Below are 54,825 nucleotides of genomic sequence, written 5' to 3' on the forward strand. Positions count from 1 at the left end.
GTTGAGCTTCTCGATCTTGTACGGGCCCGAGGAGACCGGATGGTTGGTGTACTTCTCGGCGGTGTCCTTCTTGCCGTCGGAGGGCACCGCCCCGATGTTCGGCATGCCGACCGCGTACGGCGTGTCCGCGTGCGGCTCCTTGAAGTGGAAGATGACCGTCTTGTCGTTGGGCGTGTCCAGCACGTCCTTGGGCAGGTGCTTGCCCTTGTACGGGCCGTCGGGCAGCGCCTTCCGGAAGGACTGGCCCTCACCCGAGAGCCACTGCGGGATGTACAGCGGCCCGTCGGTCGCCCACTTGGAGTAGAGCCGCTCGACGGACTGCCGGACATCGGCCGAGGTGATCGGGGATCCGTCCTCGAACTTGAGGTTGTCCTTGAGCGTGTACGTCCAGGTCTTGCCGCCGTCCGAGGACTTGCCGGTGTCGGTGGCGAGGTCGCCGACCAGCTTCACCCGGCCCTTGTCGTCGACCTTGTAGGTGGTCAGCGACCGGTTGTAGAGCATCTGGACGGTCAGCATGTCGGCGTAGTAGATCTGCGCCGGGTCGAGATACGTGAAGGCGTCGCGCTGGAGGACGTTGACCGTCCCGCCCTTCTTGGCGCCGGGCACCTCGGCGGCCGGGCCGGTGGAGTCGGCCGCGGTGCCGAGCGAGTAGTTCTCGGCCCTGTTCTTGTCCGGCTTGTTCTCGACGGGATCCTCTTCGCCGCCCCCGCCGCTGCTACAGGCGGAGAGCACGAGGGCCCCGATCGCCAGAGAGACGGCCGCCAGCCGCCCTCTGCCCCGTTGAGATGAGGTCATGTGTCGTTGCACCTGCCTAGCGCTTAGTCTTCGGATCGAATGCGTCCCGGACCGAGTCCCCGAGCAGGTTGAAGGCCACCACGAAGATCACCATGGCCACGCCCGGGAAGAACATGTACGTGATGTCGTTCTGGTAGTGCCTGGCGCCGGTGGCGAACATCCGGCCCCAGTCGGGGGTCGGCTCGACGAGCCCGACTCCGAGGAAGGAGAGCCCGGCCTCGGCGGTCACGAAGGTCGGCAGCATCAGCGTCGACTGCACGAGGATCGGCGTCCACAGATTGGGCAGCAGCTCCTTGCTGATGATCCGCCACGGGGAGGCTCCGGTGACCTTCGCGGCCTCCACGAACTCCCGCTCGCGCAGGCTGAGCACCTGACCCCGCAGCAGCCGCGCCAGGCCCATCCAGCCCAGCGCCCACTGGACCAGGATCAGAGTGATCACGCGCAGATAAGTGGGCGTCTCCTTCTCCGGGCTGACGAAGAGCGAGTAGACGACCGGGGTGAACGCCACGAAGGAGAGCTGCGCCGGGAAGGCGAGGAGCAGATCGATGAAGCGGCCCAGGAAGTAGTCGGTCCTGCCGCCCATATAGCCGGCCGTGACGCCGACGAGGATGCCGGTGAGGGTGCACAGGAGGGTGACGGCGACCGCGATCAGCAGCGAGGTCCGTATGCCGTACAGGAGTTGGGTGAACACATCCCGGCCGAGCTGCGGCTGGAGGCCGAACCAGAACTCGCCGTCGATGCCCCCGTTGGGCTTGATGGGGTAGTAGAACTCGTTGAGCAGCCCGGGCCTGTCGAGTCCGTAGGTGGTGTACGGGTTCTTGCCGTACAGCCAGGCGATCACGGGCGCGAGTAACGCGATCACAAAGAAGAAGATCACGATGTAGGCCGAAATCACGCCTGTCTTGTCGCGTTTGAAGCGCCGCCACATCAGCTGGCCGGGCGAGCGCCCCACCAACGGCGCGCCCCCCTTGCCGACTTCGGCCGCAGGGGCGGCATCCGGGCCGGGCGGGGGCGCGTTCGCCCCGGCCGCCGCGGCCTGGGAAGGACTCGTCATCGCGTAACGCCCCCCGGACTGTTCGCTGTGTCTTTTCGCGCTGGTCTACTCGCGTCATGTCGCAGCCCGGCCGCCGGTGGTCGTGCGCGTCTCGGGATGAGCGGACTTTCGCAACCGATTCGCAGCCCAGTCAAGGGGCCAGCGGAAGCGGAAGGCACCCACCGGGCAGTCTTGAGCGAACATTTTGCAGATCGAGGTCCCGGCGTGCTTGACAGAGATCGTCCGTCGGCGACAAAGAGTGAGCAACGCACATCAAACGCGTTAACACGCAAGCAACTTGACTGACGCGATACCGATATACGGACGCGCCAGGCTGAACTGCGTACGGCCGTGCGGGTGCCGTAGACCGGCCGGGGCGCGCCATGTCGCCCCGGCCGGTCACCCATGTCGGCACACCTTCGGCACACTGCCGGCACATTGGTGGCGCCTTGACGGTTGATCCGGTGCCGGGGCGGGGCAAACCTACAGCCATGGGGCAGGGACGCATACTCAACCGCGGCGCGCGCACCTTCGGCGCACTGGTCTGCGCAGCGCTCGGACTGATCTCACTGGCGTGGATCATCCGGGACTTGGACAAGGCCGAGAAGGCCAGTGACGTGTGGTGGGCCTGGACCTCCGGGATTCCGTACGGGCTCCTCGGCTCGTCCCTCGTCGACGTGGTCCTGCTGGCCGTCTATGCGGCCGTCGGCATCACGGCGCTGCGCTCGTCGGCCGCCGCCGGGGCGCTGGCCTCGGCCGCCGTCGCGACGGTCGTGCTGCGCCTGCCCAGCCTGTGGAATCTCCAGGCCGACTGGATGCAGGGCATCCCCGGCGGGCTGAAGACCCGCGCGCAGCTCAGCGTATGGGCGGCCGTCGTGCTGGGCGGCCTCCTGCTGGCCGTCGTGGCCGCCGCCCGGCGCCCGGCCGATCCGGCCGTCCCCGACCACGCCGTCTCGCCCGCCGACCAGCCGCCCGCCCGGCCGACGCCCGCGGTCGCCGTGACGGCCGCGCTGTTCCTGGGAGCCGTCGCGGTCGTCGGCGGCGCCTGGCAGATCTACTGGGCCCAGGAGCGGGGCTGGGACAACTACAAGTACCTACTCTCCGGCGAGCACACGATCTCCACGCTGCTCTCGCCCCCCAGTGCCTGGGCGTCGTGGACGGTGGTGGCGCTGGCCCTGGCCGCCGCCTTCGCGGCGCTCGGCCGGGCGCCGCTGGCCCGGCCGCTGGGGATGACGGCGGCGGCGCTGGTGCTGGGCAGCGGGATCGCCGAGGTCTCGGTGTACATCAAGGTCAAGGTCGTCGAGCACCTCGACGAGGTGCCGACCGTGGTCGTGCTCGGCGTGCTCACCGCGTTCTTCGAGGTACTGGTCGGCCTGGTCGCGCTGATCGCCCTGGCGCAGCGCGGCGTCTCCGTGGACGACGGACCGCTCACCGGATGGGGCCGGCCCGCGCCGCCGTACGGGGGCTACGGCGGCTACGGTGCCGCGCCCGGGGGGTACGGCGACGCGACCGGCGGTTACGGCGCCTACGGCAGCGCGTCCAGCGGCTACGGCAGCGCGCCCGGCGGCTACGGCTACCCGTCGTCCCCGCCGACGGCTCCGCCCCCGCCGCCCGCGACCCCGCCCGCGGTCCCGCCGCCGCCCTCCTCGCCCCCGCCTCCGCCCCCGCCGGGCTGGTAGGAAGGCTCAGTTCGCGCCCAGCGACCGCCTCAGGAAGTCCACCTGGAGCAGGAGCAGGTTCTCGGCGACCTGTTCCTGCGGCGTCATATGGGTCACGCCGGACAGCGGCAGCACCTCATGGGGGCGGCCGGCCGCGAGCAGCGCGGAGGACAGGCGCAGGGTGTGCGCGGCGACCACATTGTCGTCCGCCAGGCCATGGATGACCATCATCGGGCGGTGCGGGTCCGCCGCGCGGGACAGCCCCTCGTCCGTCACCAGCGAGTTCGTGGCGTAGACCGCCGGCTGCTCGTCCGGGTGGCCCAGGTACCGCTCGGTGTAGTGGGTGTCGTACAGCCGCAGATCGGTGACGGGGGCGCCCACGATGCCCGCGTGGAAGACGTCGGGGCGGCGCAGCACCGCCAGCGCGGCGAGATAGCCGCCGTACGACCAGCCGCGGATGGCCACACGGGAGAGATCCAGCGGATAGCGCTCGGCGAGCGCCCTCAACGCGTCGACCTGGTCCCGCAGCGTCACCTCCGCCAGGTCGTCGCGGACGGCCTTCTCCCAGGCGGGGGAGCGGCCGGGCGTGCCGCGGCCGTCGGCGACGATCACCGCGAACCCCTGGTCGGCGAACCACTGCGAGGTCAGGTGGGGGTTGTGGGCGGCCAGCACACGCTGGCCGTGCGGACCACCGTAAGGATCCATGAGGACGGGCAGCGGGCCGTCGTCCGCGGTGTGGCCGGCCGGCAGCAGCACGGCGCACGGGATGTCGCGCTCGCCCGCGAAGACCAGGTGCGGGCGGGCGGTGATGACGGGCCGCTCCGCGTACGAGGCGATCTCCGCGAGCGGCTCCGCCGAGCCGTCGGCGGCGGGACGGACCACCTCGACCGTGGCGCCGGGCCGCTCCGGCTCGGCGTACGACAGGACGATCACCTCGCCGCCGCGCACGGCGGAGTGCACGGCCGGGAAGGGCCGCTTGCCGACCGCCTCCCAGCCGCCCTGGTCCCCGCTGCCGCGGTACCAGGCGCGGAAGACGCCGATCTCGCCGGGCCGCTCGGGCAGGTCGGCGTCCGCGCCGGGGGAGGCGGAGAAGAGGACGTCCTCCTCGCCGATGTCGAGGACCGCCCGGACGTGCAGCGCGCCCGAGGTGAGCTTGCGGTCGCCGACCATCAGCACGCGGGCGCCGCCCTCGTCCGCGATGCGGACCAGCCGTCCGTCCGGGGTCCAGGCCGGTACACCAGGGAAAAGATCAAGCCAGACCGGGTCCTCGTCCACATGGACGGTGCGGGTGCGCCCGGAATCGGGATCCACGGCCAGATAGAGCTGGCTGCGCTGGTCGCGCGCCTGGACGAGCAGCAGCGGCGGGCCGTACGCGGACCAGTGCACCTGGGCGAGATACGGATAGCGCCCCCGGTCCCACTCGACCTCCGTACGGGACCCGTCCAGGCCCAGCAGCACCAGCCGCACCTCGGCGTTGTCGGTGCCCGCGGCCGGGTAGGCGACCTCGGCGGGCTCCCGGTCGGGGTGCGCGGGGTCGGCGATCCACCAGCGCCTCACGGGCGCGTCGTCGACCCGGGCGACCAGCAGGGCGTCGCTGTCCGGCGACCACCAGAAGCCGCGCGAGCGCTGTGTCTCCTCGGCGGCGATGAACTCCGCGAGCCCATAGGTGACGGTGTCGCCCTCCGGCAGGGCCAGCGCCCGGTCGCCGGCGCCCTCGGTGCCCCCGGCGCCGCCGTTGGCGTCCGTTACGCGCAGCGCGCCCTGCGCCACATAGGCGATGTGGCGTCCGTCGGGCGACGGGCGCGGGTCGATCACCGGTCCGGGCGTGGGGAGTCGACGGGTCACACCGGCGCGCAACTCGGTGGCGAACAGCCGTCCGGAGAGTGCGAAAGCGGCCAATTCGACGGCCAAGTCGGTGGCGTAATCGATGACGCCCGCCGAGCCCTCCCGGCTGCGCTCGCGGCGCGCCCGCTCCTCGGCGGACAACTCCTCGTCGGCGCCGCCGAGCAGGGCGGCGGGGTCCGCGGCCGGGTACTCCCGCCGCTCTTCGAGGTCGTACACCCACAGGAGGTTGGCCCGGTCGGTGCCCGAGCGGGAGCGCAGGAACGTCACGCGCGAGTCGTCGGGGGCCACGGCGAAGGCGCGCGGCGCACCGAGGGTGAAGCGCTGGGTGCGGGCGTGCTGCCGGGGGAAGGAGAGCTGTCCGGTCATGGGCCGAGCGTACGGCCCGGGCCGGGTTGCCGGGGGCATGTTCGTCCCGCGACGCCCGAGAAGATCAACTCACCGAATGTGGCGAGAATCAGGCCTGATGACGAGGGCGATCGTGCGAACAGGCATGCGCCCCTGTCATGCTCCCGTGCACCGAGTCGTGCGCACGGGCCCATAGTTATGATCGATTGCGCATAGTGGGTAGGCCCCCTGTGGCATGAATATGTTGTCCGTTCGAGCGCGTGTACCTGGAGGTGAGCCGCTGTGGCGCTCTCGATTTCGTTGGTCGTGCTGTTGCTGATCGTCGTCTTCATGCTCGTCCAGAAGGCTGGGCTGAAGTCGGCGCACGCGCTTGTCTGTGTGCTGCTCGGCTTCTACCTCGCCAGTTCGTCGATCGCCCCGACGATCGACGACCTCACGACGAACGTGGCGAACATGATCGGAGATGTCGACCTCTGATCCGCGGGTGACCCACGATCCTCCCCCAGGGGGCTCGTAGGCTGTGCCCATGACCCCGGTCCTTCCCGCCCGACGCCTGCTCCTGGTACACGCACATCCGGATGACGAGTCGATCAACAACGGCGCGTCCATGGCCAAGTACGCCGCCGAGGGTGCTCATGTCACGCTGGTGACCTGCACGCTCGGCGAGGAGGGCGAGATCATCCCGCCCGCCCTGGCGCATCTGGCCGCCGATCGCGACGATGCGCTCGGCCCGCACCGGATCGGCGAACTCGCCGTGGCCATGAAGGCGTTGGGGGTCAGCGATCACCGCTTTCTGGGCGGACCGGGCCGGTATCGCGACTCCGGGATGATGGGCGCCCCGCAGAACGACCGCCCCCAGTGCTTCTGGCGGGCGGAGGTGGACGAGGCGGCCGCGCACCTGGTCGAGGTGGTCCGCGAGATGCGCCCGCAGGTCCTGGTCACCTATGACCCGCACGGGGGCTACGGCCACCCCGACCACATCCAGGCGCACCGCGTCGCCATGCGCGCGGCGGAGCTCGCCGCCGAGCCGGTCTACCGCCGGGACCTCGGCAACCCGCACGAGATCGACAAGATCTACTGGAACTGCGTGCCGCGTTCGGAGCTCGAGGAGGGCTTCGCCCGGCTGCGCGCCGCGGGCGCGGAGGCCCCGTTCCCGCGGACCGCCTCGGCCGAGGACGTGCCGGGGGTGGTCGACGACGCGCGGGTGACCACGACCGTGGTCGGCGCCGCGTACGCCGGGGCGAAGGCGGAGGCCATGCGCGCCCACGCCACCCAGATCGTGGTGGACGAGCCCTTCTTCGCGCTCTCGAACGATCTGGGGCAGCCGCTGTTCGCCACGGAGCACTATCTGCTCGTCGGGGGGCGGGCGGCCGCGGCGGCGGACCCGGCGCGCGGCCGCGAGGACGACCTGTTCGCGGGGGTGCCGGCATGACGGCCGTGCGCCTGGCGGGGTATGTGGGGCTCGGGGTTCTCGGGGTGCTGGTCGCCGCCGCGGGCGCGCTGGTCCAAGCGGCCTGGTTTCCCGGCGGGTTGCTGCTCGCGCTGCTCGGGATCGGCGCGCTGTGCGTCGGCGGGGTCAAGGCGATGGACGCCCGGCTGGGCGGGGTGGTGCCGGCCGGGGCCTGGGTGATCGCCGTGTTGTTTCTCACCGCGGCCCGGCCCGAGGGGGACTTCCTCTTCGGGGCCGGACTGGGTTCCTATGTCTTCCTGCTGGGCGGAATGTTCGCGGGTGTGATGTGCGCCACGATCCCGAAGGTGTCGCAACCGGGCAGAGGCCCGGCCCGACTTGTTAAGTGACGTCACGTTTCGCCGGGGCCTTCGCCAGGGCGGCGGGCGGTGCCCGCCGGTGCGCGGGCCGCGCTGTCGCAGCGGTCGTCAAGTGCATGCCTGCGGGGCCCAGTAAGGTGGTGCCGCCGCCGAGCCGCCCGCGCGAGTCTGACGGGCGGCGGAGCTAACTGGGAGAACCTGCTTTGAGCCGTGAATCTGACAGTTCGTCCTCCGGGACCCGGAAGGGCAGCGGCGCCGCCGCGTACCCGCCGGGCACCCCGCCGTACGGATCCCGCCAGTACCCGTCGCAGGATGCCCAGCAGGGCGGTTCCGGAGACGGCGAGGCGCGTGCCGCGGCCAGGCCGGAGGAGCCGAAGACCGAGACCACACTGACGACCCGGATCAGGATCAACATCCCCGGGTCGCGGCCCATCCCTCCGGTGGTCATGCGCACACCGGTCGGCGAGGAGGGCGTGCCGAACCAGCGCTCCGCCGACGACGCCGAGGGCACCGACGACCAGCCCGGGCCCGACGCCGCCCCGGCGGACGGCCCGCGCCCGCCCCTGCCGGTGCGCGGAGAACACGGAGAGCACTCGGCGAACAGGGCCGAGAAGAAGAAGGAGGACCGGACCAGCGACTGGTTCGCGCCCCGCAAGGGCAAGGGCGGCGGGTCGACGACGGGCAGCTCGCCCAAGCCCCCGGTGCCGCCGGCCGCCACGCCCCCGGCCCCCGGGCCCTCCGCGGCCGAGCCGTTCGCGGCCGAGCCGTTCGGGGCGGCGGCCGCCGCTCCGGAGACCACCCAGCAGTTCCCGGCGCCCGACTTCTCGGCCCCCGACTTCCCGGCCGCCGATTTCTCGGCTCCCGAGACCACGCAGCAGTTCCCCGCCCCCTCGCTGGGCGGCGGGCCGGGCGCCGACCTGCCGTACTTCACCGACACCCCGCCGGGCGGCTTCTCCGGGGTGCCGGAGCCCAGTGGCCCGACGACCGGCCCGGTCACCGGCGACATGCGGCTGCCCCGGCCTTCGGGCGCCACCCGGCCGCCGCTGGGCGGCGCCGGGCTCGCCGGCCAGCCGCCCACCCCGCCGAACGGCTCGCCGCTGTCCGGCAGTCTCGGCGCCACCACTGGTACGAGCCCCGTGGCGCCCGCCGGGCCGCTCGGCGGCCCCGGCGGCAAGCCGGGCGCCCAGACGGACACGGCGCCGCCGCTGTTCCGCGACCCGGACCCGACCCCCAGCGGGGGCGTGCCGGTCGACCAGGCCTCCGGGGAGACGCTGGTCAGCGGCATCCCCGTGGTCCCGCCCGCTGCGAAGGGGCCGGGCTCGCCCTTCCCGTCCGCCCCGAGCGGCGCCGCCTCGCCCCCCACACCCGACGAGGGGACCGCCCCGCCGAGCGGCCCGAAGCCGCCCGCGACCCCGGCGGCCGCCCGCCCCAAGAAGAAGGGGCGCTCCAAGATGGTCCTGGCGGTGGGCGCGCTCGTCTTCATCGGCGGCGTCGCGTACGGCGCGGGCCTGGTGATGAACCACGCCGACGTCCCGAACGGCACCACCGTGCTGGGCGTCGACATCGGCGGCACCTCCAAGGCGACGGCCGTCCAGAAGCTCGACACCGCCCTGTCGGGCCGTACCACCGCCCCGCTGAAGGTGTCGGTCGACGGCCAGCAGAAGGAGATCAAGCCGTCCGTCGCCGGCCTGACGCTGGACACCGAGGCCACGGTCCGCGAGGTCGCGGGCCGCGACTACAACCCGGTCACCGTGGTCGGCTCGCTGTTCGGCGGCACCCATGAGGCCGAGCCGGTCGTCACGATCGACGAGGAGAAGCTCAAGGACGCGCTGGAGCGGCTCGCGGGCACCTCGGGCACGGCACGCGAGGGCACGATCAGGTTCCAGCCCGGCCGGGCCGTCGCGGTGTACGGCAAGGCGGGCAAGGCGCTGGACGTCGAGAAGGCGGTCGCGGCGGTGGACGAGGCGTTCCGGCAGCGGGCCGCCACGGGCCAGAACAAGGTCATCACCCTGCCCGTCGTCACCAAGCAGCCGCAGGTCAGCAACGCCGAGGTCGACCGGAAGATGAAGACCTTCGCCCAGCCCGCCATGTCGGACCTGGTCAAGGTCCAGACGGACCCGGCGCACTCCCTTCCGCTGAGCCCGCAGAACTCCCTGTGGAAGGTCCTGTCCATGAAGGTGGTGGACGGCAAGCTGGTGGAGCACTACGACCTGAAGGCCCTGAAGGAGCTGTACGGCGGCTTCTTCGACAGCGTCCTCATCGAGCGCGGCAACGGGAGCAAGCAGCCCGTCGCCCCGACCGATGTCGCGGTCGCGCTGGGCAAGGCGCTCCAGGGCAAGACCCCGGCCGAGCGGATCGGCATCATCGCGACCAAGTGAACATCGCGTACGGCCCCCGTCCGGCTCCGGGCGGGGGCCGCGGCGTGCCCGGCCCGGACCATGACATCTGTCATGCCGAGCCCACGACCGCAGACACTGCCGGGGAGCCATCGCTCCGGGCGAAGCTTGGGCCATGACCGCAACAACCGCTCAGTCCGCTTCCGGCCCGGCCACCGCGTCCGGCGGCGCCCCGGCGTCCGCGCCGGTGGTCGCCTTCGACAAGGTGAACAAGAGCTACGGCAGCGTGCGCGCCGTGGCCGACCTGGACCTCACGCTGCACGAGGGCGAGACCGTCGCGCTGCTCGGGCCCAACGGCGCGGGGAAGTCCTCCACCCTCGATCTGCTGCTGGGGCTGCGCACCCCCGACTCCGGCGCGGTGCGGCTGTTCGGCACCAGCCCGCGCCAGGCGATCGAGGGCGGCCGGGTGGGCGCGATGCTTCAGAGCGGCGGCCTGATGGAGGACGTCACGGTCCAGGAGCTGGTGCGGCTGGCCTGCGATCTGCACCCCCGGGCCCACCCGGTGCGGCAGGTGCTGGAGCAGGCGGGGATCACGGAGATCGCCGACCGTAAGGTGAACAAACTCTCCGGCGGCCAGGAGCAGCGGGTGCGCTTCGCGCTCGCCACCGCGGGCGCCTCCGATCTGATCGTGCTGGACGAGCCGACCACCGGCATGGACGTCTCGTCCCGGCAGACCTTCTGGGCCGCGATGCGGGCGCAGGCGCGGCAGGGGCGCACCATCCTCTTCGCCACCCACTACCTCGAAGAGGCCGACACGATCGCCGACCGCGTGATCGTGCTGCACCGCGGGCGGGTGCTCGCCGACGGCTCGTCCGCCGAGATCAAGGCGATGGCCGGGGCCCGGCGGATCGCCTTCGAGCTCGACGAGCCGGCCGACGAGGCGGCGCTGCGCGCACTGCCCTGTCTGACCGGGATCGAGATATCGGGGCGCACGGTCCGGATGCGGTCCAGCGACGCCGACGCGACGGTCCACGCGCTCTACGGCCTCGGGGTGTACCCGCGCGGCATCGAGGTCGCGGGCCTCGGCCTGGAGCAGGCGTTCCTCGCCATCACCGACGCCGCGACCGCTGAGGAGGCGGGACGATGACCACCCTGATCAAGCTGGAGATCGTGCGCGCCCTGCGCAACCGGAAGTTCATGTTCTTCACGATCATCTACCCCTCGGCGCTGTTTCTGATGATCGCGGGTACCAGCGACACCACCTCCCTGGTGTCCAACACCCATCTGACGATGCCGCTGTACTACATGGTCGCGATGGCCTCCTTCGGCTCGCTGACCGCCGTGCTGATGGGCAACAGCGAGCGCATAGCCAAGGAGCGCGAATCGGGCTGGGTGCGGCAGCTGCGGCTGACCTCGCTGCCCGGGCGCGGCTATGTGGTGGCCAAGATCGCCTCGGCGGCGGTCGCCACCCTCCCGGCGATCGTGGTCGTCTTCGTCGTGGCCGCGGCGGCCAAGGACGTGCGGTTCGACGCCGCGTGGCAGTGGTTCGCCCTGACCGGCGTGATCTGGGCGGGCTCCCTGGTGTTCGCCGCGCTGGGCGTGGCCATCGGCTATCTCGCGTCCGGCGACGCCGTACGCCCCCTGACGATGATCATCTACTTCGGGCTCTCGATCCTCGGCGGGCTGTGGAGCCCGACGACCTCCTACCCGCAGTGGCTCCAGCACATATCCGACTACCTGCCCACCCACGCCTATGCCGCGCTCGGCCAGGCGATCGAGCTGGGCGGCGCGCCGCACACCAAGGACGTCGCGCTCCTGGCCGCGTATCTGGTCCTCTTCGCGGGCGCGGCCGCCTGGCTGTACCGCAAGGACACCCGCAAGGCCTGAGCCGCAGGGAGGGACCATACGAGAAGCCGAGGGCCGAGGGGCCGAGAAGGGATGAGAGGCGTGGACGAGCGGTGCGAGCGGGAGAGCGGGGCGGCCGAGCGAGGCGGCGCCCGCCGGGCGGCCTGGCGCCGGTCGCTGACGCGCGAGGACGATGTGCTGACCGGCATCGGCCGCGAGGCCACCGACCGCAAGCAGGCGCTGATCAAGCTGATGTGGGTCGGCATCTGGATGGCGTATATGACCGCTCCGGTCAGAGATCTGCTGAACGGCGGCCACGGCCCCCTCGCCACCGCCCTGGGCTGCCTGGGCCTGCTGGCCTTCCTGTCCGCCTACTGCGTGCTCCTGTTCCGGCACGTCGGCCGGCCCCTGGACCACCGGAAGGTCGTCGGGGCGCTGGTCACGATGGCCGCGCTGGCCGCCGTCCTGGCGCTGACGCTCGGCGCCTCCTGGCTGGTGCTCTTCGTCTATGTGTCGGTGGCCTGCGGCGCGGTGCTCCCGCTCAGGGCCGCGCGGCTGGCGATCCCGCTGGTCACCGTCGTCCTGCTGCTGGTCGGCCTGACGGCCAGGGACGCCCGGCATCTGCTGCCCGCCCTGGTGATCCCCGCGCTGCTCGGCGGGTTCGCGATGAGCGGGGTGCGGCAGCTGGTCCGTACGACCAGGGCGCTGCGGGAGGCGCGGGCCACCGTCGCCCAGCTCGCCGCCAACGAGGAGCGGCTGCGGCTCGCCCGCGATCTGCACGACCTGCTCGGCCACTCACTGTCGCTGATCACGCTCAAGAGCGAGCTGGCCGGGCGGCTGCTCCCCGCCCGGCCCGAGGAGGCCGGGCGGCAGGTCGCCGACATCGAGCGGGTCGGCCGCCAGGCGCTCGTCGACGTACGGGAGGCGGTCGGCGGATTCCGCCGCCCGACCCTGGAGGCCGAGGTGGCCGGGGCCCGCACCGCGCTGGCCGCCGCGGGCATAGCCGCCGACCTCGGCCGGGCCGCCGACGGCCACCCGGATCTGCCGCCCGACGAGGAAGGGGCGCTGGCCTGGGCCCTGCGCGAGGCGATCACCAATGTGGTGCGGCACAGCGGGGCGCTGCGCTGCGCCGTGACCCTCACCGAGGCCGGCGACGAGCTGCGCCTGACCGTCAGCGACGACGGCCGGGGCCCCGAGGGTCCGCCGGGCAACGGCCTGTCCGGGCTGTCCGAGCGGCTCCAGCTCGCCGACGGCAGGCTGGAGACCGGGAGCGGCGAGCGGGGCGGGTTCGCGCTCCGGGCCTATGTGCCCCTCTCGCGCCGAGCCACCGCCCCCGAACTCTCGTCGTCCACACCCGGGTAAAGCGGGTTGTCCACAGCCGGGTAGAGCGCCGTCCACACCCGGGCCAAGGGTGTCGGGGTCGCCACTTACTCTGGGCCCATGAACGTGCAGACGGGGGAGCCGGGCGGGGCGCCGGGCGGTCGCATTCGGGTGCTTCTCGCCGAGGATCAGTCGATGGTGCGGGAGGCGCTGGCCGCGCTGCTCGGGCTGGAGTCCGATATCGAGGTCGTCGCCCAGGTCGCGCGCGGGGACGAGGTGGTGGACGCGGCCCGGGCCCACCGGCCGGACGTCGCGCTGCTGGACATCGAGATGCCCGGCATGACCGGGCTCGACGCCGCAGCCGTGCTCCGCACGGAGCTCCCCAGCGTGCGGATAGTGATCCTGACCACCTTCGGCCGCCCCGGCTATCTGCGCCGGGCGATGGAGTCCGGGGCCGAGGCCTTCCTGGTCAAGGACGCCCCCGCGGCCGAGCTCGCGGGCGCGGTGCGCCGGGTGCTGCGCGGCGAGCGGGTCATCGACCCGACGCTGGCCGCGGCCGCGCTCGTGGACGGGGCCTGCCCGCTGACCGCGCGGGAGCGGGAGGTGCTTCGGGCCTCGGCCGACGGCTCGACCAACGCGGAGCTGGCGCGCAGGCTGAACCTCTCACAGGGCACGGTCCGTAACTACCTCTCCACGGCCATCCAGAAGACCGCCGCCCGCAACCGCGCCGACGCGGTGCGCATCGCCCGTGACAAGGGGTGGCTCTGACCAGGATCAGTATCTGACCGGGCTCAGCAGCCGGTTCGGCGGCGAAGCTCAGTTCAGCCTCGCCCTGGCGGCCCGCGCCTGGCGCCGTATGGCCTCCGCCGCGTTCGGCTCCATCGCGGCCACCACCTCCGCGTACTCCTCCATCTCCTGCGCGCCGCCCACGAAGTCCCCGCGCTCCACGAGGAGTTTGGCGCGCTCGTAGCGCAGCCTGGCCGGGTGGCTGGGCAGCAGCAGTGACAGCTCCACCGCCCAGAGCTGGACGTCCGAGCTCCCCCAGCTACCGCTGGGAGGTGCCCCCGGCCTGGCGGCGGCCCAGGCGCGGATGTTGTTGAGGATCCGCAGGACGATCTCCAGCGGGGTGGCCGGGCCCGGCCTGATCGGGCCCGGCGGGGTCCCCAGCGCGCCCGCCACCATCAGCGCCGCGTCCTCGTCGGACAGCGACCGCCCGCCGTCGAAGGGGTCGGCCAGCACATGGCTCCCGTACGGATCGCCGAAGCCGACCACGAAGTGGCCCGGCAGCGCCACCCCGTACACCGGCGCGCCCGCCCGCCGGGCGACCTCCATCCAGACCACGGACAGCAGGATCGGCAGCCCGCGCCGCCGCCGCAGCACCTCGTGCAGCAGCGAGGATTCCAGCCGCCGGTAGTCGGCCGCGGAGCCGCGGAAGCCGAGGCGTTCGCCGAGCAGCCGGGCCAGCGCCGCGGCCCAGGCTCCGGGCCCGTCGGGGGAGTAGGGCACCAGACCGGCCAGCCGGTCGAGTTCGATCTGCGTGGCGTCGATCGCGTCCTCGTCCAGCTCCGGATCGGCCTCCTGGGCCAGCAGCAGGCACAGCAACGCCAGGTCGGGGCGTTCCTCGCGGGCCGCCTCGGCGAAGCGCCGGCGCCGGGCCGGGGTGTCGTCTCTGCGTGGCATAGGTGCCTCGTACCCGATCAGCGGTGGTTCTCGTGGGGTGCGCGCCAGTGGTGGTAGCGGTGGTGGAGGGTGAAGCCCATGCCCTCGTAGAGCGCTCGGGCACCGTCATTGTCCGTCTCGACCTGGAGATACGCGGCCGAGGCGCCCTCCTTCAGGGCCTTGCGGGCGAGCGCCGTCATCACGGCGGTGGCCAGCCCCTGACGGCGCAGTCGCGGATCGGTCTCCACGGCCGTGAACCCGGCCCAGCGGCCGTCCACCACACACCGCCCGATCGCGGCCGGGACGCTTTCGTTCTCCGTCTCCGAGGTCGCCTCGGCGGTCGCTATGGTCGCGAACCACACCGACGGGCCGCCGCCGAGCACCCGCAGCACCTCGGGGGCGGGTTCGCCGGAGGCGGAGCGCTGATAGCGGGCCAGCCAGGCCTCGTCGATGTCCTGGGAGAGGGCGACCCGTGAGACATCGGCGTCGAGATCCGCGAGGGGCGCGAGGGCGGCGATCCGTGTCTCCGCGGAGACCTCCTGGATCCAGCCGTGGGCCGCGAGCTCCGCGGCCAGCAGCTCCTGTGTCCCCTCGGCGCCGGTGCTGACCTGGATGTACGCGGGCAGCCCGCGCTCGGCGTACCAGGCGGTCACCCGCCGCAGTGCCTCCTCGACCGGGACGCCGGGGTCGCCGAGCGGCAGCACGGAGTTGGCGCGCCGGGTGAAGCCGCCCGCCGCGCGCAGCTCCCACGCGCCGAGCCGCTCGCTCTCCACCGGCGGCCAGGCGCGGGCCGCGGCCCGGTCCAGCTCGGCCGCGGTCGCCGCCGGGCCGCGGCGGCGGGCCGGAGCGGCGGGCACCACCTTCCCCGCCACGAGCGAGGCTTCCGCGATGCGGACTTCCTCTCCCGTGCGCCGGGTGACGCACAGCACACCGCTCGTCCACGATGTGAGCACTCCGACGACGTCCGTGAACCGCGCGCCGCTGTTCCCACCCTCGATCGTCAGCCTGACGGACACACGTTTACCCACGTCGGATGGGGTAATCCGGACCTCTAGCCGTCCGCCAGTGGTGAAATCCACAGCTCTGCTCGCCCCTCGTGTGCGTCTGGTGCCCAAGAACGGAGATACTAGGTGCGGGCATCGACGACGCCGCGCTCCCGCGCGATAGCAGCCCTAACGAGGAGGAACGACAGCGTGACCTACGTCATCGCGCAGCCTTGTGTCGACCTGAAAGACAAGGCGTGCATCGAGGAGTGCCCCGTCGACTGCATCTACGAGGGCCAGCGGTCCTTGTACATCCACCCGGACGAGTGCGTCGACTGTGGGGCCTGTGAGCCGGTCTGCCCGGTCGAGGCGATCTTCTACGAGGACGACACTCCCGAGGAGTGGAAGGACTACTACAAGGCGAACGTCGAGTTCTTCGACGAGCTGGGCTCGCCCGGTGGCGCGAGCAAGCTGGGCCTGATCGAGCGTGACCACCCCTTCATCGCCGCCCTGCCCCCGCAGGAGCACGACGAGTGACCTCGCGGCGCGCGGGCGCGTTCTGAAGACGCCCCGGCACCGCGCAGCCTTCGGTCCCGCAAGCCACCCGGGCCTGCGGGGCCGGGCTGTTTTCCCGAGAAAGCGAGCCAGTTGTGCCACCCGTCTCCGCCCGTCTCCCCGTCTTCCCGTGGGACCGGCTCGAACCGTACAAGGCGACCGCCGAGGCGCATCCGGACGGCATCGTCGACCTGTCGGTCGGCACCCCCGTGGACCCGGTCCCCGAGCTGATCCGCGCGGCGTTGAGCGGCGCGGCCGACAGCCCCGGCTATCCGACCGTGTGGGGCACCGCCGCGCTGCGGGACGCGCTGACCGGCTGGGTGGAGCGGCGGCTGGGCGCGACGGGTGTGTCGCACACCCAGGTGCTGCCGGTCGTCGGCTCCAAGGAGCTGGTGGCGTCGCTGCCGACCCAGCTGGGCCTCGGCCCCGGCGACCGGGTCGCCTTCCCGCGGCTGGCCTACCCGACGTACGAGGTGGGCGCGCGGCTCGCGGGCGCGGAGCCCGTGCCGTACGACGAGCCTACGGAACTCGACCCGGCCGGGCTGAAGCTGCTGTGGCTCAACTCCCCGTCCAACCCGACCGGCCGGGTGCTGGACAAGGACGAGCTGCGGGCGGCGGTGGCCTGGGCGCGCGAGCACGGCGTGCTGCTGGTCAGCGACGAGTGCTACCTGGAGCTCGGCTGGGACGCCGACCCGGTGTCGGTGCTGCACCCCGAGGTGTCGGGCGGCAGCTTCGACGGCCTGGTGGCGGTGCACTCGCTCTCCAAGCGCTCCAACCTGGCGGGCTACCGCTCGGCGTTCCTCGCCGGTGACGCGGCGGTCCTCGGCGAGCTGCTGCAACTGCGCAAGCACGGCGGGATGATGGTGCCCGCGCCCGTACAGGCCGCCACCATCGCGGCGCTCGGCGACGACGCGCACGTGGCCGAGCAGCGCGAGCGCTACGCCCGCCGCCGCTCCGCGCTGCGCGGCGCGCTCGAGGGGTGCGGCTTCCGGATCGAGCACAGCGAGGCGTCGCTGTACCTGTGGGCGACGCGGGACGAGCCGTGCTGGGAAACTGTCGGCGCGCTCGCCGAGCTGGGCATCCTGGTGGCGCCGGGTGACTTCTACGGCGTGGCGGGGGAGCGGAATGTGAGGGTCGCGTTCACCGCCACCGACGAGCGGGTCGCGTCGGCGGTCCAGCGGCTGGGCGGCGGTCTGCCCAGGAGCTGAGGGCGCGGCCGGGACACGGCGGCCGGGACACACCGGCCGGCACGGACATGACGGGCCCGGGGAGCCGATGCTCCCCGGGCCCGGGTGTGTCGCGGGGCGTCAGCCGCTGATGAACGGCAGGCCCTTGAGCGGCAGACTGTCGGTCAGGGCGGCGAGGGGCGACGGGTTCGGGGCGACCGGGGCGGAGGGCGCGGCCGAGGTCGGCTGCTCGGGCGCGGCCGCGCCCTCCTTGCCGACCCTCTCCATCTTGCCCGACTTGCCCGCCTTGCCGGTGACGGCCTTTCCGACCTTGCCCATCACGGCCTTGCCACGGCTCGGCGCGGCGTGCCGGCCCTTGCCCTTGCCCTTGGCGGCCGGGGCCGCGGCCTTGCCGTGCTCGCCCCCGGCGGCCTTGGCGGCCTTGGCCCCCTTGTTGGCCCTGACGGCCTTGTCCTCTCCCGCCTTGCCCGCGACCGCCTTCGTCCCGGACGCCGCCTTGGCCCCGGAGGGGGCCGCCTTGCCCGCCGCCGGAGCGGTCTTGTCCGCGGGCCGGGCGGCCGGGGCGGCCTGCTCCGGGCCCCGGAGGGCGCGCTTGACGGTCCCGCCCGCCGCGTTCCCGACCTGCCGCGAGGCGGAGTCCGCGAGGTTGCCGACCGAGGAGGTGTCGAGCGCGCTCAGCCCGCCCAGCTTGGGGGCCTGCGAGAGGTTCAGGTCCGCTGCACTCGCGGCGCCGGCGGCACCGGCCACGGGAGCTGCACCCGCTGCGACCAGCAGCGCGGTTCGCGCGATCCGACGCGTGAGGGGGAGGGACATGATGCTCCTTTGACGGAGGGACATTTGGCGTGAATGTCCGGCAGGCGGACGCAGTGAATACCGCGTGAGAAGCGGGAAGGTTGCGGTACGCCAAGGTAAAGAATTGATAATGCGTCGCATAATCCGTTTAAGATGTGAGTGGGTTTCCGGGAATGCCTCAGAACCCGCTCCAACCCGCTTTCACCTGCGGAGATGTACCGCGCTATCGGGCGGTGGAGATATGCACTTCCGAGCCGGATCCGTCTTCGGTGGTGCGCCAGCGGGCCTCTGAATTCCCGGCGGTCCACACGTGATTTCCGTAAGAAACGCGTTCGATGCGCAACTCGTCCGAGTGAGCCACCGCCCAGTACGCCAATTCCCAGCCGCGCTGCTTTGCACCGCCGCGGGCCGTGGTCGCCCCGGTCGGCACCCGCACCACATCCGCGGCCGCGGAGCGCCCGCCACCCTGCCCGGCCGACCGCACCGCCGCAGCCACCTCGGCGCCGAACTGCCGCTTCAGCTCCGCCCGGACCCGCGCCGGATCGCCCGGAATCCCGTCGTCCGCCGGGCCGGGGCAGGAGAACGCGGCCGCCGAACGCCCCGTCAGCGCGCCGGTCAGCACCACGGCCTCGGTCTCGTGCTTCGCGTACGCCTGCGGGAAACCGCTGTACTGCACCCGCTGGGCGGCCACCGTGAGCGGAAGCCGTGAGTAGCCCGGGACCTTGACCAGGCGGTCGTAGAACTTCCCCGCCGCGTAGACGGGATCGAGGATCTGCCGCGCGGTGCCCCAGCCCTGCGAGGGCCGCTGCTGGAAGAGCCCCACCGAATCCCGGTCGCCATGGCGGATGTTGCGCAGCCCCGATTCCTGGAGCGCCGTGGCCAGCGCGATGGTGACGGCCCGCTCGGGCAGTCCCCGGGAGGCGGCCACCGCCTCGATCGTGGCCGCGTTCACGGCCTGTTCGGGGTCGAGCGACACCCCCTCGCCCTCCGCCCGCACGAGACAGCGGGGCGGGCCCCAGCCACCGGTCAGGACGTGCAGCGCCACATATCCGACCAGGGCCAGCAGTACGGCACAGGCGATCGCGGCACGCGTCCGGCGGGCGCGGCTGGCGAGGACGGGCAGGGGCACGGCGGACACGTTACTTCAGGGCCGCCCGGACCCGGACCGGCTTGTGTCAACAGGAGCATCACGGGCCCGGGGGACCCCGCCACCACCGCCGTGAGAGCCGCCGCCACCACCGCCGCCCGGCGGACGCCGCGAACGGGCTAGGGTCGCGGGTATGGCACATCCCGCACTCGATCTGTCCCTGGACGCCGCCCGGCTCACCGCCCGCCTCGTCGACTTCCCCTCGGTCAGCGGCGACGAGAAGGCGCTCGCCGACGCCGTCGAAGAGGCCCTGCGCGCCCTGCCGCACCTGACCGTCGACCGCGACGGGGACGCCGTCGTGGCCCGGACGAACCTGGGGCGGGCCGAGCGGGTCGTGCTCGCGGGACACATCGACACCGTGCCGATCGCCGACAACCTGCCCTCCCGGCTCGACGAAGACGGCGTGCTGTGGGGCTGCGGCACCTCCGACATGAAGTCCGGCGTCGCCGTACAGCTGCGCATCGCCCAGACCGTCCCCGACCCGGGCCGCGATCTGACCTTCGTCTTCTACGACCACGAGGAGGTCGCCGCGGAGCTCAACGGGCTGCGGCGGCTGGCCGAGCGGCACCCCGAGTGGCTGGCCGCCGACTTCGCCGTCCTGCTGGAGCCCACCGAGGGCAATGTCGAGGGCGGCTGCCAGGGCACCCTGCGGGTGCAGGTCACCACCAGCGGCCGGCGCGCCCACTCCGCGCGCGACTGGCTCGGCGAGAACGCCATCCACAAGGCCGCGCCCGTCCTCGACCGGCTGGCCGCCTACCGGGCGCGCCGCGTGGACATCGACGGGCTCACCTACCGTGAGGGCCTCAACGCGGTGCGCATCGACGGCGGCCACGCCACCAACGTCATCCCCGACCACTGCACCGTGACGGTGAACTTCCGGTTCGCCCCCGACCGCTCCGAGGAGGAGGCGGCGGCGCATGTGCGCGAGGTCTTCGACGGCTTCGAGGTGGAGGTCACCGACAGCGCCCCCGGCGCGCTGCCCGGGCTGTCCCACCCGGCCGCGGCCGCCTTCGTCGAGGCGGTCGGCGCGGAGGTGGGTCCCAAGTTCGGCTGGACGGACGTCGCCCGCTTCTCGGCGCTCGGCGTGCCCGCGATCAACTACGGCCCCGGCGATCCCAAGCTCGCGCACACCCGGGAGGAGCATGTGGCCACCGCGGCGGTGCTGGAGGCCGAGGAGCGGCTGCGGGCCTGGCTGACCGCCTGACCGCCTGACCGCCCGGCCGCCGCCCCGACCTGGCTGACGTGCCGAATCGAGGGGCCTACGCTGAACGACAGATCTGCGGCTGATCGGAGGCAGATCTTGGCGAAGGGAGCACACATGGGCAACGCGGAGGACGAGCGAGCGCTGCGGGAGCAGCGTGAGGGTCCGGTCGTGCGCCGACGCCACCAGATGCGGCCGGGCACGACCGACCAGCGGCTGCTGGACACCCAGGGCGCGACGCACTGGGTACACGAGGATCCGTTCCGGGTGCTGCGCATCCAGTCGGAGTTCGTCGAGGGCTTCGGCGCGCTCGCCGAGCTCGGCCGGGCGGTCAGCGTCTTCGGGTCCGCCCGCACGCCGCGGGAGTCGCCGGAGTACGAGGCGGGGGTGCGGATCGGGCGGGCGCTCGCGGAGGCGGGGTTCGCGGTGATCACGGGCGGCGGCCCGGGCGCGATGGAGGCGGCGAACAAGGGCGCGTGCGAGGCGGGCGGGGTCTCCGTCGGGCTGGGCATCGAGCTGCCGTACGAGCAGGGGCTCAACCCCTACGTCGACATCGGTGTGAACTTCCGCTACTTCTTCGTAAGAAAAACAATGTTTGTGAAATACGCCCAAGGATTCGTGGTGCTGCCCGGTGGGGTCGGCACGCTGGACGAGTTCTTCGAGGCGCTCACCCTCGTCCAGACCAAGAAGGTGACCCGCTTCCCGATCGTGCTCTACGGCTGCGCCTACTGGCAGGGGCTGATGTCCTGGCTGAAGGACACGCTGGTCGCGGAGGGCAAGGCGAGCCCCGCGGACCTGGAGCTGTTCCGGCTCACCGACGACGTGGACGAGGCGGTCGACCTGATGACGAAGGAGTCCGGCGGCTGACCCCGCCTGCCGGACCGCCCGCCCGGCGCCTCTTTCCGGCCGGGTGCTGTCCGGCCGGGTGCTGTCAGGCCAGGCCGCGCCGGGCGACCGCCGGGGGCCGGTGCCCGGCGATGGACGAGACCATGTCCAGCACCTGGCGGGTCTCGGCCACCTCGTGCACCCGGTAGACCCGCGCCCCGAGCCAGGCCGAGACCGCGGTCGTCGCCAGGGTGCCCAGCAGCCGCTCCTTGACCGGCCGGTCGAGCGTCTCGCCCACGAAGTCCTTGTTGGACAGCGACACCAGCACGGGCCAGCCGGTCTCGGCCAGCTCGCCGAGGCGCCGGGTCGCCTCCAGGGAGTGCCGGGTGTTCTTGCCGAAGTCATGGCCCGGGTCGATCATGATCGACTCCGGCGGCACGCCCAGCTCGACGGCGCGCCGCGCGAGCCCGAGCGTGACCCGCAGGATGTCGGCCACCACGTCGTCGTACCCGACCCGGTGCGGCCGGGTGCGCGGCTGGGCGCCGCCCGCGTGGGTGCACACCAGGCCGGCGCCGTGCCGGGCCGCGACCTCGGCCAGCTTGGGGTCGACCCCGCCCCACGCGTCGTTGAGCAGGTCGGCGCCCGCCGCGCAGACCGCCTCCCCGACCTCGTGGCGCCAGGTGTCCACGCTGATCACCACGTCGGGGTGGCGCCGGCGTACCTCGGCCACGAAGCCGACCGTGCGGCGCACCTCCTCGGCGGCGCTCACCTCCTCGCCCGGACCGGCCTTGACCCCGCCGATGTCGATGATGGCGGCGCCCTCGGCCACGGCCTGCTCCACGCGGGCCAGGGCGGGCTCGTCGCGGAAGGTCGCCCCCTGGTCGTAGAAGGAGTCGGGCGTCCGGTTCACGATCGCCATGATCACTTGCTCGTTCTCGCCGAACTCACGCCGTCCGAGCCGCAACATCCGCACTTCCTCTCGCTTCCTCCCCGGAGGGGCTGCCAGCGACGATAACTGTCGGTGGGGCATGGCACGATCGAGGCAGACTGGTAGGACGTACGAGCGCACCCCGGGGAGACGATCGTCGTGTTTTGGTTCTTGCTGATCGCGCTGGTCGTGGTGGTCGGCGCGGTCACGCTCGCCGTCGTCGGGGGCGGTGACGGCAGTGTGCTGCCCGAGGCGCCCCCCGACCGGCTGGACGACGCGTTGCCCGCCGACCGGCCACTGGGCCGGGCCGATGTGGAGGCCCTGCGGCTGCCGATGACCGTGCGGGGCTACCGGATGGCCGATGTCGACGATGTGCTGGGCAGGCTCGGTGCCGAGCTCGCCGAGCGCGACGCGCGGATCGCCGAGCTGGAGACGGCCCTGGCCGGGGCGCACGCGTCGGCGCGGGGCGGGCCGGGGCCGCTGAAGGGGCCCGGCGGCTTTCCGCCGCCCGATGTCGCCCCTCCGGGCTTCGCCCACGACCTGCCGCCGCATGACCTGCCGCCGCCCGGGCTGCCCACGCACGACCTGCCCACCCATGACCTGACCCCGCACGACCCGCCCCCGAACCATCCGCCCGCGCCCGACTTCCCGCCGCGCGGCCAGGACGGGGAGGGCGCATGAGCGCCGCCGGCGTGGTTCTGGGGCCGGACGGGCTGGCGCGCTGCCCGTGGGGGCTGGAGGCCGAGGGCATGGCCGACTACCGCGCCTACCACGACACCGAGTGGGGCCGCCCGGTCCATGGCGACGACGCCCTGTTCGAGCGGATCTCCCTGGAGGCGTTCCAGTCGGGCCTGTCCTGGCTGACGATCCTGCGCCGCCGCGAGGGGTTCCGCGCCGCCTTCGCCGACTTCAAGATCGCGGCGGTCGCGGAGTTCACGGAGGCGGACGAGCAGCGGCTGCTCGGCGACTCCCGCATCATCCGCAACCGCGCCAAGATCTCGGCCGTCGTGGCGAACGCGCGGGTGGCCGGCGAGCTCGCGGCGGGCGAGCTGGACAAGCTGATCTGGTCGCACGCCCCGAACGCGGCCCGCCGCCCGGCGCCGCGGACCTTCGCCGACGTCCCCGCGACCACCCCGGAGTCGACGGCGCTGGCCCGCGATCTGAAGAAGCGCGGCTTCCGCTTCGTCGGCCCCACCACGGCCTACGCCCTGATGCAGGCGTGCGGCCTGGTCAACGACCACCTGGCCGACTGCCATGCGCGGGGCGCCGGCTGAAATATCAGCGCCCGGTGAAGCGGGGCTTCTGCTTCTTGACGAACGCGTCCACCGCCGCCAGGTGGTCCTCGGAGGCCCCCGCGCGCCGCTGGAGCTCGTCCTCCTTGGTCAGGGCCTCGGTCAGGCCGTGCCCGGCCGCGAAGGCGAGGGATTCCTTGATCGCCGCATAGGCGGCGGTGGGGCCCTCCGCCAGCCGCCGGGCCACCGCCGCCGCCTCGTCGGCCAGCTCCGCGGCGGGGACGACCTTGTTGGCGATGCCCAGGTCGTACGCCTCCTGGGCGCCGACGTTGCGTGGGAAGAGGAGGAGGTCGGCGGCGCGGCCATGGCCGATCAGCCGCTGGAGGGTCCAGGAGACGCCGGAGTCGGCGGTGAGGGCGACCCCGGCGAAGGAGGTGTTGAACGAGGCGGTGTCCGCGACGATGCGGTGGTCGGCGGCGAGGGCGAAGCCCGCGCCCGCGCCCGCCGCGACCCCGTTGACCGCGGCGACCACCGGCTTGGGCATCCCGGCGATCGCGGTCACGATCGGGTTGTAGTGCAGCGCGACGGTGCTCATGGTCGAGCCCTCGCCCTCCCCCGCCCGGTCGGCCGCCAGCAGCCCGATGTGCTCCTTGAGGTCCTGGCCCACGCAGAAGGCGCGGCCGGTGCCGGTCAGCAGCACGGCCCGTACGGCCGCGTCCCCGGCGGCCCGCAGCAGGGCGTCGCGCAGCGCGACCTTGGTGTCGATGTCGAGCGCGTTCATGGCGTCGGGACGATTCAGGGTGATCGTCGCGAGTCCGTCGGTCAGCTCGTAGAGCACGGTGTCGGCCATGGTGGGTCCTCCGGTGCGGCTGGGGCGGGGCCCGGTCCGGGCCGCCGGTGGCGCCGCACCGGCGGCCCGGTCGGGGCCCCGCCGCGGCGGTCAGCGCTCAGCATGCCGAAAGATCGGCTCGGCCGACATGTGACCTGCGTCAAAGAATTCGGCCCTCTCCGGGCCATCGCCGGCGGGTGCCCCGGACATCGGCGCCCGTACGGTATCGCGACCCCTCCCCGAATTGGGTGGTTTTGGGCGAGCGCGTTGCGCGGGGGTTGCCGACTGATGTTGGTCATCGGGTCGTGCCATGCGGGATAATGACAGGGAAGCAACGTGTTCGATGCCGGTGACACCTGGGTTGTCGGCTGCGATGAGCTGGTTTCAGGAAGGGGAACGAGCATGGCGGCCATGAAGCCGCGGACGGGCGACGGCCCGCTCGAGGTGACCAAGGAGGGGCGGGGCATCGTCATGCGCGTTCCGCTCGAAGGCGGCGGTCGGCTCGTCGTCGAGCTGACACCGGACGAGGCCGACGCGCTCGGCGACGCTCTGAAGAAGGTTGTCGGCTGAAGGCTCAGGCCCTACCACCACCCGTGTGCCGCCCCGGCGGCCGGTATGTACGTACCGGCCGCCGGGGCGGTGCTTTACCCATGCTTGACCAGGCACTCTTGACCATCCGCGCTTGACCACGCGCGGTTGACCGCCGGCGCCCCCGCGCGGCTACGCGCGCTTGACCGCGCAGAGCAGCCCGTCGCCCACCGGCAGCAGCGAGGACTGGAGCACGGTGGACTCCCGTACGCTGCGCAGCAGCTCGCGCAGGCGCAGCACCTCGGCCGGCTGCGCGGCGGAGTCCACGGTCCGCCCGTTCGCGAAGACGCCCTCGAAGCAGACCAGCCCGCCGGGCCGCAGCAGGCGCAACGATTCACCGAGGTATTCGAGGCACTCGGAGCGGTCGGCGTCGAAGAACACCAGGTCGTAGCCGCCGTCGGCGAGCCGGGGCAGCACATCCAGCGCCCGGCCGGGGATGAAGCGCGCCCGGTTCCCGGCGAAGCCGGCGGCGCGGAACGCCTGCCGGGCGAACTGCTGCATCTCCGGCTCGGAGTCCACGGTGGTCAGCACGCCGTCCGGCCGCATGCCGTGCAGCAGGTGGATGCCCGAGACCCCGGTCCCGGTGCCGATCTCGGCGACGGCCTTGGCGTCCGCGGTGGCGGCGAGCAGGCGCAGCGCGGCGCCCGTACCGGACGACACCGAGCGCATCCCCGCCTCCCGGGCCCGTTCACGGGCCCAGCGCAGGGCTGCGTCCTCGGCGACGAACGCATCGGCGAACGCCCAGCTCGTCTGCCGGTTGGCGGTAATGGCCCTCTCCTGTCCCCGTAGTTGACGCAAGCGTGACTGTAGCCGCTGCGCCCGGGAACCCGCTGATGGGACCGGGCGTTGAGAGGAGAGGGGGGAGCATATGGATCGCGAACAAATGCAGGTCAAAAATGCTTATCCGGAGCTAACGGGCGAGGTGGATATGGTAGGGGCTCTACTGGACACCACCAGAGCCGACAGGGGAGGTGCGGCTGCGGCCGGTGACCGGAGAGTGCTGAGGCGCTTTCGCAGGTCAACGGGCGAGCCGAAATCCGTGACCAACATCGCTGACCGTCCTCGTTCCGCCGATTCCGCTACGACCGCGACCTTCGCCACCGACGCGGACGCTCCGGCGTGGACACCTCCTACCTGGGAGGAGATCGTCAGCACGCACAGCGCGCGTGTCTACCGCCTTGCGTACCGCCTCACCGGCAACCAGCACGACGCCGAGGACCTCACACAGGAGGTCTTCGTCCGGGTCTTCCGCTCGCTGTCCACCTACAGCCCGGGCACCTTCGAGGGCTGGCTGCACCGCATCACGACCAATCTCTTCCTCGACATGGTCCGCCGCCGTCAGCGCATCCGCTTCGACGCGCTCGGTGAGGACGCGGCCGAGCGGCTCCCCAGCCGCGAGCCCTCTCCCCAGCAGCATTTCAACGACACCCACTTCGACGCCGATGTGCAGCAGGCCCTCGACACCCTCGCGCCGGAGTTCCGCGCGGCCGTCGTGCTCTGCGACATCGAGGGGCTCTCGTACGAGGAGATCGCCGCGACCCTCGGTGTGAAGCTCGGCACGGTGCGCAGCCGGATCCACCGCGGCCGCTCGCATCTGCGCAAGGCCCTCCAGCACCGCTCGCCCGCGGCGCGGGCCGAGCAGCGCACGGTGACCGCGGCGCCCCGCCGCGTCGCCGCGCCCCGGCTCAGCGGGGAGGTCGGAATCGCGTGACCCGGTCAGGCGGTCAGTCCCCCGCCGAGCAGCATCTCGGCGACCGCCTTGCAGCTCTGATCGATGGCGAGCTGGGGCACGATGCCCGTGAGCGCGTGCTCGCACACCTCGCGACGTGCTGCAAGTGCAAGGCGGAGGCCGACGCTCAGCGGCGGCTGAAAGACGTGTTCGCGCAGACGGCGCCCCCCGCTCCCTCGGAGGGCTTTCTGGCGCGTCTCCAGGGCCTGCCGGGCCTGTCGGCGGACGATGGCGACGGCGCCGGGGGCGACGGCTCGCCGTTCGGCGCCTCGGGCGTCTTCGGCGTCCCGGACACCCGGGGTGTCCGGGAGCCGCGGGAGCAGGCCTTCGCGTTCCTTCCCACGAGCCGGCCGGTCGGCCCGGCCGCCGCGGCTGTCGCCGCCTCGCGTCAGCGCGGCTTCCGGATCCATGAGGTCGAGCGCCCGGCGCCGCGCCGGCGGTTCGCCTTCGCGGCCGCGGGGGCGGTGTCGCTGGCCGCGTTCGCGCTCGGCGGCGCGCTTCCGCTGGACGCGGCGGTCGAGTCGCCCGGGAGCCAGGCGGAGGGCTCGGACAGCGCGGCGAGCCCGGTCGGTGTGACGTCCAAGGTGGAGGATGCCGACGCCATGGGCGTGCGCGAGCGCACCCGTCGCGAGGTCGGGCTGCTGGATGTGGCGGCCCCGGTCGACACGACCTCCCCGGGCTCCACCCGGGCCCGTACCCTCAGCGAGGCCGCCGGCAGCGTGCCGGACCCGCTCATCCAGCCGATCCTGGCCGCCACCCGGCTGCTGCGCGCCGCGGCGGCCACGCCCGCGGCCCCCGAGCCCTCCCAGATGGCGGGCCCCTCCCACCCGGCGACCCGGACCCCGCCGTACCACGGCGTCAGCGCGCCCCCGGAGTAGCCGCGGCCGGCGGGCGCCGTGTCCGCCCGCGCTCGCTGCGTTCTCGGGCTCGCCCGAGTACGTCCAGGACGAGAGCGACCCTCCGCCTTGCGATCGCACACGCCCCCGCCAGCGGTAGCTGGGGGTGCCCCCTGACGCCGCGGGCTGATCCGATGAGACTTTGCGGACCCGACCTGGCCCGAGGGCGGGGGCGGGGGCGGTGAACCGTCGCGGCGGGGGCGGCTCCCGGCGTACGCACTGCGCGGGCGTCGGCGGACCTGATTGAATCGCTACCGGGCAGCGCCACCCGGTGGCGGTGGCGGCTGTTCCGAGGCGGCGCAGTCCGTGCCGTTTCGCGGGAACTCTGAGGAGATCATGGACGAGGGGAAGGCCACCGGGCCCAAGCCGAAGTGGTGGAGCCGTCCGGACGCGCGGCCCGGCGGCCGATCGTCATCCGGGGCCGGGCTGAGGCCCGCGGGAGACACCACGGCCGGGGATGCCGCAGCGCCCGGCGCGGCCGGCGGCGCACAAGGCCCGGCTGACGGCGCGTCGGCTCCGGCGCCGGCGGGTGACACGGTCCAGGCGGCCGGGGCGGCCGAGCCGGGCGCGGCGCTCGTGGCCCAAGAACCCGCCGACGGCGCGGTAGGTGACGGCGCGTCGTCCGCGTCGTCGGCGTCGTCGGCGTCGTCCGGGTCTCCGTCATCGGCGGCCGACGGCGGCGGTGCCGGGGCCGTGGCGGGAGCCGCCTCCGGCGCGGAGGCCGGGCGGGCCGCCACCCCGCTGCACGCCCCCGACCCGTACAGCACGCCGCCCTACGGCGGGCCGGGCCCCTGGGCGCCCGCCCCTCCCGTGCAGCGGCCCGTGCCGACCCCGGCCCATGGCACCCACCTTCCGCCCGGCGTCGTCCCGGGCACGACCCCCGCACACGGCACCCAGGTGCCGCCCGCGGCGGCCCAGACCATGCCCCCGCCCGGGATGACCCCGGCCCACGGCACCCAGCTCCCCCCGCCCGGGATGACCCCCGCGCACGGCACCCAGCTTCCGCCGGGCGCGCAGGCGGACCCGGGCGCCGCCGCCACCGCCCAGCTGCCGCAGCAGCAGGCCGGGCCGCAGCCCCCCCTTCAGCCCCAGCCGGGTCAGGCCGCGCAGTGGCAGCACTACGACCCGTGGACGGAGGTCCCCGCGCCGGAGAAGCCGCGGAGGTCCGACCGCCGCGTCGCTCTGATCGTGATCGCGGTGATCGCGTTGATCTCGGGCGGGATCGGCGGCGGCGTCGGCGCGTATCTGGAGCACCAGCGGACCACCGAGGACAGCGTGGTCGACCTCCCGCAGGCGCCCCTCGACAAGGGCGCCAGGGACCCGAAGAGCGTCGCCGGCATCGCCGAGAGGGCGCTGCCGGGCGTGGTGACCATCCATGTCAGAGGAGGCTCGGAGCAGGCCACCGGCACCGGCTTCGTGCTCGACAAGCAGGGCCACATCCTCACCAACAACCACGTCGTGGAGCCCGCGGGTTCGGGCGGCGACATATCGGTGACGTTCAACGGCGGCGAGGTGGCGGACGCCAAGATCATCGGCCGGGACAGCGGCTACGACCTGGCGGTCATCAAGGTCGACGGCGTCTCGGGGCTGCACCCACTGGCCCTCGGCAACTCCGACTCCGTGCGCGTCGGTGACCCCGTTGTGGCGATCGGCGCCCCGTTCGACCTGGCGGGCACCGTGACGTCCGGGATCATCAGCGCCAAGGAGCGCCCCATCACCGCCGGCGGCGATGAGGGCGACGGCAGCGACATCAGCTATGTCGACGCGCTCCAGACCGACGCCCCGATCAACCCGGGCAACTCCGGCGGCCCGCTGGTGGATTCCAGGGCGCGGGTCATCGGCATCAACAGCGCGATCCGGGCGGCCGACGACGGCTCGGGGCTCGGCGGCGGCCAGGGCGGCAGCATCGGCCTGGGCTTCGCGATCCCGATCAATCAGGGCAAGCGGGTCGCCGAGGAGCTGATCAACACCGGCAAGGCCACCCACCCTGTGATCGGCGTCACGCTCGACATGGAGTACGCGGGCGACGGCGCCCGGGTGCACGCCCGCGGCGCCGGCGGCCCGCCGGTCAATCCGGGCGGCCCGGGCGACAAGGCCGGGATCAAGGCCGGCGATGTGATCACCGAGGTCGACGGCGTACGGGTGCACAGCGGGCAGGAGTTGATCGTGAAGATCCGCAGCCATCGGCCCGGCGACCGGCTCCGGCTGACGCTGCGGAGGGACGGCCAGGAGCGGACGGTGGAGCTGACGCTCGGTTCGGCGGGCGGCAGCGGCTGAGCACGCCTGGTGGAGGCCAGGGGGCACCTCCCAGCGGTAGCTGGGGGCGGTGATGGTGGGCGGAGGACGCCGGATGTTGGCCCGGGCGTCTCCCGTCCCGCCCCCACTGACGGGTACCGTGTTCAGTGGCCTGGACCGTGGCCACGGACGTCTCTAGGAGCTGCAAGGTGTTCTTCGACATAGGACCCCTCGAGCTGATCGCGCTCGTCGTCCTTGCGGTGCTCGTCTTCGGCCCGGAGAAGCTTCCCAAGGTCATCCAGGATGTGTCGCGGTTCATACGCAAGGTGAGGGAGTTCTCCGACAACGCCAAGGAGGACATCCGCTCCGAGCTGGGCCCGGAGTTCAAGGACTTCGAGTTCGAGGACCTGAACCCGAAGAATTTCGTCCGCAAGCATGTGCTGGACTCGGACGAGCTGGGCCTCAAGGAGATCCGCAACGGCTTCGACCTCCGTAAGGAGATGGCCGAGGTCGCGGACTCGGTGAACGGCCGGGAGAGTGACTCCGCACAGGGCTCTTCCGGTTCTTCCCCGGCCTCCCAGTCCGGCGGCGGGTCCGGCACCGACAGCGGCTCCAGCACCCCTGACCTGCTGCGCAAGCGCGAGGAGCCGAAGCGCGAGGAGCGCCCTCCTTTCGACTCCGACGCCACTTGATCCCCCCGTATGCCCGGCCTGGTTGACCCGTATGGCTATCCTCCCTTTGTCCGGGGTGAGGACGCCTGAGGGGGGCGGGCCGCCCACGACGAAGGGCAACGAGGAGGCTCCGCACAGATGGAGACGACGGGTCGGCTAGGGGCGCATGGCGTGGCTGATACACCGGGCGCGCCCGCCGGGGACGGCGCGTCGGCCGCGCAAGGGATCCCCGCCGACGCTCGGCGGAAGGTCGACGGCTATCTGCTGGCCGCCTTTCCGTGGTACGGCCTTGACGAGGCGTTCACGGGACGGCGCTGGCTGATGCAGGTGGGCGCCGCCGCGGACGGCACGGTCGAGCACGGCTCCACCGGGCACGGCGACGAGCCGTCGCTGCGCGCGGAGACCGAGCCGGACCAGCAGCGCTTCGCGGTGGTGGTGACCGTGGCCAGCCGCCCGGTGCGGGACAGCGCGGACGGCACGGGCGTGCTGGAGGCCACCTCGGTCTCCTCGGCGGCCTGGCTGGCCGGGTCCGGACTGCTGTCGTCCACCTGGCCGACGCGCATGGAGCGCGCGCTGCGCCAGGACTGGCTGGACCAGCAGACCGCGATCGCCTGGGAGCTGGCGGACGACCTGGAAGGCCCGGGCTGGTCGCAGCTGTCGCTGCCGGTGGACGGGGTGCCGACCGAATTCCACTACCGCGAGTCGGAGTACGGCTGGGTGCTGGCCGGCTCCGCCCGCGAGGGCGTGCACATCGGGGCGTACGGGCGCGGGATGAGCGCGTACGGGCTGGGCTTCGCGGTGGTCAAGGACATCACGGCGTACGAGTAGCCGTACGGCGGCATATGGGCGGACATGAGTGGGGCGGCCCCCCTTGGGGAGGCCGCCCTCAGTGGCTCATGGCTCAGTGGCTCATGGCGCGCGACCCGCGGCCGCGCACGCGCTCAGAACTTGTTGCGCGGCGTGATGCCCAGCGACATGCCCGCCAGCCCGCGCTGCCGCCCGCCGAGCTTGCCCGCGATCGACCGCAGCGCGCTGCCCGCCGGGGAGTCGGGGTCGGTCAGCACGACCGGCTTCCCCTCGTCGCCGCCCTCGCGCAGCCGCACATCGATCGGGATGGAGCCGAGCACCGGCACCGTGGCGCCGGTGGCCCGGGTCAGCCCGTCGGCGACCCGCTGGCCGCCGCCCGTGCCGAAGACGTCGACCATCTCGTCGCAGTGCGGGCAGGGCAGCCCGGACATGTTCTCCACCACGCCGACGATCTTCTGATGGGTCTGGACCGCGATCGAGCCCGCCCGCTCGGCGACCTCGGCGGCGGCCTGCTGCGGCGTGGTGACGACCAGGATCTCGGCGTTGGGCACGAGCTGGGCCACGGAGATCGCGATGTCGCCGGTGCCGGGCGGCAGGTCCAGCAGCAGCACGTCCAGGTCGCCCCAGTAGACATCGGCCAGGAACTGCTGGAGCGCGCGGTGCAGCATCGGCCCGCGCCACACCACCGGAGTGTTGCCCGGCGTGAACATCCCGATCGAGATGACCTTCACGCCGTTGGCCGACGGCGGCATGATCATGTTCTCGACCTGGGTGGGGCTGCCGTCGGCGCCCAGCATGCGCGGCACCGAGTGGCCGTAGATGTCGGCGTCCACGACGCCGACCTTCAGACCGTCGGTGGCCATCGCCGCGGCCAGGTTGACCGTCACCGACGACTTGCCGACGCCGCCCTTGCCGGACGCCACCGCGTACACCCGGGTCAGCGAGCCGGGCTTGGCGAAGGGCACCTCGCGCTCGGCCTGGCCGCCGCGCAGCGAGGCGGCCAGCTCGCGCCGCTGCTCGTCGCTCATCACATCCAGCTCGACGGTGACCCCGGCCACCCCGGCGACCTTGCCGACCGCCTCCCGCACCCGCTCGGTGATCGTGTCGCGCATGGGGCAGCCGGAGACCGTGAGATAGACCGCCACCGCGACCGTCCCGTCCGCCGCGATCTCGACGGATTTGACCATGCCGAGATCCGTGATCGGCTTGTGGATCTCCGGGTCGTTGACCGTGGCGAGCGCGGCGCGCACCGCGTCCTCGGCCGGCGTGGGGGCAGTGTCGGTAGCCATATGGAGATGGTACGGCGCGGCGGGTACTCGGCGGTAAGGGCCGTCAGCGGTCTGATTCGTCACGTGGGGCGCCGGGGGGCGGCGCGCCGGGGGACGGGGCACCGGACGGCGGGGTGGCCCGGTCCCTCTCCTGGTCCCTGATCAGCTCCTGGAACTCGGAGCGGATCCAGTCGCGGGTGGCCACCTCGCCGAGCCCCATCCGCAGCGCCGCGATCTCCCGGGCCAGGAACTCCGTGTCGGCGATGGAGCGCTCGTCCCGGCTCCGGTCCTGCTCCAGGGTGACCCGGTCGCGGTCGGCCTGCCGGTACTGGGAGAGAAGGATCAGCGGGGCCGAGTAGGAGGCCTGGAGCGAGAGCATCAGGGTCAGAAAGATGAACGGGTACGAGTCGAACCGCAGCCGCTCCGGGGCCAGGATGTTCCAGCCGAGCCACACGGCTACGAAGACCGTCATCCAGGCGATGAAGCGTCCGGTGCCCAGGAAACGGGCGATCTGCTCCGACGCCTTGCCGAACGCCTCCGGGTCCCACCGCGGCAGTCGCACGCGGCGCGGCTCCCTGGGCCGGTCGAGCCGGGTTCCCTCACCTCGCATCGGGGACCTCTGGCCAGCCGCCGGGTACGTCGGGCCTGCCGTCCGGGACCTCGGGCGGCGCGCTGCCGGGGACCGGGCGCACGGTCAGGCCGTACAGCTCCCGCTCCCGCCAGTCGTGCGGCAGCAGGTGGTCGAGTACGTCGTCCACGGTCACCGCGCCGAGCAGCGAGCCGCTCTCGTCCACGACCGGCGCCGTGACCAGGTTGTACGTGGCCAGATAGCTGGTCACACCGGGCAGCGGGGCCTCCGGCGGCAGCGGCCGCAGATCGGTGTCCACGACCGAGGCGACGAGGGTGTACGGCGGCTCGCGCAGCAGCCGCTGGAAGTGCACCAGCCCCAGATAGCGGCCGGTCGGCGTCTCGTCCGGCGGCCGGCACACATACACCTGCGCGGCGAGCGCCGGGGTCAGGTCCTGGTTGCGCACCCGCGCCAGCGCGTCCGCGACCGTCGCGTCGGGGCGCAGCACGATCGGGTCGGGCGTCATCAGCCCGCCCGCCGAGCCCTCCTCGTACGACATCAGCCGCCGCATGTCGGCCGCGTCCCGCGGCCGCATCAGGGCCAGCAGCCGCTCCTTGTCCTCCTCCGGGAGCTCGGAGAGCAGATCGGCCGCGTCGTCCGGGTCCATCGCCTCCAGGACGTCGGCCGCGCGCTCCTCCTGGAGCTTGCCGAGGATCTCGACCTGGTCGTCGTCCGGCAGCTCCTCCAGGACGTCGGCGAGCCGCTCGTCGTCCAGCGCCGCGGCCACCTCGCCGCGCCGCTTCGCCGAGAGGTGGTGCAGTACGTTGGCGAGGTCCGCGGGGCGCAGCTGCTCGAAGGTGGCCAGCAGGTTCTCCGCGCCCTGCCCGTGCTCCTCCAGGGAGAAGCCGGTGACCGCGGACCAGTCGGCGATCAGCGTCTCCCCGCGCCGCCGCAGCGCGCCCGACCTGCCGCGCCGTACGAAGACCTTCTCGATCGCCCAGTCGCGGCGCGCGGGCAGCTGCCCCATGGCCACGTCGAGGACCGTCACGTCCTCGCCCGTCTCCACCAGCGTCACGGTCCGGTCGAGCAGCTCGCCGAGCACCAGGGTCTCGGTCGGGCGCTGCTCGAAGCGGCGCATGTTGACCACGCCGGTGGTGATGACCTGTCCGGACTCGACGCCGGTCACCCGGGTCATGGGCAGGAAGATCCGCCGGCGGGTGACCACCTCGACCACCAGCCCCAGGACACGCGGCGCCCGCCCGCCCAGGCGCAGCATGGCCACCAGGTCACGGACCCGGCCCACCTGGTCGCCGTTCGGGTCGAAGACGGGAACACCCGCGAGGTGCGAGACGAACACCCTGGGGGCGCCTGCGGGCATGTCATGCGCCTCCCTGTGAACTATTTGTGGCTTATCTGGTTGAATGCCTGGTTCAGGCTAGCGCGCCCTGCCCTGCCCTGCCGCCGGACAACCTCCCCGGCTACCGCTGGGGTACCCCCTCCCGCTCCACCGTGCCGACACCTCTGGACAGCACCGGTACGCTGCCCCTGCACCGGCTTCAGGAGGCAGAGCAGACGTGCGCACCCGGAACACGGCTCTCGTGGCGGCGATGTGCGCGGCGTTGGCCGCGACGGTCGCCGGATGCGGCGGCGACGGCGGCGGTGAGGACCCCGACGCGGGCACCAACGGCGTGGGCAAACTTCCCGCCGCCAAGATCGAGAGCAAGGCCCGCAACGCCGCGGTGGGCGCGGAGGCGGTACGCCTGTCCGGCAACCTCGTCACCAAGGGGCGCACCTACAAGGTCGACATGCGGCTCAAGGCGGACGGCGGCACCGGCCAGGTCTCCAGTGAGGGCAGCACCTTCGAGCTGCTGCGCGTCGGCAAGGAGCTCTACCTCAAGGCCGACGCGGGCTTCTGGTCACACGAGGACGAGAGCGGCAAGGGCAACGGCGGCGCGCCGACCGACGCCGACGCGGCCGCGGCGGACAAGCTCGACGACAAGTACGTGAAGGTGCCGGTGGGCGACCCCTCGTACAAACGGCTCAGCGGGCTGACGGACAAGAGCCTGCTGCTCGACGGGCTGCTCGCCCTGCACGGCGAGATCTCCACCGGCGACCGGGGCAAGGTCGGGGGCGTACGGACCATCCGGATCCGCGGCGGGGAGGGGAGCGGCGGGATGCTCGACGTCTCCCTGGAGGGCCGGCCGTATCCGCTGCGGCTTCAGCGGGCGGGTGACGCGGGGGTCATCCGGCTCGCCGACTGGGACAAGGACTTCACGCTGGCCGCGCCTGAGAAGGGCGATGTCGTGGACTACGGACAGCAGATTCCGAGCGGCACGTAGCGCCTGCGGCGGGCTGGCTCGGCGCTGTCCTGGCGGGCGTCGGCGCCTGCGGCCGGCCCTTTCCCCTACCCGCCCCTTCCCGAAACTTGGGCTCCGCCCCAGACCCCGACGGCCGGGGGCAGGGGCCCGCCCCGCGGTGGAGTCCCCGCGTGCGCTGGCGCCCCGCGGTGTGCTGGAGGGCCGTGGGCTGGAGTTTCGTGCGGCGGTGTCGGGGCTGCGGGCGGGGGAGCCGGGCGCGACGGAAATCGACGGGGGCTCAGGCGCGCTTGCGGGTGCGGGGGCGGCGGGTCAGGAGTTTGGGGAGCGCGGCGGGCATCGGGCGGCGGGTGATGGCCGGACTCGGGGGCGGCGTCGCGGCCAGGGAGCCGGACGGCGGCTCCGCGAGCGGGCCCGGCGCCGGTTCCAGGCGCAGCACCCGGCACTCACGGGCCCAGCGCTCGGCGATCCGCTCGGCGTCCGGCGCGTTCAGCCGCTTGCCCTTGAGCTCTTCGACGGCGGCCGTCCACGCCTCGCCGCCGGGCGCCAGCTCGGCCACCCGGGCGGGCCAGGCGACGAGCCGTCCGCCCTTGTCCTTGCTGCGCACGGTGACGGTGGCGGCGCCCCCGTCCACCAGGCCGAGGCCGCTCAGGGGCTGCTCCCCGGGGCCGTCCCCGACCAGACACACCGCGCCCTCGTGCCACACGTGCCACAGCGCGCGCTCGGTGTCCCGGGCGCCGTCCGCGCCCCGGACCCAGATGAGGGCGGACTTCTTGGCCGCCTCCTCGATGAGGGCGCGGTCCATCGGGGTCTGCGTCATGCCGACAGCCTATGACCACCCCCGGCGACCGCGGGACGGACGGCCGTCCCAGCACGTGGGCGGACAGTTTCGAAGCGGACCTATGCCCCTTACCCTGAGGCGGTGTCCAGCGCCAGTTCCAGCCGCACCGGTGCCGCCACCGGTGCCGGGTCGGCCGCCGAGCCCGTCCCTCACCGAGCCGCCGCCCTCGATGTGGCGCTGCTGGCGCTCGCCGTCGTCTCGGTCTCGTCCTCGGCGCCCCTGGTCGCCGCGACGGCGGCCCCGGCCCTCGCCGTCGCGTTCTGGCGCAACGCCATGGCCGTCGGCGTGCTCACTCCCTTCGCGGCGCTGCGCCATCGCCGGGAGCTGCGCGGGATGGGGCGCGGCGGGGTGCTGCTGTCCGCCGGGGCGGGGGCGCTGCTGGCGCTGCACTTCGGGACGTGGCTGCCCAGCCTGCACATGACCTCCGTCGCCTCGTCGACCGCGCTGGTCACCACGACCCCGATCTGGACCGCGCTGCTGCTGCGGCTGCGCGGGCAGCGCCCGCCCGCCCTGGCCTGGGCGGGCATGGCGGTCGCCATGCTCGGAGTGCTGCTGCTGACCGGGGTCGACCTGGCGCTGTCCCCCCGCGCGCTCGCGGGCGACGCCCTCGCGCTGGTGGGCGGCATCGCGGGCGCGGGGTATGTGGTGCTCGGCGCGGAGGTGCGGCGGACGGTGAGCACCACGGCGTACACCTATGTCTGTTACGGCACCACCAGCGTGCTCCTGCTGCTCACCTGCCTGGCCTCCGGCACGGCCCTGGGCGGCTACAGCGGCGCGACGTGGCTGAAGCTGGCCGTGCTGACGGTCACCGCCCAGCTGCTGGGCCATTCGCTCATCAACCGCGTCGTCAAGGGCCTGGGGCCGTCCATCACCTCGACCGCGCTGCTGCTCGAGACGCCGGGCGCGGCGCTGATCGCCGCCCTCTGGCTGGGCCAGACGCCCGAGGCGGTCGCCTACCCGGCGCTCGCGGTGATCCTGATCGGCCTCGCGCTGGTGATCCTGGCCGACCGCAGGAAGCCGGGCTGAGGGCCGGGCTGCCGGGCCGCGAACAGATCAGAGCCAGCCGTTGCGCTTGAAGCCGCGGTGGATCGTGACACAGATCGCGACCGTGACGACGAGCACCGCCGGGTAGCCGAACTTCCAGCGCAGCTCCGGCATGTAGTCGAAGTTCATGCCGTAGATCCCGGCGATCATCGTGGGCACGGCGAAGATCGCCGCCCAGGAGGTGATCTTGCGCATGTCCTCGTTCTGGGCGACCGTGGCCTGCGCCAGGTTCGCCTGGAGGATCGAGTTGAGCAGGTCGTCGAAGGCCAGCACCTGCTCGTTGACCCGGGCCAGGTGGTCCGCGACGTCCCGGAAGTACTTCTGGATGTCCGGGTCCACCACCCGCATCGGCCGCTCGCTGAGCAGCTGCATCGGCCGCAGCAGCGGCGAGACGGCCCGCTTGAACTCCAGCACCTCGCGCTTGAGCTGGTAGATCCGCCCCGCGTCGCCGCCCCGCCGGGAGCTGGCCGCCGAGAAGACGTCGATCTCGACCTCGTCGATGTCGTCCTGGACCGCGTCGGCGACCGCGAGGTAGCCGTCCACGACCTGGTCGGCGATCGCGTGCAGCACCGCCGAGGGGCCCTTGGCGAGCAGCTCGGGGTCCTCCTGGAGGCGGTGGCGCAGCGCGCGCAGCGAGCCCTGGCCGCCGTGCCGGACGGTCACGATGAAGTTCCGGCCGGTGAAGCACATCACCTCGCCGGTCTCGACGACCTCGCTGGTGGCGGTGAGCTCCGCGTGCTCGACGTAGTGGATGGTCTTGAAGACGGTGAACAGGGAGTCGTCGTACCGCTCCAGCTTCGGCCGCTGGTGTGCCTGGACCGCGTCCTCCACGGCCAGCGGGTGCAGCCCGAACTCCTGCGCGATGCCGGCGAACTCGCGCTCGGTGGGCTCGTGCAGCCCGATCCAGGCGAAGCCGCCCTCGGCGCGCACCCGCTTCATGGCCTCGGCCGGGGAGCAGTGGTCGCTGACCCGCCGCCCCTCGCGGTAGACGGCACAGTCGATCACCGCGCTGGAGACGGACGGGTCGCGGGTGGTGTCGTAGTTGCTGGTGGCGCGGGGGCGGCGCAGGGCGGGGCGGACGGCTGCGCGCAGGTCGCGGATCATCGACATGACGGGCTCCTTCACAAGCGGGCCGTCAGCGGCGGGCGCGCGGCGCAGCGCGGCCCGGAAGGTGGACGTACGGGCTCCGGTGGCCGTACGTCCGCAAAGCGGGCGGCGCTCCGTGCGATGGCGCTGACGGAAGTTCGCGGAAAATCGCGGAGGCGCGATAAAGAAAGGGGCAAAGCGTTACGAAGGCGCTCTACCGTCACGTGCCCTGGATGCGAAATCACTTCACGTGTTTCACCGCGAGGCGGTGGGGTACGGAAGGTTTCAGATCACGAACAGACGCATACCGAGGGGAAGAGGACGGGAGAACTGTCGGTACTGCACGGTCGACTCGGATCCACCGCAGCCCCACCTCCTCCAGCCGGTCCCCCTTGAGGGATGACGTGTAACTCCCTGGGCAGGCGTCAAGGCTATCAGCCGCCTGAAGCGTTCAGCCGTCGTTTTGCCTGTTCGATACGCGATCTATGCTCGCCGCATGTCAGACGTTCTTGAGCTGGTCGAGGCCCGGTTGCGTACGGCGCTGGGCGAGCCCGACGCCCGCGCGGCCGTGACCTTCGTCGGTACGGACCGCATCGAGGTGCTGCGCTTCCGTGACGCGGACGTCGTGCGTTACGCCACACTCGGGATGTCCGACCGGCCGATGGCCGACCCCACCGCCGTCCTCGCCGACCCGCTGCGCGGTCCGCGCGCCGAGCTGGTGCTGACGGTACGGATCGGCGGCGCGGCCGTGGGCCCCGGGCTGCCCGTACTCGACGAGGTGCTGCGCCCGCTCGCCGTCCTCGCCGCGTCCCCCCAGGTGGAGGGCGTGGTGGTGGCGCCGGGCGCCTCGCTCGACCTGGGCGGGCCGCTGTGGCCGGGGGCGCCCTTCAGCTCCGTACTCGTGGCCGAACCCGGCGGGCTGGTCGAGGACGTGGAGCTGGACCTGCTGAGGGACCCGGTCCGGTTTCTGCCGCTGCTGCCCATGACCGGGAACGAGGCGGCCTGGAAGCGGGTGCACGGGGCGGGGGCGCTCCAGGACCGCTGGCTCAGGCACGGCACGGATCTGCGGGACCCGGCCCGCTCCGCGGTGCCGCTGGCGAGCTGAGGGACGCGGCCGTAGGTCCTCGGCCGGGCCCCGGTCGATCCGGGCGTGTCCACGCGTCGTATCCGGACGGGTGATCGTCCTTGACGTGGCGGTTTCCGGGGAGGACCGTGGGGCCCTATGAGGGGCGAACCCAGTTGCCCGAAGTGCGGTGGCCGGGTGCGGGCGCCCGGTCTTTTCGCCGACTCCTGGCAGTGCGGGGTGCATGGCACGGTGCACCCCCTCCAGCCGGTCGTCCCGCCGAGCGTCGAAGCACTCGTGGTGGTGACCAACCGTGCCCGGGTGCCCGTGTGGATGCCGTGGCCGCTGCCCGTGGGCTGGCTGTTCACCGGTGTCGCGTGCGCGGGCGACGACCGCAGCGGCGGCCGGGCCACCGCCGTCGCCTGCTCAGGACCCGGCCCGCTGGGCGGGCCCGGGGAGCTGCTGCTGGTCGCGGAGGAGCTGGGGGTGGGGCTCGGGGCGCGCTACGCCGGGATCCGCGGCCCCGATCCGGGGCCGGGCATGCGGGTCGACCGCGCGCCGCAGGTCAAGGTGTTGGCCGCGGGGCGGCCCACCCCGCTGTGGCTGGTCGAGGGCACGCCGGACGACCGCGCGGTGTTCGCGGGCGAGGCGTGCGGGCTGTGGCTGTGGGCGATCCTCTGGCCCGAGCAGACCGGTCTGATGATGTACGACGAGATGGTGCTCACCGATCTGCGGGACGCCGGGGCCGAGGTGGACCTGGTGCCGTGCGGGGCGCTCTCGCCGCGGATCCTGGGCTGATCATCCCGGTCGCGGCCGGTTACCCTGGAGCGTCCGCTCCGTTCCACCGCCGTAGCCGGGAGTCCGCGTCGTGCGCATCGATCTGCACACCCACTCCACTGCGTCCGACGGCACCGACACCCCCGCCGAGCTGGTGCGCAATGCCGCCGCGGCCGGGCTGGACGTCGTCGCGCTCACCGACCACGACACGGTCGGCGGATACGAGGCGGCGAAGCGGGCGCTGCCTGCGGGGCTGACCCTGGTGACCGGCGCCGAGCTGTCGTGCCGGCTGGTGCTCCCGCCGTCCGGCGGCGGCGGTTCGGGCGCTTCGGAGGACGGCGCGGCGGGCGTGAGCCTGCACATGCTGGCGTATCTCTTCGACCCGGCCGAGCCGGAGCTGGCGCGCGAGCGCGAGCTCGTCCGCGACGACCGGGTGCCGCGCGCCCGCGGGATGGTCGACAAGCTGCGTGAGCTGGGCGTGCCGATCACCTGGGAGCAGGTGGCGCGGATCGCCGGTGACGGGGCCGTGGGGCGGCCGCATGTGGCCACCGCGATGGTCGACCTGGGTGTCGTCGAAAGCGTCTCGGACGCGTTTACGCCGCAGTGGCTCGCCAATGGCGGCCGGGCCTACGTCGAGAAGCACGAGCTCGACCCGTTCGACGCGATCCGGCTGGTCAAGGCGGCCGGCGGGGTGACCGTCTTCGCGCATCCGCTGGCCCTCAAGCGCGGGCAGTGCGTGCCCGAGAGCGCGATCGCCGAGCTCGCCGCCGCGGGTCTCGACGGCATCGAGGTGGACCACATGGACCACGACGAGCCCACGCGCGCGCGGCTGCGCGGCCTCGCCGCCGACCTCGGACTGCTCACCACGGGCTCCAGCGACTACCACGGCAGCCGTAAGACCTGTCGTCTCGGTGAGTACACGACGGATCCGGAGATCTACGGAGAGATCGCCCGCCGGGCGACCGGGGCGTCCCCGGTGCCGGGCACGGCGGGCTGAGCCCGGCACCGGGCGCGCCCGGACGCACAAGCGCCCCCGTGCGACGAGGCACAGGGGCGCCGGAAGCTGCGTACTAGCTGCGTACTACATGCGGGGCGTTACCGGGCTGAGCTTTCGGCGGGACGGATGTAGATGCGCTGACCGATTGCGGCGGCCTGCTGCACGATCCGGTTGACGGAGGCGGCGTCTACAACGGTGCTGTCCACGGCGGTGCCGTCGACGTCGTCAAGGCGCATGATCTCGAAGCGCATGGCTTCTCCCTTCGTCTGATCCTCCTGAGGAGAACTGTGATGATGAACGGACGCCGGCGGCGTCACTGCCGCGAGCGTCTGTACGGTCCAACAGAGGGTCTACGGAAAACATTCCCTACGCTAAAGAAAATTTTCGGGAGCCTAATTACCGTTTCGTACCAGGTCCGGTTGTGTCCCTAGCGCGCTGGCCCGGACAATGAAGCGCGTATGAGTGACGTCACGCCTGCGGGCCAACCAGACCTCGCCTCGATCGTCTCGGGCATCGAGCGCACCAACGAGCTGTTGCAGCGTGTGCTCGCCGAGGTCGCGACCACACCCTCCACCCACGCGATATTCGTGGACGCCGGCTACGTCTACGCGGCAGCCGGCCGACTGGTCGCCGGGACCGAGGACCGCAGAGCCTTCGAGCTCGACGCCGAGGGGCTCATCGAGGCGTTCATCGACAAGGCCCGCACGATCTTCCCGGACAGCAGACTCCTGCGCGTCTACTGGTACGACGGCGCCCGGCGCCGTATCCACACCTCCGAGCAGCAGGGCATCGCCGAGCTGCCCGACGTCAAGGTCCGGCTCGGCAACCTCAACGCCAACAACCAGCAGAAGGGCGTCGACTCGCTCATCCGCACCGACTTGGAGTCCCTCGCCCGGCACCGCGCCATCGGCGACGCGGCGCTGATCGGCGGGGACGAGGACCTGGTCTCCGCGGTCGAGGCGGCGCAGGGGTACGGCGCGCGGGTGCACCTGTGGGGCATCGAGGCCGTCGAGGGGCGCAACCAGGCCGAGCCGCTGCTGTGGGAGGTCGACAGCCAGCGCACCTTCGACCTCGACTTCTGCAAGCCGTACGTCACCCGCCGCCCCATGGGCTTCGAGCCGTACGGCGGCGGCGACCCGGTCCCGGGCGGTCCCGCCCCCAGCCGCGACGATGTGCGCTTCGTCGGGGCGCAGATCGCCGCGCGATGGCTGTCCTCGCGCGGCCGGGAGTCACTCGCCGAGCTGCTGCCCGGCCACCCCTATCTGCCGGGCTCGGTCGACCAGGAGCTGCTGATCGACGCGGAGGCGCTGCTGCGGCTGTCGCTGCGTACGCACGCCGATCTGCGCCGGGCGCTGCGGGACGGCTTCTGGGAGCACCTACAGGCCCAGTACTGAACCCGGTACTGAAGGCCCGGCGCCGAGGGTCAGCCCTGGCGGGGTGCGACGCCGCACCAGAAGTCGATCAGTGCCTCGGCGGTGGGACGCGGCCGCTCGGCGTTGGGGGAGTGCCCCGCGCCCTGGATCACGGTGCGGCGGGCGGCCAGCCGCTCGGCCATCCCGTCCATCAGCGACACCGGCCAGGCGTCGTCCACCACCCCCGACAGCACATGCTTGGGCAGCGCCACCGCGGCCAGCTCCGCGACCCGGTCCGGCTCCCGGTTCAGCTGCCGCCCGGTGGCCATCAGCTGCTCGGGCACGGTGCCGAGCCAGCGCTGATGCAGAAACTCCTCGATGCCGGGCGGCGTCGTCTCCTCGGGCGCCTCCTGCGGGTCCAGCTCGCGCATCGCCCGCCAGACGCTCTCCATGTCGGTCACGGACAGCGCGTCGATCAGCAGCTTGGTGCGGGCCTGCTGCGGCTCGGAGATGGCGGCCGGGCCCGAGGACATCAGCGTCAGCGAGGCGAAGGCACCCGGGTCCAGCAGCACGGCGGCCCGTACGATCAGCCCGCCCAGCGAATGCCCGAGCACATGCGGCGGCGCGGGGTCCCCGGCAGCGGCGGAGTCCAGCGCGGCCGCCTGCGCCAGTACGTCCCGGGCCAGCTCCGGCTGCGCGTACGCCGCCTCGTCCCGCGGCCCCTCGCTCTCGTGCTGCCCCCGCCCGTCCAGCGCGACCGCCCGGAACCCGGCGCGGGCCAGCGGCTCCAGCAGTGCGATGAAGTCCTCCTTGCTGCCGGTGAACCCGGGCACCAGCAGCACCGTGCCGCGCGGCGCCCCCTCGGGGCGCGCTTCGTGTACGGCGAACTCGCCGCGCGCGGTGCGAAGGCGGTACGCGCGGGCGCACCCGGGCAGCGTGAGGAACGGCGGCCTGCTCATGCGCCGAGGCTAGCGCGTACACGGAAAATCCCGGCCAACCCACCGTGACGAGTACCCCGTGCCGCGGGCCGCTCGAGGGCCTGGACGGGGACACCGAAGGGCCCGGTCCGCGGGGAGCGGACCGGGCCCTTCGGCGGTTGAGCGGGTGCCGTCAGCTCGCCTCTGTGGCCTCTGTGGCCTCTGTGGCCTCGGCGGCCTTGGAGGCCGCGCCGCGGGTGCGGCGACGGCGGCGGGCCGGCTGGGGCTCGCCTTCCTCGGCGGCTGCCGGGGACGCCTCGGCCTCGGCGGACGGGGCCGCCGCTGCCGCTTCCGCGGCCTTGGCGGCCGTGGTGGAGCGGGTGCGGCGACGGCGCGGCTTGGCGGGGGCCTCGGCGGGCTCGGCGGCCGCCTCCGCGCCCGGCTGGGCCGGAGCGGTGTCGGCGACGGCCGTGGCCGGGCCCTCGGCCGTGGCCACGGCTGCCTCGGCTGCCTCGGCCGCCTTGCCGGTGACCCCGGCGCGGGTACGGCGACGGCGGCGCGGCTGCCTCGGCTCGGCCGGCGCGGTCTCGGCGTCGGCGGGGGACTCGACCGCCGCGGTGTCCACGGCCGTCTCGCCCGTCTCGCCCGTCGTCCCGTCGACCGCGACGCCGCCGCGCAGCCGGCGCCGCTGGCGCGGCGTGCGGGTGCGGGCGGGGCGCTCCTCGACGGGCGCCGCCGAGCGGCGGCCACCGCGGCCGCCCCGGGGTCCGCGGGCGCCGGTCTCGCCGAGGTCTTCGATCTCCTCGGCGTCCAGGCCCGCCCGGGTGCGCTCGGCGCGCGGCAGGACACCGGTGGTGCCCTCCGGGATGTTCAGCAGCTCAAACAGGTGCTCGGAGGTGGAGTAGGTCTCCTCCGGCTCGTTGAAGGGCAGGTCCAGCGCCTTGTTGATCAGCTGCCAGCGCGGGATGTCGTCCCAGTCGACGAGGGTGATGGCGGTGCCCGAGGCGCCCGCGCGGCCGGTGCGGCCGATGCGGTGCAGATATGTCTTCTCGTCCTCGGGGGACTGGTAATTGATCACATGCGTGACGCCCTCGACGTCGATGCCGCGCGCGGCGACGTCGGTGGCCACCAGCACATCGACCTTGCCGTTGCGGAAGGCGCGCAGCGCCTGCTCGCGCGCCCCCTGGCCGAGGTCGCCGTGGACCGCGCCGGAGGCGAAGCCGCGGCGGGCCAGCTGGTCGGCGATGTCGGCGGCGGTCCGCTTCGTACGGCAGAAGATCATGACGAGGCCGCGGCCCTCGGCCTGGAGCACACGCGCCACGACCTCGGGCTTGTCCAGGGAGTGGGCGCGGAAGACATGCTGCGTGATGTTCGCGACGGTCGCGCCCTCGTCGTCCGGCGCGGTGGCGCGGATGTGGGTGGGCTGCGACATGTAGCGCCGGGCCAGCGAGATGACCTGGCCCGGCATGGTCGCCGAGAAGAGCATCGTCTGGCGCTTGGCCGGCAGCATCTGGATGATCTTCTCGACGTCGGGCAGGAAGCCCAGGTCGAGCATCTCATCGGCCTCGTCGAGGACGAGGGACTTCACGGCGGAGAGCCGCAGCTTCTTCTGGCCGGCCAGGTCGAGCAGCCGGCCGGGGGTGCCGACCACCACGTCGACGCCCTTCTTCAGGGCCTCGACCTGCGGTTCGTAGGCCCGGCCGCCGTAGATCGACAGGACGCGCACGGCGCGCACCTTGCCGGCGGTGAGCAGGTCGTTGGTGACCTGCTGGCAGAGCTCGCGGGTGGGGACGACCACGAGCGCCTGCGGGGCGTCGGTCAGCAGCTCGGGCGCGGCCCGGCCCGCCTCGACGTCCGCGGGGACGGTGACGCGCTCCAGCAGCGGGAGGCCGAAGCCCAGCGTCTTGCCGGTGCCGGTCTTGGCCTGGCCGATGACATCGGAGCCCGAGAGGGCCACCGGGAGCGTCATCTCTTGGATGGGGAACGGGGACGTGATGCCGACGGCCTCGAGGGCCTCGGCCGTCTCGGGGAGGATCCCGAGTTCTCGGAAAGTGGTCAGGATGCTTGCCTCTTCTGTGAGACGCGGCGTGAGGCGGCGAAGGGGGTCGCACGGCGCCCCGAGTACAACCGGCCTTGGGGTGGCCGGTCCGGCGCGGGACCACTGCCCTCGCTCGAGCGCTCATACCGCGAGCGGGTCCCTCCTGCCGTGCGCACGATTCCATGCGCGCCGCGCGGAGGGCGGTCGGTTTGGAGCCGATCGGGCCACCGACCGGGCATCCGTATTCGTGGAACGACCCGCCGATACTCGGCGGGCGCCAATAGCACTGTACCCCGAGAGCGCGCATCTGTGACCGGGATGCCGGTTCCGCCCTGTGGTCGGCCGTGGCTGACCAGGGCCTTCCCAGGGGCGCTCAGCGGGCTATTGTGCGCTCCATGGAGACGTCTGACACACCGGATAACGCCCCCGCCGCCGGGGAGACCGCAGAGGGACACACCGGCGAGGAGCCCACCGGGATCGCCGCCCAGGACTGGGATCGGGCGGCCGCCGACCCGCAGTACCGGGCCGCCGTCGTGGATCTGCTCGGCGCCCTCGCCTACGGCGAGCTGGCCGCCTTCGAGCGCCTGGCCGAGGACGCCAAGCTGGCGCCGACGCTGGAGGACAAGGCGGAGCTGGCGAAGATGGCGTCCGCCGAGTTCCACCACTTCCAGCAGCTCAGGGACCGGCTGGCGGAGGTGGGCGAGCAGCCGACGGCGGCCATGGAGCCCTTCGCGGCGGCGCTGGACGGCTTCCACCGCCAGACCGCGCCGTCGGACTGGCTGGAGGGCCTGGTCAAGGCGTACGTCGGCGACTCGATCGCCAGCGACTTCTACCGCGAGGTGGCGGCCCGGCTGGACTCGGACACCCGAGGGCTGGTGCTGAGCGTGCTCGACGACACCGGCCACGCCACGTTCGCGGTGGAGAAGGTGCGGGCGGCCATCGAGGCGGACCCGCGGGTCGGCGGGCGGCTGGCGCTGTGGGCGCGGCGGCTGATGGGCGAGGCGCTGTCGCAGGCGCAGCGCGTGGTCGCGGAGCGGGACGCGCTGTCCACCATGCTGGTCGGCGGGGTGGCGGACGGCTTCGACCTGGCGGAGGTCGGCCGGATGTTCTCCCGGATCACCGAGGCGCACACCAAGCGGATGGCCGCGCTGGGCCTGGCTTCCTGAGTCGGCGGACGGAACGGCAGCGGCGGCCCGTGCCCCAGGGGGGTGCGGGCCGCCGCTCAGGTGGGATGGACAGGCCGGTGGATGCGCGGCCGGGTCTCAGGCCGGGGCGGAGCGGCGCAGCCCGCTCGCCGGGCGGACCAGCAGCGACAGCAGCGCCACCGCGAAGCCGAGCGCGACGATCAGCACCGTCGCCGTGTGGCCCGCGCCCAGCACGGCGTGGGCGAGCAGGGCGCCGAGCAGTGCGGCGCCGGGGCCGGTGGACAGCAGCAGACGCCTGGAATGGAACCTCCGGGGCTGCCATCGGCCCGCCCCGTAAGCGATGGCGAGACCGATCAGTACGGAGGCGAGCGCTTCCAAGATCATGGTGCGTCCTTCCCGTGGGCGGGGATCGGGACCGGGGCCCGGGGTCACATCGGTCCGTGCCCTGGTCGAGGCCGTCCTACCCCCGGCCGGGGGTAGGCAACCCCTGTCGGCCCGAGCCGCACCCGAAGGTGGCCTTCCGTACGGAAAGCGGCGGGGCCCGGTGAGGTTTCCCCACCGGGCCCCGCCGCTGTTGGCGCGGACGCTCGGACGCTCAGAGCGCGCTGAAGCCGACCTTGCGGGCGGTCGGCTCGCCGATCTCGACGTACGCCAGCCGGTCGGACGGGACCAGGACCTTGCGGCCGTGGTCGTCCACCAGGGTCAGCAGCTGCGCCTTGCCGGCGAGCGCCTCGGCCACCGCGCGCTCGACCTCCTCGGCGGTCTGCCCGCTCTCCAAGACGATCTCGCGGGGCGCGTGCAGCACGCCGATCTTGACCTCCACGGCTTTGTCCCTCCGACGGTCAGTTGGGTGCGCGGCCAGCCGCGCCGTACGCAGCACACATTAGCCCGGTGCGGAGACCGAGCGGGCCGCCCGGGCGCACGCCCGCAGCGAACACGCACCGCCGTCCGCGGGGAATACGCGGCGGGGCCGTGCCGTTCAGTGGCCGCCTTCGGTCCCGTGCAGAGGGAAGCCCGCGATGCCCCGCCAGGCCAGCGAGGTGAGCAGCTGCACCGCCGTGTCGCGCGGGACGGAGCTCTCGCTGGAGAGCCAGTAGCGCGCGACCACCTGCGAGACCCCGCCGAGGCCGACCGCCAGCAGCATCGACTCGTCCTGCGACAGCCCGGTGTCCTCGGCGATCACCTCGCTGATCGCCTCGGCGCACTGGAGCGCGACCCGGTCCACGCGCTCGCGCACGGCCGGCTCGTTGGTCAGATCGGACTCGAAGACGAGGCGGAAGGCGCCGCCCTCGTTCTCGACATACGCGAAGTAGGCGTCCATGGTGGCGGCGACCCGCTGCTTGTTCTCGGTCGTCGACGCCAGCGCGGTGCGCACCGCCTGGAGCAGCGCCTCGCAGTGCTGGTCCAGCAGGGCCAGATAGAGGTCGAGCTTGCCGGGGAAGTGCTGGTAGAGCACGGGCTTGCTGACCCCGGCGCGCTCGGCGATGTCGTCCATGGCCGCCGCGTGATAGCCCTGTGCGACAAAGACCTCCTGGGCGGCCCCCAGGAGCTGATTCCGTCGGGCTCGGCGCGGCAGGCGCGTGCCACGCGGGCGCGCCTCGGTCTGCTCGATGGCTGTCACGCCGCCTCCCAAATGAGTGTTCCGTACACGGTGTCCACCGCGCCGCCATCGTACTTTTGGGTAACAGGGCGGCGCGCGGTCCGTACGGAGAATTTCACGGACCGGACTCCATGAAAAGCTGACAAATGGCGCAGGTCATTGATAGTCGTCCTCGTTCACCTCGACGACCCGGGTCTGCTCCACCCGGTCCGCCTCGTTCGCCTCCACCAGTCTGTCGGTGATCCGGGGCAGAGGCTCGTCCCGGTGCGGAAGGAGATCGTGGCGCTGCTCCGCGGCGTCCACTTCCGGCGCCTCGACGTCCTCCACAGCGGATTCGGTGACGTCGGTTTCCTCGAAGGTCTCGGGGTCGCTGGGGTCGACGGACATCTCTCCCCTTCCCTGGGGCGCGTTCTCCTGGGGCGTTCCTGCGTTCCTGCGTTCCTCGGGTCCCCGGATCCGGGCGTCTGTCCCGCCCGCTTTCCGGCCCGGGTGATCGTCCCTGTGTATTACGAGCCTAGGAGAGCTCACTTTCGGACGCTACGCGGCCTGTGAGGCCGAACACAGAGCTCCGTACGTGATCGTCTCGTAACATTGCCGCATGTCTTCGACCGAGCAGCCGGATGCCCGCACTGTTTCCGCGGTCCCGCCCGCCCGGCCCGTTCGTCTCGGAGCGGGGGAGAAGCTGCGCACCGCGCGCCTCCCCGGCCTCACTCTCACCGTACGGTCCCGTCCGCCGGTGCGGGACGGCCTGCCGCCGGCGCTGTATGTGCACGGGCTCGGCGGCTCCTCGATGAACTGGTCGCTCCTGATGGAGCCGCTCGCCGACCTGGTGGACGGGGAAGCCCTGGACCTGCCCGGCTTCGGCGACTCCCCGCCGCCGGACGACGGCGACTACTCCATAGCCGGCCACGCCCGCGCCGTGGTCCGCTATCTCGACGCGAGCGGGCGCGGGCCCGTCCATCTGATCGGCAATTCGCTGGGCGGCGCGGTCACCACCCGTGTCGCCGCGCTGCGGCCGGACCTGGTGCGCACCCTCACCCTCGTCTCGCCCGCGCTGCCCGAGCTGCGCCCGCAGCGCACCGCGGTCCCCACCGGCCTGCTCGCGATCCCCGGCGTCACCCGGCTGTTCACCCGGCTGACCAAGGACTGGGACGCGGAGCGGCGCACCCGCGAGGTCATGGCGCTCACCTACGGCAACCCGTCGCGGGTCAGCCCGGAGCACTTCGCGATGGCGGTGGAGGAGTTCGAGCGGCGGCTCGCCCTCCCGTACTTCTGGGACGCGCTGTCCCGTTCTGCGCGCGGACTCGTCGATTCGTACACCCTCGGCGGCCAGCACTCGATGTGGCGCCAGGCCGAGCGGGTGCTGGCGCCGACGCTGCTGGTCTACGGCATGCGCGATCAGCTGGTGTCCTACCGGATGGCGGGGCGGGCCGGCGCGGCCTTCCGCGACTCGCGGCTGTTGACGCTGGTGGACGCGGGGCACGTGGCGATGATGGAGTGTCCCGAGGCAGTGGCGCGGGGGATCCGCGAGCTGCTCGACGATGTGACAGGCAGAGAACCCAGAGAAGTCAGAGAAGGCCTGGAGGGCTGGGAGGACGGCGGCCGCCGGGGCGACCCGGGGGAGCCCGCCGCCCCGGTGCCGGGCGCGGACGGGAGCGGTGCGGCGCGTGGGTAAACACAGCGCACGTGGCAGCCAGGAGGGCCGCGACCGCCCGTCCGGGCAGGCGGGCCCAGGCTCGGCCCCCGGCGGCGGGCGCGGCCCCGGCTCCGGTCCCGGCTTCGTGGAGTACACGGCCTCCGGCGCGGCTCCGGGCACCGGCCGCAGACGGCGGGTGGCGCCGGGGACCGGCGCGGACCCCGGGGTGACCCCGCCGCAGGGCGTGCCGCGGATGCGTCCGCAGGGGCCCGCGGTGCCGCGGGCCAGGGGCGGGCACCCGGAGCACCGCGAGCCGGGCGGCGGCTGGGGCGCCCTGGGCGCGCCGAGCGGGCCCGGCGGCCAGATGGGCCCCGGCGGCCAGATGGGCCCCGGCGGTCCGGTGCGGCGCGGCGGCGGTCCCGGTGGTGTGCCGGGCGGGGCGCGGGCGTCCTTCGGGGCGCGGACCGCGGGCCCGCCGGCGGGCGCGGCGGCGGGCGGCCTGATGCCCGGCCCGCGCAAGGAGTACGTGGATGCGTTCGACACGGCCGACGCCCTCGACTGCGACGGCGAGGACGTGTTCGCGGCGGGCGCCCCGGGAGCGGAGCGGAGACCGCGCCGCACCGATGTCGGCAGCGGCGCCGAGGCCGATGCCGACGACGGCGCGGAGGACGAGCCTCAGGACGTGGGCGGCAAGGGCGGCAAGGGGCGGACGTTCACCGGCGTCGCCGCCGCGGCCGTGACGACCGTGCTGGCGGTCGTGGTCGCCGGGCAGGTGGCCAACGGGCCGCAGGACGGCGGCAACACCGCACGGGCCCAGGGCGGCGCGGAGCGCACCGACGCCGCGGGCGACCGCGACGACGGGCGGGCCGGGCGGGCGGCGCCCTCCACCGCCACCCCGAGCCCGAAGGCCACCTCGTACGACGCGCTGATGGCGCGGCAGTTCCCGCTGGACCCGAAGCTGAGCGGGTCCGGGGCGTTCACCACGGTCTCCGGGCAGGACAAGGGGACCGGCCGGGGCCGGGTGTGGCGCTATCGCGTGGACGTGGAGAAGGGCCTGCCGCTGGACGGCGAGCTGTTCGCGAAGGCCGTGCACAAGACGCTCAACGACGACCGCAGTTGGGCACACGCCGGGATGCGCTCCTTCGACCGGGTCTCCTCGGGCCGGGCCGACTTCGTGATCACGCTGGCGAGCCCCGGCACCACCGCGGATTGGTGTCTGAAATCCGGCCTTGACACCACCCAGGACAACGTCTCCTGTGACTCCGCCTCCACCGAGCGCGTCATGATCAACGCCTATCGGTGGGCGCAGGGCGCGAAGACCTTCGGCGACGACAAGATGCACGCCTACCGGCAGATGCTCATCAACCACGAGGTGGGCCACCGGCTCGGCCACAACCACGAGGCATGCACCCGGCAGGGCGCGCTGGCGCCGGTGATGATGCAGCAGACCAAGTTCCTGTCGACGGACGGGGTCACCTGTCGGCCGAACGCCTGGCCGTACCCCGCCGCCGCCTCGGGCGGCGGCACCGCGAACCGATAGCGGCGGGCCGGCGAACCCGGCCCGGCCCCGCCCCCGGCTGACGTACCGGCGCCGAGCGGCATTCGACAACGCCTGACGTCATGGAAGGTCACGGGCGTTCACCCCTTCCGGTGGTGCGACGGACAACCGTCCGCCGCACCACCACCCCTCCCGCATAACGTGCTCCCGCTGCCGGACGGCGGCGCGACGGCTTGCCGACATGGGAGATCGGGGGTGCGCTCATGCGCGTGGGACTGCTCACGGAGGGTGGATATCCGTACGCGAGCGGTGAGGCGCGGCTGTGGTGCGACCGGCTGGTGCGGGGGCTCGCCCAGCACGAGTTCGAGGTCTACGCGCTCAGCCGCGGCGCCCGCCAGGCGGCGGGGGGCTTCATGGAGCTGCCCGACTCGGTGCGGCGGGTCCGTACGGCGCCGCTGTGGGGGGAGCGCCGGGACGGGGGGTCCTACGGGCGGCGCGAACGGCGGCGGTTCGCCGAGTGCTTCGGGGAGCTGGCGGCGGCCATCAGCGCGCCGGGCGGGCCCGGCAGTACGGGCGGTCCCGACGCCCCCGACGGTCCCGGCGTCCCCGGGGCCGCCACAGGCCAGGCGGACCGTTTCGCCAGCGGCCTGTACGGGCTCGCCGAGCTGGCCCGGGAGCGCGGCGGGCTGCCCGCCGCGCTCCGCTCCGAGACGGCCGTGCGCGCCCTGGAGCGGGCCTGCCACACCCCCGGTGCGCTCCAGGGCGCGCACCGGGTGCGGGTCGCCGACCTGCTGACCGTGGCCGGAGCGCTGGAGCGCGCGCTGCGCCCGCTGTCGCTCGACTGGTACGGCGACGGGTCCGCCCCGGCCGGGGCCGGGGCGGACCCGGGCCTGTCCGGGGTGGATCTGTGCCACGCCGCCTCGGCGGGCCCGGCCGCGCTCCCGGGGCTGCTGGCCCGGCGCTTCTTCGGCACCCCCCTCCTGATCACCGAGTACGGCGTCCGGCTGCGCGAGTACTACCTGGCGACCGCGGCCCGTCCCGCCGCGCCCCGAGGCGCGGCCCTCTCCGGGCCGGTGCGGACGCTGCTCGCCTCGTTCCAGGGCCGGCTGGCCGCCGAGGCGTACGCCCGCGCCGCGCTGATCACCCCCGGCAACGCCCATGCGCGCCGCTGGCAGGAGCGCTGCGGCGCCGCCCCGGAGCGGCTGCGCACCGTCTACCCGGGCATGGACGCCGACCGCTTCGCCGAGGTCGGCGAGCGCGGCGCGGGCACGGAATCAGGCGGGGGCCGGAGCGGGGGCGCCGGGGCGCGGGCCGACGACGGCTGGACGCTGGTGTGGCTGGGCCGGCTCGAACCCGCCAAGGACGTCGTGGCGCTGCTGCACGCCTTCGCCCAGGTGCGGCGGGCGGTGCCCCGGGCGCGGCTGCGCCTCGTCGAGACCGGGCCCGCCGCCCCCACCGTCGGGGGCTACCCGGCCCACTGCCGCGCCCTCGCCGCCCACCTCTTCCCCGACGAGGCCGCGGACGCCCACACGGTCGGCGACAACCCCGTCTCCTTCGAGCGCCTCGGCGACCCGGAGCTGCCGACCGCGGCGGACGCCTACGCGGCGGGCAGCGTCGTGGTGCTGTCCAGCGTCGTCGAGGGCTTCCCGGTCGGGCTGGTGGAGGCCATGTTCTGCGGGCGCGCCACGGCGTCGACCGACGTCGGCGCGGTGTGCGAGGTCATCGGCGGCACCGGCCTGGTGGTGCCGCCGCGCAATCCGCGGGCGCTCGGCGACGCCTGCCTGGAGCTTCTCGCCGACCCCGCCCGCCGGGAGCGCCTGGGCGCCGCGGCGCGCGCCCGTGCGCTTGAGCTCTTCACCGCCGAGCAGAACGTGGCGGCGTTCCGCGGCATCTATCTGGAGCTGATGTCGCACTGCCCGGTGCGCCGCGAGGAGTTCGGCCCGGACGGCGAGCCCGTGCCCTTCGCCCGCCCGGCCGAGGCCCATATCCCCGGCCGCTGGGCGGCCATCCGCCGCCCCGGCCCCGCGCCCGACGACCACATCCCCAGCTGGGCCGCCGCACGGCCCGGCAGCGACACCGGACCCGGACCCGAACCCCTGGGCGTGGGCCCGTGCGCCCCCCTGCCGGGGGAGGCGCGCCCATGACCCGGCCGGGCCCCGCCGCCCCGGGGGACGTCCCGCGGCCGTCGGACGCCGCTGCCGAAGCGGCCCCCCATCTTTCCGGGGATGCCGCGCCCGTCGGCCGGGGGTCGGCGGATCCGGTGCGGGCGTTGATACACCGTCACCACGAGCTGTGCGCGTACGCCGTCGACCCGCTGGAGATCGCCGCCGGTCTGGAGGCCCACGGCGTGACGGACCGCACCGCCGCCCGCTTCCGCCACCGTGACGTCTTCTCGCTCGCCGAGGAGCTGTACGCGCGCGTCCCCCGCGAAGACCGCGAGGACGACGTCCCAGGCGTCCCAGGCGCCCCAGGCGGCCCGGCGGCCGCGCCGCCGCGCGGGCGGGCCTGCGGCGGATACGCCCTGGGCGCGCTGCACCTGGTGCCCGGTGTGCTGGGCGCGGCGGTCGTCGTCTGGCTCGCCAGGGCGCAGGACGCGGCGCCGGGGGCGCGGGTGGCCGCCGGGGCGGGTGGGGCGGTGCTGGCGGGGGCCGCGCTGTGGCTGTGCCTGGCGCGCGGGCCGCTGAAGGCGCGGGGCGGCGGGTTCGCCGGGCGGCCGGCCGGGCTGCTCCGCGCCGGCTGGCTCGTCGCGTACGCCCTCTGCGGCGACTGGCTGCTGGCCGGGGTGCGTACCGGTGTGTGGCGGCCGTATGGCGCCGCGCCCGCCGACCGGCCCCTCGCCGCAGAGGCGGTTGTCGTCCTCGCCCTCGCCGTCGCGCCCGCCGCGTGGTGCGCGCGCTGGTTCGCGCGGCGGGCACGCCGGAGGCTGGCGGCCAGCCGTGGGCTCGAGGAGTTCGCGGCGGGGGCGCGGCCCTTGCTCGCGGGCACGGTGGCGCTGTTCCTCTGCGCCCTGCCGCCCCTGGTGTTCGCGGTCCGGCTCGCGCTGCCGCTGCCCGGCCGCCCGCCCGGGGCCGTCCCGGCGGCGGACGCGGCGGCCGCGTCCGACAGCGCCGTGGTGACCGTGTGCGTCCTGCTGTTCGTCGCCCGGCTGCTCGCCGTCCACGGCTTCCGCGGGGCCGCGGCCGCCGGCACCGCCGTGGCCTGTGCGGCCGAGGCGGCGGTGCTGGCCGGTGCCGCGGCCGGCCGGCTGCCGGGCGGCGGGCGGTTCGCCGAGGCGGTGGCGTGGGCCTCGGCCGCCTGCGCACCCGCCGCCATCCCGGCCGCGATCTGCGGCGCCACCGCCCTCGCGCTGCTGGCGTACGCGTTCGCCGCGCTCTCCCGCGCCTCGGCCCACTCCCCGTACGCCGCCGCCTCCGACGTTTCCGAACTCGCCGCCCCCCTCCGCCCCACCACCACAAGGAGCACATGACATGCG

General features: G+C 73.4%; 53 protein-coding genes and 1 pseudogene (1 of these 54 cut by a window edge). 32 read left to right on the forward strand and 22 right to left on the reverse strand.

Translation table 11 applies throughout. The features are described 5' to 3' along the window. Positions 1-795 carry the beginning of an ABC transporter substrate-binding protein gene (locus ACZ4WQ_RS18010; protein WP_311727615.1) on the reverse strand. 1,005 nt of this gene lie to the left of the window's left edge, so the window shows 795 of its 1,800 coding nt (coding positions 1-795); it begins with the start codon at positions 793-795; its stop codon lies beyond the left edge, outside the window. A 16-nt stretch (positions 796-811) separates the two neighbouring features. Next, positions 812-1,849 (reverse strand): ABC transporter permease, encoded by a 1,038-nt coding sequence (locus ACZ4WQ_RS18015; protein WP_311727616.1) that lies wholly within the window; start codon positions 1,847-1,849, stop codon positions 812-814. 470 nt (positions 1,850-2,319) lie between these two features. Between ACZ4WQ_RS18015 and ACZ4WQ_RS18020 the strand changes: the two genes are divergently transcribed. After that, positions 2,320-3,507 (forward strand): hypothetical protein, encoded by a 1,188-nt coding sequence (locus ACZ4WQ_RS18020; protein WP_468022283.1) that lies wholly within the window; start codon positions 2,320-2,322, stop codon positions 3,505-3,507. 6 nt (positions 3,508-3,513) lie between these two features. Here the strand turns inward: ACZ4WQ_RS18020 and ACZ4WQ_RS18025 are convergent, their stop codons facing one another. Then, on the reverse strand, positions 3,514-5,697 hold the full coding sequence (locus ACZ4WQ_RS18025) for a S9 family peptidase (protein ID WP_468022284.1): 2,184 nt from the start codon (positions 5,695-5,697) through the stop codon (positions 3,514-3,516). Positions 5,698-5,958: 261 nt separating this feature from the next. Between ACZ4WQ_RS18025 and ACZ4WQ_RS18030 the strand changes: the two genes are divergently transcribed. The 8 genes from ACZ4WQ_RS18030 to ACZ4WQ_RS18065 all read left to right on the forward strand — a co-directional run bounded on the left by ACZ4WQ_RS18030 (position 5,959) and on the right by ACZ4WQ_RS18065 (position 13,712). Beyond that, positions 5,959-6,153 (forward strand): hypothetical protein, encoded by a 195-nt coding sequence (locus tag ACZ4WQ_RS18030; RefSeq protein ID WP_311727619.1) that lies wholly within the window; start codon positions 5,959-5,961, stop codon positions 6,151-6,153. 49 nt (positions 6,154-6,202) lie between these two features. Further along, on the forward strand, positions 6,203-7,108 hold the full coding sequence (mshB, locus tag ACZ4WQ_RS18035; protein ID WP_398371152.1) for an N-acetyl-1-D-myo-inositol-2-amino-2-deoxy-alpha-D-glucopyranoside deacetylase: 906 nt from the start codon (positions 6,203-6,205) through the stop codon (positions 7,106-7,108). Beyond that, positions 7,105-7,473: a DUF6113 family protein gene (locus ACZ4WQ_RS18040; RefSeq protein ID WP_311727621.1), complete on the forward strand. Its 369-nt coding sequence runs from the start codon at positions 7,105-7,107 to the stop codon at positions 7,471-7,473. Before mshB ends, ACZ4WQ_RS18040 begins: the two co-directional genes overlap by 4 nt. A gap of 173 nt (positions 7,474-7,646) precedes the next feature. Next, complete coding sequence (locus ACZ4WQ_RS18045) at positions 7,647-9,821, forward strand: peptidoglycan binding domain-containing protein (protein ID WP_468022285.1); 2,175 nt, start codon at positions 7,647-7,649, stop codon at positions 9,819-9,821. 133 nt (positions 9,822-9,954) lie between these two features. Beyond that, on the forward strand, positions 9,955-10,926 hold the full coding sequence (locus ACZ4WQ_RS18050; RefSeq protein ID WP_311727623.1) for an ABC transporter ATP-binding protein: 972 nt from the start codon (positions 9,955-9,957) through the stop codon (positions 10,924-10,926). Further along, complete coding sequence (locus ACZ4WQ_RS18055; protein ID WP_311727624.1) at positions 10,923-11,666, forward strand: ABC transporter permease; 744 nt, start codon at positions 10,923-10,925, stop codon at positions 11,664-11,666. The genes ACZ4WQ_RS18050 and ACZ4WQ_RS18055 overlap by 4 nt, the downstream gene beginning before the upstream one ends. Positions 11,667-11,717: 51 nt before the next feature. Further along, complete coding sequence (locus ACZ4WQ_RS18060) at positions 11,718-12,986, forward strand: sensor histidine kinase (RefSeq protein ID WP_468022286.1); 1,269 nt, start codon at positions 11,718-11,720, stop codon at positions 12,984-12,986. A 78-nt stretch (positions 12,987-13,064) separates the two neighbouring features. Further along, positions 13,065-13,712 carry a response regulator transcription factor gene (locus tag ACZ4WQ_RS18065; RefSeq protein ID WP_311727625.1) on the forward strand — a complete coding sequence of 216 codons (648 nt, stop codon included), beginning with the start codon at positions 13,065-13,067 and terminating at the stop codon, positions 13,710-13,712. 48 nt (positions 13,713-13,760) lie between these two features. On the opposite strand, the gene ACZ4WQ_RS18070 is transcribed toward ACZ4WQ_RS18065, so the two are convergent. After that, positions 13,761-14,624, reverse strand: a complete 864-nt coding sequence (locus ACZ4WQ_RS18070) for a transglutaminase-like and tetratricopeptide repeat-containing protein (protein ID WP_385345402.1) — start codon at positions 14,622-14,624, stop codon at positions 13,761-13,763. Between the two features lie 17 nt (positions 14,625-14,641). Then, on the reverse strand, positions 14,642-15,682 hold the full coding sequence (locus ACZ4WQ_RS18075; protein WP_398371158.1) for a GNAT family N-acetyltransferase: 1,041 nt from the start codon (positions 15,680-15,682) through the stop codon (positions 14,642-14,644). Between the two features lie 114 nt (positions 15,683-15,796). Between ACZ4WQ_RS18075 and fdxA the strand changes: the two genes are divergently transcribed. Both fdxA and dapC read left to right on the forward strand, forming a co-directional pair. Continuing rightward, positions 15,797-16,123, forward strand: coding sequence for a ferredoxin (fdxA, locus tag ACZ4WQ_RS18080; RefSeq protein WP_014054705.1), 327 nt, complete (start codon positions 15,797-15,799; stop codon positions 16,121-16,123). Positions 16,124-16,236: 113 nt separating this feature from the next. Further along, complete coding sequence (gene dapC, locus ACZ4WQ_RS18085; protein WP_358844509.1) at positions 16,237-17,349, forward strand: succinyldiaminopimelate transaminase; 1,113 nt, start codon at positions 16,237-16,239, stop codon at positions 17,347-17,349. Between the two features lie 99 nt (positions 17,350-17,448). Here dapC and ACZ4WQ_RS18090 read toward each other — a convergent pair whose 3' ends face one another. Both ACZ4WQ_RS18090 and ACZ4WQ_RS18095 read right to left on the reverse strand, forming a co-directional pair. Next, positions 17,449-18,141: a hypothetical protein gene (locus ACZ4WQ_RS18090; protein ID WP_385345397.1), complete on the reverse strand. Its 693-nt coding sequence runs from the start codon at positions 18,139-18,141 to the stop codon at positions 17,449-17,451. A gap of 202 nt (positions 18,142-18,343) precedes the next feature. Then, positions 18,344-19,258 carry a VldE C-terminal domain-containing protein gene (locus tag ACZ4WQ_RS18095; protein ID WP_385345395.1) on the reverse strand — a complete coding sequence of 305 codons (915 nt, stop codon included), beginning with the start codon at positions 19,256-19,258 and terminating at the stop codon, positions 18,344-18,346. A gap of 142 nt (positions 19,259-19,400) precedes the next feature. Here ACZ4WQ_RS18095 and dapE point away from each other — a divergent pair, with 142 nt between their 5' ends. Together dapE and ACZ4WQ_RS18105 are read left to right on the forward strand one after the other, a co-directional pair. After that, the gene (gene dapE, locus ACZ4WQ_RS18100) at positions 19,401-20,471 is read left to right on the forward strand and encodes a succinyl-diaminopimelate desuccinylase (protein ID WP_468022287.1); all 1,071 of its coding nucleotides are present in this window, start codon (positions 19,401-19,403) and stop codon (positions 20,469-20,471) included. A gap of 114 nt (positions 20,472-20,585) precedes the next feature. Further along, positions 20,586-21,335, forward strand: coding sequence for an LOG family protein (locus ACZ4WQ_RS18105; RefSeq protein WP_311727632.1), 750 nt, complete (start codon positions 20,586-20,588; stop codon positions 21,333-21,335). A 64-nt stretch (positions 21,336-21,399) separates the two neighbouring features. Here ACZ4WQ_RS18105 and folP read toward each other — a convergent pair whose 3' ends face one another. After that, a complete protein-coding gene (gene folP / locus ACZ4WQ_RS18110; protein WP_311727633.1) occupies positions 21,400-22,260 on the reverse strand; it encodes a dihydropteroate synthase in 861 nt (286 codons plus the stop codon). Between the two features lie 120 nt (positions 22,261-22,380). On the opposite strand from folP, the pseudogene ACZ4WQ_RS18115 reads away from it, so the two are divergent. After that, positions 22,381-22,716: pseudogene (locus ACZ4WQ_RS18115) on the forward strand (DivIVA domain-containing protein); the annotation flags it as partial. 182 nt (positions 22,717-22,898) lie between these two features. After that, complete coding sequence (locus ACZ4WQ_RS18120; RefSeq protein ID WP_385345392.1) at positions 22,899-23,495, forward strand: DNA-3-methyladenine glycosylase I; 597 nt, start codon at positions 22,899-22,901, stop codon at positions 23,493-23,495. A gap of 4 nt (positions 23,496-23,499) precedes the next feature. On the opposite strand, the gene chcB is transcribed toward ACZ4WQ_RS18120, so the two are convergent. Next, a complete protein-coding gene (gene chcB, locus ACZ4WQ_RS18125; protein ID WP_311727638.1) occupies positions 23,500-24,303 on the reverse strand; it encodes a 2-cyclohexenylcarbonyl CoA isomerase in 804 nt (267 codons plus the stop codon). A gap of 381 nt (positions 24,304-24,684) precedes the next feature. Here chcB and ACZ4WQ_RS18130 point away from each other — a divergent pair, with 381 nt between their 5' ends. Further along, the gene (locus tag ACZ4WQ_RS18130; protein WP_003966491.1) at positions 24,685-24,852 is read left to right on the forward strand and encodes a DUF3117 domain-containing protein; all 168 of its coding nucleotides are present in this window, start codon (positions 24,685-24,687) and stop codon (positions 24,850-24,852) included. Between the two features lie 150 nt (positions 24,853-25,002). Here the strand turns inward: ACZ4WQ_RS18130 and ACZ4WQ_RS18135 are convergent, their stop codons facing one another. Then, positions 25,003-25,668, reverse strand: a complete 666-nt coding sequence (locus ACZ4WQ_RS18135) for an O-methyltransferase (RefSeq protein WP_311727639.1) — start codon at positions 25,666-25,668, stop codon at positions 25,003-25,005. A gap of 130 nt (positions 25,669-25,798) precedes the next feature. Between ACZ4WQ_RS18135 and sigE the strand changes: the two genes are divergently transcribed. The 5 genes from sigE to ACZ4WQ_RS18160 all read left to right on the forward strand — a co-directional run bounded on the left by sigE (position 25,799) and on the right by ACZ4WQ_RS18160 (position 31,229). Then, positions 25,799-26,581, forward strand: a complete 783-nt coding sequence (sigE, locus tag ACZ4WQ_RS18140; RefSeq protein WP_311727640.1) for an RNA polymerase sigma factor SigE — start codon at positions 25,799-25,801, stop codon at positions 26,579-26,581. Next, positions 26,578-27,477: an anti-sigma factor family protein gene (locus ACZ4WQ_RS18145; RefSeq protein ID WP_361183357.1), complete on the forward strand. Its 900-nt coding sequence runs from the start codon at positions 26,578-26,580 to the stop codon at positions 27,475-27,477. The genes sigE and ACZ4WQ_RS18145 overlap by 4 nt, the downstream gene beginning before the upstream one ends. A 354-nt stretch (positions 27,478-27,831) precedes the next feature. Then, positions 27,832-29,772 carry a S1C family serine protease gene (locus ACZ4WQ_RS18150; protein ID WP_468022288.1) on the forward strand — a complete coding sequence of 647 codons (1,941 nt, stop codon included), beginning with the start codon at positions 27,832-27,834 and terminating at the stop codon, positions 29,770-29,772. Positions 29,773-29,939: 167 nt separating this feature from the next. Beyond that, on the forward strand, positions 29,940-30,422 hold the full coding sequence (locus tag ACZ4WQ_RS18155; RefSeq protein WP_311727643.1) for a sec-independent translocase: 483 nt from the start codon (positions 29,940-29,942) through the stop codon (positions 30,420-30,422). Between the two features lie 117 nt (positions 30,423-30,539). Next, positions 30,540-31,229, forward strand: coding sequence for a hypothetical protein (locus ACZ4WQ_RS18160; protein ID WP_311727644.1), 690 nt, complete (start codon positions 30,540-30,542; stop codon positions 31,227-31,229). Positions 31,230-31,342: 113 nt separating this feature from the next. Here the strand turns inward: ACZ4WQ_RS18160 and ACZ4WQ_RS18165 are convergent, their stop codons facing one another. The 3 genes from ACZ4WQ_RS18165 to ACZ4WQ_RS18175 are packed head-to-tail and all read right to left on the reverse strand — an operon-like array spanning position 31,343 to position 34,422. Beyond that, a complete protein-coding gene (locus ACZ4WQ_RS18165; RefSeq protein ID WP_311727646.1) occupies positions 31,343-32,497 on the reverse strand; it encodes an Mrp/NBP35 family ATP-binding protein in 1,155 nt (384 codons plus the stop codon). A gap of 43 nt (positions 32,498-32,540) precedes the next feature. Further along, a complete protein-coding gene (locus tag ACZ4WQ_RS18170) occupies positions 32,541-33,086 on the reverse strand; it encodes a DUF1003 domain-containing protein (protein ID WP_311727647.1) in 546 nt (181 codons plus the stop codon). Beyond that, positions 33,076-34,422 carry a magnesium transporter MgtE N-terminal domain-containing protein gene (locus tag ACZ4WQ_RS18175; protein ID WP_468022289.1) on the reverse strand — a complete coding sequence of 449 codons (1,347 nt, stop codon included), beginning with the start codon at positions 34,420-34,422 and terminating at the stop codon, positions 33,076-33,078. The genes ACZ4WQ_RS18170 and ACZ4WQ_RS18175 overlap by 11 nt, the downstream gene beginning before the upstream one ends. A gap of 196 nt (positions 34,423-34,618) precedes the next feature. Between ACZ4WQ_RS18175 and ACZ4WQ_RS18180 the strand changes: the two genes are divergently transcribed. Continuing rightward, on the forward strand, positions 34,619-35,383 hold the full coding sequence (locus tag ACZ4WQ_RS18180; RefSeq protein WP_311727650.1) for a hypothetical protein: 765 nt from the start codon (positions 34,619-34,621) through the stop codon (positions 35,381-35,383). A gap of 256 nt (positions 35,384-35,639) precedes the next feature. Here ACZ4WQ_RS18180 and ACZ4WQ_RS18185 read toward each other — a convergent pair whose 3' ends face one another. Continuing rightward, positions 35,640-36,179: a hypothetical protein gene (locus ACZ4WQ_RS18185; protein WP_398371168.1), complete on the reverse strand. Its 540-nt coding sequence runs from the start codon at positions 36,177-36,179 to the stop codon at positions 35,640-35,642. Positions 36,180-36,281: 102 nt separating this feature from the next. Between ACZ4WQ_RS18185 and ACZ4WQ_RS18190 the strand changes: the two genes are divergently transcribed. Beyond that, entirely contained in the window at positions 36,282-37,226 is a 945-nt protein-coding gene (locus ACZ4WQ_RS18190) for a DMT family transporter (protein WP_385349923.1), read from the forward strand. A 27-nt stretch (positions 37,227-37,253) separates the two neighbouring features. Here the strand turns inward: ACZ4WQ_RS18190 and corA are convergent, their stop codons facing one another. Next, the gene (corA, locus tag ACZ4WQ_RS18195; RefSeq protein WP_311727652.1) at positions 37,254-38,354 is read right to left on the reverse strand and encodes a magnesium/cobalt transporter CorA; all 1,101 of its coding nucleotides are present in this window, start codon (positions 38,352-38,354) and stop codon (positions 37,254-37,256) included. 472 nt (positions 38,355-38,826) lie between these two features. Between corA and ACZ4WQ_RS18200 the strand changes: the two genes are divergently transcribed. The 3 genes from ACZ4WQ_RS18200 to ACZ4WQ_RS18210 all read left to right on the forward strand — a co-directional run bounded on the left by ACZ4WQ_RS18200 (position 38,827) and on the right by ACZ4WQ_RS18210 (position 41,167). Further along, entirely contained in the window at positions 38,827-39,435 is a 609-nt protein-coding gene (locus ACZ4WQ_RS18200; protein WP_468022290.1) for a suppressor of fused domain protein, read from the forward strand. A 117-nt stretch (positions 39,436-39,552) separates the two neighbouring features. Further along, a complete protein-coding gene (locus ACZ4WQ_RS18205; protein WP_385349915.1) occupies positions 39,553-40,191 on the forward strand; it encodes a DUF6758 family protein in 639 nt (212 codons plus the stop codon). Positions 40,192-40,261: 70 nt separating this feature from the next. Continuing rightward, complete coding sequence (locus tag ACZ4WQ_RS18210; protein ID WP_311727655.1) at positions 40,262-41,167, forward strand: PHP domain-containing protein; 906 nt, start codon at positions 40,262-40,264, stop codon at positions 41,165-41,167. A gap of 98 nt (positions 41,168-41,265) precedes the next feature. Here ACZ4WQ_RS18210 and ACZ4WQ_RS18215 read toward each other — a convergent pair whose 3' ends face one another. Beyond that, a complete protein-coding gene (locus ACZ4WQ_RS18215) occupies positions 41,266-41,418 on the reverse strand; it encodes a hypothetical protein (protein ID WP_014176661.1) in 153 nt (50 codons plus the stop codon). Between the two features lie 207 nt (positions 41,419-41,625). Here ACZ4WQ_RS18215 and ACZ4WQ_RS18220 point away from each other — a divergent pair, with 207 nt between their 5' ends. After that, on the forward strand, positions 41,626-42,561 hold the full coding sequence (locus ACZ4WQ_RS18220) for an NYN domain-containing protein (protein WP_311727656.1): 936 nt from the start codon (positions 41,626-41,628) through the stop codon (positions 42,559-42,561). Positions 42,562-42,590: 29 nt separating this feature from the next. On the opposite strand, the gene ACZ4WQ_RS18225 is transcribed toward ACZ4WQ_RS18220, so the two are convergent. Further along, positions 42,591-43,478: an alpha/beta fold hydrolase gene (locus ACZ4WQ_RS18225; protein WP_311727657.1), complete on the reverse strand. Its 888-nt coding sequence runs from the start codon at positions 43,476-43,478 to the stop codon at positions 42,591-42,593. Between the two features lie 151 nt (positions 43,479-43,629). Next, a complete protein-coding gene (locus ACZ4WQ_RS18230) occupies positions 43,630-45,405 on the reverse strand; it encodes a DEAD/DEAH box helicase (protein ID WP_468022291.1) in 1,776 nt (591 codons plus the stop codon). 455 nt (positions 45,406-45,860) lie between these two features. Here ACZ4WQ_RS18230 and ACZ4WQ_RS18235 point away from each other — a divergent pair, with 455 nt between their 5' ends. Next, positions 45,861-46,640, forward strand: coding sequence for a ferritin-like fold-containing protein (locus ACZ4WQ_RS18235; RefSeq protein WP_311727659.1), 780 nt, complete (start codon positions 45,861-45,863; stop codon positions 46,638-46,640). Positions 46,641-46,736: 96 nt separating this feature from the next. Here the strand turns inward: ACZ4WQ_RS18235 and ACZ4WQ_RS18240 are convergent, their stop codons facing one another. The 4 genes from ACZ4WQ_RS18240 to ACZ4WQ_RS18255 form a co-directional block, all read right to left on the reverse strand. Further along, positions 46,737-47,003: a hypothetical protein gene (locus ACZ4WQ_RS18240; protein ID WP_311727660.1), complete on the reverse strand. Its 267-nt coding sequence runs from the start codon at positions 47,001-47,003 to the stop codon at positions 46,737-46,739. Between the two features lie 211 nt (positions 47,004-47,214). Continuing rightward, positions 47,215-47,442: a DUF3107 domain-containing protein gene (locus ACZ4WQ_RS18245; RefSeq protein ID WP_311727661.1), complete on the reverse strand. Its 228-nt coding sequence runs from the start codon at positions 47,440-47,442 to the stop codon at positions 47,215-47,217. 156 nt (positions 47,443-47,598) lie between these two features. After that, positions 47,599-48,240, reverse strand: coding sequence for a TetR/AcrR family transcriptional regulator (locus ACZ4WQ_RS18250; protein ID WP_311727662.1), 642 nt, complete (start codon positions 48,238-48,240; stop codon positions 47,599-47,601). A gap of 135 nt (positions 48,241-48,375) precedes the next feature. After that, on the reverse strand, positions 48,376-48,606 hold the full coding sequence (locus tag ACZ4WQ_RS18255) for a hypothetical protein (protein ID WP_311727663.1): 231 nt from the start codon (positions 48,604-48,606) through the stop codon (positions 48,376-48,378). A gap of 211 nt (positions 48,607-48,817) precedes the next feature. Between ACZ4WQ_RS18255 and ACZ4WQ_RS18260 the strand changes: the two genes are divergently transcribed. The 4 genes from ACZ4WQ_RS18260 to ACZ4WQ_RS18275 all read left to right on the forward strand — a co-directional run bounded on the left by ACZ4WQ_RS18260 (position 48,818) and on the right by ACZ4WQ_RS18275 (position 54,819). Next, positions 48,818-49,894 carry an alpha/beta fold hydrolase gene (locus tag ACZ4WQ_RS18260; RefSeq protein ID WP_385349899.1) on the forward strand — a complete coding sequence of 359 codons (1,077 nt, stop codon included), beginning with the start codon at positions 48,818-48,820 and terminating at the stop codon, positions 49,892-49,894. Next, positions 49,878-51,395 (forward strand): DUF3152 domain-containing protein, encoded by a 1,518-nt coding sequence (locus ACZ4WQ_RS18265; protein WP_398371180.1) that lies wholly within the window; start codon positions 49,878-49,880, stop codon positions 51,393-51,395. The genes ACZ4WQ_RS18260 and ACZ4WQ_RS18265 overlap by 17 nt, the downstream gene beginning before the upstream one ends. Positions 51,396-51,616: 221 nt before the next feature. After that, a complete protein-coding gene (locus ACZ4WQ_RS18270; protein WP_385349893.1) occupies positions 51,617-53,497 on the forward strand; it encodes a DUF3492 domain-containing protein in 1,881 nt (626 codons plus the stop codon). Then, complete coding sequence (locus ACZ4WQ_RS18275) at positions 53,494-54,819, forward strand: hypothetical protein (protein WP_398371182.1); 1,326 nt, start codon at positions 53,494-53,496, stop codon at positions 54,817-54,819. Before ACZ4WQ_RS18270 ends, ACZ4WQ_RS18275 begins: the two co-directional genes overlap by 4 nt. Positions 54,820-54,825 lie beyond the last annotated feature (6 nt).

The organism is Streptomyces sp. NPDC028305, assembly GCF_055569495.1.

Coding starts and splice junctions, on each gene's coding strand:
- corA (WP_311727652.1), bottom strand. CDS start 38,354: ATGTCGATGATCCGCGACCTGCGCGCAGCCGTCCGCCCCGCCCTGCGC.
- ACZ4WQ_RS18070 (WP_385345402.1), bottom strand. CDS start 14,624: ATGCCACGCAGAGACGACACCCCGGCCCGGCGCCGGCGCTTCGCCGAG.
- dapE (WP_468022287.1), top strand. CDS start 19,401: ATGGCACATCCCGCACTCGATCTGTCCCTGGACGCCGCCCGGCTCACC.
- ACZ4WQ_RS18230 (WP_468022291.1), bottom strand. CDS start 45,405: ATGACGCTCCCGGTGGCCCTCTCGGGCTCCGATGTCATCGGCCAGGCC.
- ACZ4WQ_RS18040 (WP_311727621.1), top strand. CDS start 7,105: ATGACGGCCGTGCGCCTGGCGGGGTATGTGGGGCTCGGGGTTCTCGGG.
- ACZ4WQ_RS18160 (WP_311727644.1), top strand. CDS start 30,540: ATGGAGACGACGGGTCGGCTAGGGGCGCATGGCGTGGCTGATACACCG.
- ACZ4WQ_RS18270 (WP_385349893.1), top strand. CDS start 51,617: ATGCGCGTGGGACTGCTCACGGAGGGTGGATATCCGTACGCGAGCGGT.
- ACZ4WQ_RS18120 (WP_385345392.1), top strand. CDS start 22,899: ATGAGCGCCGCCGGCGTGGTTCTGGGGCCGGACGGGCTGGCGCGCTGC.
- sigE (WP_311727640.1), top strand. CDS start 25,799: ATGGTAGGGGCTCTACTGGACACCACCAGAGCCGACAGGGGAGGTGCG.
- ACZ4WQ_RS18065 (WP_311727625.1), top strand. CDS start 13,065: ATGAACGTGCAGACGGGGGAGCCGGGCGGGGCGCCGGGCGGTCGCATT.
- ACZ4WQ_RS18050 (WP_311727623.1), top strand. CDS start 9,955: ATGACCGCAACAACCGCTCAGTCCGCTTCCGGCCCGGCCACCGCGTCC.
- ACZ4WQ_RS18165 (WP_311727646.1), bottom strand. CDS start 32,497: ATGGCTACCGACACTGCCCCCACGCCGGCCGAGGACGCGGTGCGCGCC.
- ACZ4WQ_RS18240 (WP_311727660.1), bottom strand. CDS start 47,003: ATGATCTTGGAAGCGCTCGCCTCCGTACTGATCGGTCTCGCCATCGCT.
- ACZ4WQ_RS18255 (WP_311727663.1), bottom strand. CDS start 48,606: ATGTCCGTCGACCCCAGCGACCCCGAGACCTTCGAGGAAACCGACGTC.
- ACZ4WQ_RS18205 (WP_385349915.1), top strand. CDS start 39,553: ATGAGGGGCGAACCCAGTTGCCCGAAGTGCGGTGGCCGGGTGCGGGCG.
- ACZ4WQ_RS18170 (WP_311727647.1), bottom strand. CDS start 33,086: ATGCGAGGTGAGGGAACCCGGCTCGACCGGCCCAGGGAGCCGCGCCGC.
- ACZ4WQ_RS18260 (WP_385349899.1), top strand. CDS start 48,818: ATGTCTTCGACCGAGCAGCCGGATGCCCGCACTGTTTCCGCGGTCCCG.
- ACZ4WQ_RS18275 (WP_398371182.1), top strand. CDS start 53,494: ATGACCCGGCCGGGCCCCGCCGCCCCGGGGGACGTCCCGCGGCCGTCG.
- ACZ4WQ_RS18130 (WP_003966491.1), top strand. CDS start 24,685: ATGGCGGCCATGAAGCCGCGGACGGGCGACGGCCCGCTCGAGGTGACC.
- ACZ4WQ_RS18200 (WP_468022290.1), top strand. CDS start 38,827: ATGTCAGACGTTCTTGAGCTGGTCGAGGCCCGGTTGCGTACGGCGCTG.
- ACZ4WQ_RS18175 (WP_468022289.1), bottom strand. CDS start 34,422: ATGCCCGCAGGCGCCCCCAGGGTGTTCGTCTCGCACCTCGCGGGTGTT.
- ACZ4WQ_RS18220 (WP_311727656.1), top strand. CDS start 41,626: ATGAGTGACGTCACGCCTGCGGGCCAACCAGACCTCGCCTCGATCGTC.
- mshB (WP_398371152.1), top strand. CDS start 6,203: ATGACCCCGGTCCTTCCCGCCCGACGCCTGCTCCTGGTACACGCACAT.
- ACZ4WQ_RS18185 (WP_398371168.1), bottom strand. CDS start 36,179: ATGACGCAGACCCCGATGGACCGCGCCCTCATCGAGGAGGCGGCCAAG.
- ACZ4WQ_RS18025 (WP_468022284.1), bottom strand. CDS start 5,697: ATGACCGGACAGCTCTCCTTCCCCCGGCAGCACGCCCGCACCCAGCGC.
- ACZ4WQ_RS18105 (WP_311727632.1), top strand. CDS start 20,586: ATGGGCAACGCGGAGGACGAGCGAGCGCTGCGGGAGCAGCGTGAGGGT.
- ACZ4WQ_RS18015 (WP_311727616.1), bottom strand. CDS start 1,849: ATGACGAGTCCTTCCCAGGCCGCGGCGGCCGGGGCGAACGCGCCCCCG.
- ACZ4WQ_RS18225 (WP_311727657.1), bottom strand. CDS start 43,478: ATGAGCAGGCCGCCGTTCCTCACGCTGCCCGGGTGCGCCCGCGCGTAC.
- ACZ4WQ_RS18215 (WP_014176661.1), bottom strand. CDS start 41,418: ATGCGCTTCGAGATCATGCGCCTTGACGACGTCGACGGCACCGCCGTG.
- ACZ4WQ_RS18090 (WP_385345397.1), bottom strand. CDS start 18,141: ATGTCCCTCCCCCTCACGCGTCGGATCGCGCGAACCGCGCTGCTGGTC.
- ACZ4WQ_RS18060 (WP_468022286.1), top strand. CDS start 11,718: ATGAGAGGCGTGGACGAGCGGTGCGAGCGGGAGAGCGGGGCGGCCGAG.
- chcB (WP_311727638.1), bottom strand. CDS start 24,303: ATGGCCGACACCGTGCTCTACGAGCTGACCGACGGACTCGCGACGATC.
- ACZ4WQ_RS18150 (WP_468022288.1), top strand. CDS start 27,832: ATGGACGAGGGGAAGGCCACCGGGCCCAAGCCGAAGTGGTGGAGCCGT.
- folP (WP_311727633.1), bottom strand. CDS start 22,260: ATGTTGCGGCTCGGACGGCGTGAGTTCGGCGAGAACGAGCAAGTGATC.
- ACZ4WQ_RS18055 (WP_311727624.1), top strand. CDS start 10,923: ATGACCACCCTGATCAAGCTGGAGATCGTGCGCGCCCTGCGCAACCGG.
- ACZ4WQ_RS18020 (WP_468022283.1), top strand. CDS start 2,320: ATGGGGCAGGGACGCATACTCAACCGCGGCGCGCGCACCTTCGGCGCA.